Source organism: Methylobacterium haplocladii, from assembly GCF_007992175.1.
Lineage (GTDB): Bacteria > Pseudomonadota > Alphaproteobacteria > Rhizobiales > Beijerinckiaceae > Methylobacterium > Methylobacterium haplocladii.
This window is the reverse complement of record NZ_BJZT01000013.1, coordinates 115,343-173,013: the sequence shown is the minus strand read 5'-3', so window position 1 is coordinate 173,013 and position 57,671 is coordinate 115,343. Positions and strand designations below refer to the sequence as shown.

The window sequence follows — 57,671 nt, the reverse complement described above, 5'->3', positions numbered from 1 at the left end:
TTCCTCTCGGTCCACCACGATTCCGTACAGAAGACCTACCTGAAGAGCTGGGTGGTCGATGGCGCCGAGCAGAAGTTCAGTGATCGCTTCGCGGGCTGGTCGCTGTTCGTGTCGCGGGCCAATGGACGTTTTCGCGAAAGTGCGGCCTTCGCAACGGTGCTGGCGGATCGGCTGCTCGATGCCGGGCTACCCTTCACCACCCATCACGCCGAAGCCATCCGCGGCGAGAACCGCCGCTTCCTCGACGCCGCGCGCGGCATCTATCGCTTCGACGAGCTCGCAGTGCTCAAGGCGACGGAAGCGCCGGCGGTCCTGATGGAAGCCGGACTCATCATCAACCGGGACGAGGAGCAGCGGCTCGCAGGCCCGGAACGGCAGAACCGTATCGCCCGGGCGGTGACGGGGGCCGTCGACGCCTTCTGCGCGTTGCAACCGCCTTTACGTTAGGCTCCGCGAAAAAACACGATCCGAAAGCGCTTGCCAACGGCTCGTGGCGAACATAAAGATATCTTTATGTCTAATACGAACCAGGATAGCGCGGCCTCGATCCCGTTCGCGGAAGCGGTCGGCATGCTGCGCGCCGTCGCCGAGGAGACGCGGCTGCGTATCCTGGCGCTGCTCGCCGACGGCGAACTCTCCGTCACCGACCTCACCGACATCCTGGGCCAGTCGCAGCCGCGCATCTCGCGCCACCTCAAGCTCCTCGTCGAGGCCGGGCTGGTGGAGCGTCACCGCGAAGGCGCTTGGGCGTTCTTCCGGTTGCGCGAAGGGCGGGCCGGCCTGATCGATCCGATGATCGCCGGTCTCGACCGCACGAACGCGCCGCTCTCCGAGGATCGCGCCCGGCTGGAGGCCGTTCGCGACCAGCGCGCCGAGTCGGCTCAGGCCTTCTTCGCGCGGCTGGCTCCGAAATGGGATCGCCTGCGCTCGCTTCATGTGCCGGAGGCGACGGTGGAGGCGGCCGTGTGCGATGCCCTCGGCGAGCGGCCGATCCGCAGCCTCGTCGATCTCGGCACCGGCACCGGCCGCATGCTCGGATTGCTCGCACCGCTGGCGGCCCGCGCGACCGGGCTCGATTCGAGCCACGCGATGCTCTCGGTGGCGCGGGCCAACCTGGAGCAGGCCGGCCTCGCCAGGGTCGATCTGCGCCAGGGCGACATCCACGCGCCGCCCTTCGGCCGCGGTGCATTCGACCTCGTCGTGGTGCATCAGGTGCTGCACTACCTCGACGATCCGGCGCGTGCCCTGCGCGAAGCCGTGCGCCTCGTCGCCCCGGGCGGCCGGCTGCTGGTGGTCGACTTCGCGCCGCACAGCCTCGAACATCTGCGCGAGACCCAGGCCCACCGCCGCCTCGGCTTCGCAGCCGATCAGGTCGCGAACTGGCTCGTCGAGTCCGGTCTCGACCGCGTCGAGCACCGCGACATCGCGCCGACCGATGGGACCGAACATCCGTTGACGGTGACCCTCTGGCTCGCCGAGGACATCGCCGTCACCGCCCTGAATTCCGAACGCGCCGTTGCCTGACGCTGCGACCGCGCGAAACCCTATCCCGGCTCGTCTGAACCGACCGACATAGAGGACGAAACGATGCCCAACGCCAATTCCCACCGCGCCAGCCGCGACGGCTTCCGCCCGATCCGCGTCTCGATCGAGTTCTTCCCGCCGAAGACCGACGAGATGGAGAAGATTCTGTGGTCGTCGATCGAGCGCCTTGCGCCGCTGCAGCCGAAATTCGTCTCGGTGACCTACGGGGCCGGCGGCTCGACCCGCGAGCGCACGCACAACACGGTCGCCCGCATGGTCAAGGAGACCAGCCTCAAGCCGGCCGCCCATCTCACCTGCGTCAACGCGACGAAGCCGGAGATCGACGAGGTCGTGCAGTCCTACTGGGATGCCGGCGTGCGCCACATCGTGGCGCTCCGCGGCGACCCGGCCGACGGTGTCGGCTCGACCTACAAGCCGCATCCGGGCGGCTACGCCCAGTCCTGCGATCTCGTCGCCGGCATCAAGAAGATCGGCGACTTCAAGGTCGCGGTCTCGGCCTATCCGGAAGTGCACCCCGAAGCCGCGTCGCTCGAAGCCGATATCGACGCGCTGAAGGCGAAGGTGGATGCCGGTGCGGATCAGGCGATCACGCAGTTCTTCTTCGATAACGACGTCTATTTCCGCTACCTCGACAAGGTGCGCGCGGCCGGGATCACCATCCCGATCATCCCCGGCATCCTGCCGGTGCAGAACTTCAAGCAGGCGGCGAATTTCGCCCGCCGCACCGGCGCCTCGGTGCCCTACTGGCTCGCGGCCCGCTTCGAGGGACTCGACAACGACGTGGACACGCGCCGCCTCGTCGCCGCCGCGGTCGCCGCCGAGCAGGTGATCGATCTCGTCGACCAGGGAGTCAACGATTTCCACTTCTACTCGATGAACCGCTCCGACCTCGTCTATGCGATCTGCCACATTCTGGGCCTGCGCTCGCAGGCGCCGAAGGTAGCGGAGCGGAAGGCGGCGGCTTGATCGCTTCGATCGCACCAGCACCCCAACCCTGAGGCGTGCCCGCGCCAGCGGGCCCCAAAGGGTCCTCAGGGATAGCGGTGGATAATGGAAAACCCTTCGAGGCCGCCGCTTCGCGCCGGCACCTCAGGGTAAGGTGGTTTGATGGGACCTCGCGTCCCCGAGGATACGAAATGACCGAACTCCGCCCCGTGGACGGCACCGAGATCGAAGCCGCACTGCGTCAGCGCGCCTCCGAAAAGATCCTCGTGCTCGACGGCGCGATGGGGACGGTGATCCAGCGGCTCGGCTATGGCGAGGCGGATTTTCGCGGCGCGCGGTTCATGGACCATTCCCATGACCAGAAGGGCAACAACGACCTCCTGATCCTGACTCAGCCCGACGCGATCCGTCAGATCCACCTCGACTACTTCCTCGCCGGCGCCGACGTCTGCGAGACGAACACCTTTTCCGGCACCACGATCGCTCAGGCCGATTACGGCATGGAATCGATCATCCACGAGCTGAACAGCGAGGGAGCGCGCCTCGCCCGCGAGGCCGCGAAGCTCGCCGAGGAACAGGACGGCCGCCGCCGCTTCGTCGCCGGCGCCATCGGCCCGACCAACCGCACGCTCTCGATCTCGCCGGACGTGAACAACCCCGGCTACCGGGCCGTGACCTTCGATCAGGTCAAGCAGGCCTATGCCGAGCAGGTCCGCGGCCTGATGGACGGCGGCGCCGAGCTGATCCTGATCGAGACGATCTTCGACACGCTCAACGCCAAGGCCGCCATCGCCGCGACGTGGCAGGTTTTCGATGAACGCGGCGTTCGGCTGCCGATCCAGATCTCCGGCACGATCACCGACCTCTCAGGCCGTACGCTCTCGGGCCAGACGCCGGAGGCGTTCTGGAATGCGCTGCGCCACTGCGCGCCGATGACCTTCGGCCTGAACTGCGCGCTCGGCGCGAAGGAGATGCGCGGCCATATCAGCGAGCTCTCGCGCATCTGCGACACGCTGGTCTGCGCTTATCCGAACGCCGGCCTGCCGAACGAGTTCGGCCTCTACGACGAGAGCCCCGAGGCGATGGGCAAGCTCGTCGGCGAGTTCGCGGCGTCGGGCATCGTCAACATGGTCGGCGGCTGCTGCGGCACCACGCCGGACCACATCCGCGCCATCGCGGAAGCCGTGGCCGACAAGAAGCCGCGGGCAATCCCCGAGGTGCCGCGCCTGATGCGCCTGTCGGGCCTCGAGCCCTTCACGCTCGCGAAGGAAATCCCCTTCGTGAATGTCGGCGAGCGCACGAACGTCACCGGCTCGGCCAAGTTTCGCAAGCTGATCAAGAATGGCGATTTCGCCGCGGCTCTCGACGTCGCCCGCGATCAGGTGGCTGCCGGCGCCCAGATCATCGACGTGAACATGGACGAGGGCCTGCTCGACTCGCAGAAGGCCATGGTCGAGTTCCTGAACCTCGTCGCCGCCGAGCCCGACATCGCCCGCGTGCCGGTGATGGTCGATTCCTCGAAGTTCGAGGTGATCGAGGCCGGCCTGAAGTGCATCCAGGGCAAGGCGATCGTGAACTCGATCTCCATGAAGGAGGGCGAGGCGAAGTTCGTTGAAGCCGCGAAGATCTGCCGGTCCTACGGCGCCGCCGTGGTCGTCATGGCCTTCGACGAACAGGGCCAGGCCGACACGCTGGAGCGCAAGGTCGAGATCTGCACCCGCGCCTACAAGATTCTGACCGAAGAGATCGGCTTCCCGCCGGAAGACATCATCTTCGATCCGAACGTGTTTGCCGTCGCCACCGGCATCGAGGAGCACAACGGCTACGGCGTCGCCTTCATCGAGGCGACCCGCATCATCCGCGAGACCCTGCCCCACACGCACGTCTCGGGCGGCATCTCGAACCTCAGCTTCGCCTTCCGCGGCAACGAGCCGGTGCGCGAGGCGATGCACGCGGTGTTCCTGTACCACGCGATCCAGGTCGGCATGGACATGGGTATCGTCAACGCGGGCCAGCTTGCGGTCTACGACGAGCTGCCGCCGGAGCTGCGCGAGCTCTGCGAGGACGTCGTCCTCAACCGGCGCGACGATTCCACCGAGCGCCTCCTCGACGCCGCCGAGCGCTTCAAGAGCGGCGGCGAGGCCAAGGCCAAGACCACCGACCTCAGGTGGCGCGAGGCCCCGGTCGAGAAGCGCATCGAACACGCGCTCGTCAACGGCATCACCGAGTACATCCTCGCCGATACGGAAGAAGCCCGCCAGGGCGTCGAGCGGCCGCTCCATGTCATCGAGGGCCCGCTGATGGCCGGCATGAACGTGGTCGGCGACCTGTTCGGCTCGGGCAAGATGTTCCTGCCGCAGGTGGTGAAGTCGGCCCGCGTGATGAAGCAGGCGGTGGCCTATCTCGAGCCGTACATGGAGGCCGAGAAGCTCGCCAACGGCGGCGATGGCAAGCGCCGCGCGGCCGGCAAGGTGCTGATGGCGACGGTGAAGGGCGACGTCCACGACATCGGCAAGAACATCGTCGGCGTGGTTCTGGCCTGCAACAACTACGAGATCATCGATCTCGGCGTGATGGTCCCGGCCGCCAAGATCCTCGACATCGCCAGGAAGGAGGGTGTCGACATCATCGGCCTCTCCGGCCTGATCACGCCGTCCCTCGACGAGATGGTGCATGTCGCCTCCGAGATGGAGCGCGAGGGTTTCGAGGTGCCGCTGCTGATCGGCGGGGCCACCACCAGCCGCGTCCACACGGCGGTGAAGATCGACCCGGCCTACAATCGCGGCCAGACGATCTACGTCACCGATGCCAGCCGCGCGGTCGGCGTCGTGTCGAGCCTGATCTCGAAGGAGACCCGCGGCGGCGTCATCGAGAAGATCCAGGCCGAATACCGCAAGGTCGCCGAGGCCCATGCCCGCTCGGAGATGGACAAGACGCGTCTGCCTTTGGCCAAGGCCCGCGCCAATCCCTTCAAGATCGACTGGTCGGGCTACGCCCCGAAGAAGCCCTCGTTCACCGACGCCCGGGTGTTCGGCTCCTACGAGGTCGCCGACCTCGTGCCCTACATCGACTGGACGCCGTTCCTGCAGACCTACGAATTCAAGGGCCGCTACCCGGCGATCTTCGAGGATCCCGAGCAGGGTCCGGCCGCCAAGGCCCTGTTCGACGACGCGCAGGCGATGCTGAAGCAGATCGTCGCGGAGCGCTGGTTCAACCCGAAGGGCATCATCGGCTTCTGGCCGGCCAACAGCGTCGGCGACGACATCCAACTCTACACGGGCGAGAGCCGGACGGATGTGCTCGCGACCTTCCATGGCCTGCGCCAGCAGCTGTCGAAGCGCGACGGACGGGCGAATACCTGCATTTCGGACTTCGTCGCGCCGAAGGACAGCGGGATCGGCGACTATGTCGGCGGCTTCGTCGTGACGGCCGGGCTGGAGGAGGTGCGCATCGCCGAGCGCTTCGAGCGGGCGAACGACGATTACCGCTCGATCCTGGTCAAGGCGCTCGCGGACCGCATCGCCGAGGCGTTTGCCGAGCGCATGCACGAGCGGGTGCGCCGCGAGTTCTGGGGTTATGCCCCGGATGAGAGCATCGCGACCGATGAGCTCGTCCACGAGAAGTACGACGGCATCCGCCCGGCCGCCGGCTACCCGGCCCAGCCCGACCACACCGAGAAGGTCACCCTGTTCGACCTGCTTAAGGCCGAGCGCCGCATCGGCGTGAAGCTCACCGAGTCCTACGCGATGTGGCCGGGTTCCTCGGTGTCCGGGCTCTACATCGCCCATCCGCAGTCGCACTATTTCGGCGTCGCCAAGGTCGAGCGCGATCAGGTCGAGGACTATGCCGGCCGCAAGGGCATGGACATCCGCGAGACCGAGCGCTGGCTCGGGCCGATCCTGAACTACGACCCGAAAAGCTACCTCGTCGCAGCGGAATAACCGCGAGGGCTGCGGGCCCTTCCGCCGTCATCGCGAGCGCATCGAAGCGATCCAGGCCACACCCTCGACGCTCGGGGAGTTGGCCCTGGAGCGCTTCGCTACGCTCGCGGTGACGGGAGGGAGTCTTGAAACCGTTCGTTCGGCGCCCCACTGCGTTAGCCAGCCTCGAACTTATATAAAGACATCTTTATGTCTTGATTGATTCCTATCCCGGCGCCTGCTAGAGACACCGTCGAGCACCGACACAGCGAGAGGACACCCATATGGCTGCCGCAAACGACTACATCGTCAAGGACATCGCGCTCGCCGAGTACGGCCGCAAGGAGATCTCGATCGCCGAGACCGAGATGCCCGGCCTGATGGCCACCCGCGAAGAGTACGGCCCGTCGCAGCCGCTCAAGGGCGCCAAAATCGCCGGTTCGCTGCACATGACGATCCAGACCGCGGTGCTGATCGAGACGCTCAAGGCTCTCGGCGCCGACATCCGCTGGGTCTCGTGCAACATCTACTCGACGCAGGACCACGCCGCCGCCGCGATCGCCGCCGCCGGCATCCCCGTCTTCGCCATCAAGGGCGAGACGCTGGAGGATTACTGGAACTACACGGCCCGCCTGTTCGATTGGCATGACGGCTCGATGCCGAACATGATCCTCGACGACGGCGGCGATGCCACCATGTTCGTCCACCTCGGCCTGCGCGCCGAGAACGGCGACACGGCGTTCCTCGACAAGCCGGAGTCGGAAGAGGAAGAGATCTTCTTCGCCCTCCTCAAGAAGAAGCTGCAGGAGAAGCCGAAGGGCTGGTTCGCCGGTCTCGCCGACTCCATCAAGGGTGTCTCGGAAGAGACCACCACCGGCGTCCACCGCCTGTACAACCTCGCCAAGGAGGGCAAGCTGCTCTTCCCGGCGATCAACGTGAACGACGCCGTCACCAAGTCGAAGTTCGACAACCTCTACGGCTGCCGCGAGTCCCTGGTCGACGGCATCCGCCGCGGCACCGACGTTATGATGGCCGGCAAGGTCGCCATGGTCGCGGGCTTCGGCGACGTCGGCAAGGGCTCGGCCTCGTCGCTGCGCCACGCCGGCTGCCGCGTTCTGGTCTCGGAGGTCGATCCGATCTGCGCACTCCAGGCGGCCATGGAAGGCTACGAGGTCGTGACGATGGAAGACGCGGCGCCCCGCGCCGACATCTTCGTCACCGCCACCGGCAACAAGGACATCATCACGATCGAGCACATGCGGGCCATGAAGGACCGCGCGATCGTCTGCAACATCGGCCACTTCGACAACGAGATCCAGGTCGCCGGCCTGAAGAACCTCCGCTGGTCGAACATCAAGCCGCAGGTCGACGAGATCACCTTCGCCGACGGCCACCGTATCATCCTGTTGTCGGAAGGCCGCCTGGTGAACCTCGGCAATGCGACCGGCCACCCGTCCTTCGTGATGTCTGCATCCTTCACCAACCAGACGCTTGCCCAGATCGAACTCTGGACGAACCCCGGCAAGTACGAGCGCCAAGTCTACACGTTGCCGAAGGCCCTCGACGAGAAGGTCGCGATGCTTCACCTTGAGAAGATCGGTGTGAAGTTGTCGAAACTCCGGCCCGATCAGGCAGCCTATATCGGCGTCGGCGAGAACGGACCGTTCAAGCCCGATCACTATCGTTACTGATACTTCGCAACCGGCGCCACGACGCCGGAGACTTCGGAACGATTGGAAAGCCCGGCCTAGCGCCGGGCTTTTCCTGTTTCGTTCTCAGTCCAAAAACGATCCACCGGCCTGAGCTGGAGTCAAGACCGGTTTTTCGAACTGTGGCTTTTCTGCGCATCATCAGGACGGCGTGCGGCGGGGCCCAATTTCCCCCTTCCGGCGCGATTCCGCGCCGCGATATGGTGAACTGATTCCTCAGGTGAGGTTGCTCCGAATCCGGCTTCTGCCGGGGGCGGGACCGGCAGATTTTGCCGGACGGGACCGCTCGCTTCGAGCGCCCCGGCGGCACCTCGTCGGCGGTGCGTCGGCGACTCTTGAAGGCGGTAGGGACATGGGGGTCGAAAGGGCGGTGCGTGGCCTGACGCACACCGGCGCGCTCTGCGTGATCTTCGCCTTCGCACCCGCTGCGGTGAGCGCGCAGGAGATCGGATCACCGGCCGGGCGGCCGTCGATGTACGCCATGCCCGCTCATAGCGCCGCCGTGCTCGCCGTCGTCATCGGGCTCATCGTCTTCGCGACGATCTTGTCGCTGCTGTACCTGCGCGAGCGCGCCGGCTGGACCCGCCGGGAGCGGGGCCTTCAGGCGGCCCTCGCGGCCCTGCAGGGCGCCGACGATCGGGCCGAGTTGCTGCTCCACGCCGACAGTCAGGTCATCGTCTCTTGGGCCGGGCGCGGCGAACCGGCCATCGAAGGCGACGCGGGCTTCGCCCTCGACGGCACCCCTCTCGGGACCGTCGCCGGCGTTCACGGCGGAGTCCGCCGGATCCTGGCCTTCGGCGCTTGGCTCGCCCCGCAGGACGCCACGGCCCTGGAGGACGAGATCGAGGCCCTGCGCCGCCGCGGCACCGGCTTCCGCCGCACGCTGCGGACGCTCTCGGGACGCTTCGTCGAGGCACAGGGTCAGGCGGTGAGCGGGCGCGTGATGCTGCGTCTGCGCGAGACCACCGGCGAGCACCGCGCGCTGATCGAGGCCCGCGCCGGCATCGAGGCCGCGGCCGACGAGATCCTCGCCCTGCACGGCCTGCTCGACGCGATCCCACAGCCGGTCTGGCAGCGCGACCGCACCGGCGCTCTGGCCTTCGTCAATACCGCCTATGTCTCGGCCGTCGAGGGCGGCAGCCGCGAAGCGGTCCTCCAGGCCGGCACAGAGCTGCTCGACCGGAGCGCCAGGGGTCGCGTGGCGCGCGAGGAGACCGGTCTCAACGGCTCGCCGCAGGCCCTGCGCCTGTCCGGCGTCGTCGCGGGCGCGCGCCGCATCCTCGACGTCAGCGAGAGCACGGCCGAGGGCGGCCGCGTCGGCATCGCCGTCGACGTCACCGACCTCGAGAGCGTGAAGGCCGACCACCAGCGCCAGATGGCCGCCCATGTCCGCACCCTCGACCAGCTGCCGACGGCGGTGGCGATGTTCGATCAAGGCCAGCGCCTGATCTTCCACAACGCCGCCTACCAAAAGCTCTGGGACCTCGACCCGGCCTTCCTCGACAGCCGGCCGCTCGACGGCGAGATCCTCGATCGGCTGCGCGTCATGCGCAAGCTGCCCGAGCAGGCCGACTTCCGCAGCTGGAAGGCCGAGGTGCTCGCCGGCTATCGCGCCGTCGAGGCCACCGACGTGCCGTGGTACCTGCCCGACGGCCGCACGCTCAGCGTCGTCGCCGACCCCAATCCGCAAGGCGGCCTGACCTACCTGTTCCAGGACCTCTCCGAAAACCTGAAGCTCGAATCCCGCTACTCGGCGGCCATGAAGGAGCAGGCCGAGACCCTCGACACCCTGAAGGAGCCGGTCGCCCTGTTCGGTGCCGACGGGCGCCTGCGGCTCGCCAACCAGGCTTTCCGCGCCGTGTGGCGGATCGCCGAGGCGGCGGTGATGGACCATCCGCGCATCGACGCGGTCATCGCGTCCTGCCGCACCCTGTCCCCCGATCCGGAACCGTGGATGGACATCCGCGGCATGGTCACCGGCCTGAGCGAGACCCGCTCCGACCTCTCCTGCCGCCTGGAAGTGCTGGACGGCAGCGTGCTCGACTGTACGGCCCGGCCTCTGAACGCCGGCGCGACCCTGCTGACCTTCATCGATGTCACCGCGAGCGTGAACGTCGAGCGCGCACTGACCGAGAAGAACGACGCCCTGGAGCGGGCCGCGCAGCTGCGCGACACCTTCGTCCACCACGTCTCCTACGAATTGCGTTCGCCGCTCACCAACATCATCGGCTTCACCGAGCTGTTGGGCGACGAGACCGTCGGCGCTCTCAACGCACGCCAGCGCGAGTACGCCGACCACATCCGTGGCTCGTCCTCGGCGCTGCTCGCCATCATCAACGACATCCTCGACCTCGCCTCGATCGACGCGCATTCGCTGGCGCTCCAGCGCGAGACCGTGGACGTGCGCTCGACCATCGAGGCGGCGGCGCGCGGCGTCGACGATCGGCTCAAGGAATTGAGCATCGCCCTCGACCTCGACGTACCGGGCGATGTCGGCAGCTTCCCCGCCGACGCCAAGCGCGTCCGGCAGATCCTGTTCAACCTGCTCTCGAATGCCGTGGGCTTCTCGACGGCCGGCCAGCGCGTGCGGGTCGAGGCGCGGCGCACCACCGACGACCTGGTGCTGAAGGTGGTCGACCAGGGCCGCGGCATCCCCCAGGAGGTCATCGCCCGGGTGTTCGACCGGTTCGAGAGCCACACGCTCGGCACCAAGCATCGCGGCGTCGGCCTCGGCCTCTCGATCGTGCGCTCCTTCGTCGAGCTGCATGGCGGCCGGGTCGCGATCGAATCGACGCCCGGCGCCGGTACCGTCGTCACCTGCAGCTTTCCGCTGGAAACGCCGGACGGCAACCGCGAGGCGGCCGAGTGAAGCATGCAGACCGGGGACGAGCCTGTGCGAACCCCGTCAAAGGCCTACGGAATCAGGCGGCTTTAATCTAAGGTTGGGCCTCACATGTTGACCTTCGCGCATGGCCGATCCACGCGGGGGTTCGGGGCGGAGGAGTCAGTGGTGAACGAGGATCGGGAGACCATCCCCGCGGCAGAGACTATCGACGCGGCCGCGGCCGACGCCGCGAGCGCCGCCGCGGAAAAGCCCTGGGAGATCGTGCTGCCGGAGGAAGGCGCCACCGAGGATCTCGGGGCCTTCCTCGCCGGCATGCTGGTGCCCGGCGACCTCGTCGCGCTCTCGGGCGGTCTCGGCGGCGGCAAGACCGTGCTCGCCCGGGCGATGGTCCGCGAACTGACCGGCGATCCCGATCTCGAGGTGCCGAGCCCGACCTTCACGCTGATGCAGCCCTATGACGGCCAGGCGCGCGGCGGTCAGCCCGGCCCGGCCATCGTCCATGCCGACCTCTACCGGCTGCGCGGGCCGGACGAGCTGATCGAACTCGGCTTCGACGAGTTGACCGAGACCGCGATCACCCTCGTCGAGTGGCCGGAGCGCATGGAGCCGCGCGCCACGCCGATCCTGACGGTCGAGCTGTCGTTGCGCCCCGAATTCGGCGAGGGCTCGCGCTTCGTGCGCATCGACGGCCTCAACGGCATGCGCGCCCGCCTCGACCGGGCCCGTGCCGTTCGCGCCCTGCTCGGCCGCAGCGGTTGGGACGAGGCCGAGCGCCATTTCATGCAGGGCGACGCCTCGGCGCGCGCCTACGAGCGCTTGGTGAAGCCCGACGGGACGAGCGCCGTGCTGATGATCTCACCGGCCCGGGCAGACGGTCCGCCGGTGCGCGACGGCAAGCCCTACAGCGCCATCGTCAAGCTCGCCGAGACCGTCGACGCCTTCGTCGCCATGGATCGCGGGCTCCGCGCGATCGGCTTCTCAGCCCCGAAGATCTATGCCGAAGACCGGGCGCAGGGCCTGCTCATCATCGAGGATCTCGGCCGCGAGCCGGTGACCGAGAACGGCGCGCCCCGTCCCGAGCGCTACACGGAGGCCGTGCGGCTGCTCGCCCGGCTCCACGCCACGGAGCTTCCAGGGGTGCTGCCGGTGGCTGACGGCGTCGACCACACGCTGCCGCCCTACGACCTCGAAGCCCTGCTGTTCGAGGCCGAGTTGCTGCCCGAGTGGTACACCGTTCACAAGGGCACGCATCTCGACGGCGCTGCCCGCGCCGAGTTTCTCGCCCTCTGGACCGAAGCCCTCGAGGACCTCCTCGCCGAGCCCACCACCTGGACCCTGCGCGACTATCACTCGCCGAACCTGATCTGGCTGCCCGAGCGCGACGGCCTGGAGCGGGTCGGCGTGATCGACTTCCAGGACGCGGTGCTCGGCCACCCGGCCTACGACCTCGCCTCGTTGCTGCAAGACGCCCGCGTCGACGCGAGCGCCGATTTCGAGCTGCGGCTGCTCGGCCTCTACATCCGCGAACGCCGGGCTCGCGACCAGAACTTCGACATGCAGGCCTTCGCCCGCGCCTATGCGGTGCTGGCCGCCCAGAGGGCGACGAAGATCCTCGGCATCTTCGCGCGCCTGGACAAGCGCGACGGCAAGCCGGGTTACCTCGCCCACCTGCCGCGGATCGAGGGCTATCTCGCCCGAAACCTGGCCCATCCCGGGCTCGACCGGCTGCGCGCCTGGCACGAGCGGCACCTGCCGAGCCTCGTCGCCAAGCCGTCCAACGGCTGAGCGAGCCGTGCAGCCGCGCCTGACCCTCGTCACCCTCGGCACCACCGACCTGCCCCGAGCGATCCGCTTCTACGAGGCGCTGGGCTGGACCCGCTCGTTGCAGGGCAGCGACGGCGTGGCCTTCTTCCAGGTCGGCGGCATGGTCCTCTCGTTGTTTCCCCGCGAAAGTCTCGCGGCAGATGCCGGCGTGCCGGCCGAAGGCTCGGGCTTTCGCGGCTTCTCGCTGGCCTACAACACCGCCAGCCGGGAGGAGACCGACGCCGTTCTCGCCCAGGCCGTTGAAGCCGGAGCGACGCTCGTGAAGCCGGCGCACGACGTGTTCTGGGGCGGCTATTCCGGCTACTTCGCCGATCCCGACGGCACGCTCTGGGAAGTCGCCTGGAACCCGAGCTTTTCGCTGTTGCCCGACGGCAGCATGGTGCTGCCGGACTGACCCGACACGTCCGTCCCCGCTTGACGGAAGAGCCGCCGTGAACACGATGCCGCGGCACGGCGGGTGCCGGTGCCCACGAGAAAGCCGGCCGGTATGAGCGACGCCCCCGACCAGACCGCGATCACGCGCGCCTTCGTCCTCGCCGCGGGCCTCGGAAAGCGCATGCGGCCGATTACCGCGACGGTGCCGAAACCCCTCGTCGAGGTGGCCGGCAAGGCGCTGATCGACCACGCCCTCGACCGAGCCGCAGAGGGCGGCATCACCGAGGCCGTCGTCAACATCCACTGGCTCGCCGACCAGATGGAAGGCCACCTGCTCCACCGGAGCGGCCGACCCGCGATCACCATCTCGGACGAGCGGGAGGCCCTGCTGGAGACCGGCGGCGGCGTGAAGAAGGCGCTGGCGCTGTTCGGCACGGAGCCCTTCGTGGTGTTCAACTCCGACTCGTTCTGGCTCGAAGGCCCCAAGCCCAACCTGTCGCGCCTCATCGCCGGCTGGGACCCGGAGGCGATGGACATCCTGCTCCTCGTAGCCCCCACCGCGACGAGCCTCGGCTACGACGGCGCCGGTGATTTCTTCATGGATTCCGACAGCCGCCTCGCTTGGCGCGGCGAGCGCGAGGTCGCGCCCTTCATCTACGCGGGCGTCGCCATCCTGAGGCCCGAGCTCTTCGCGGATACACCGGACGGCTCCTTCTCCCTCACCATGCTGTTCGCCCGCGCGATCGAGCGCGAACGCTGCTACGGCCTGCGCCTCGACGGCCAATGGCTCCATGTCGGCACGCCGGAGGCCATCGCCGCCGCCGAGACGCGGGTGAAGGAGAGCGCGAGCGCGTCGTGAGGCACGAGCCGGCGGATCGATGGTAGAAGGCGCGGATCATGGCCGCCTCCTCCATCTTCACCATCCCCCCCGGCGCGCCGTTCCTGCCGACGCTGGCCGATGAACTGATCTCCGGCCGGCTGGTCGGCGCCATCGGCGGAGATCCGTTCGCGCTCGCATCGGTCACGATCTACCTGCCGACGCAGCGGGCGGTGCCGGCGCTGTCTGCGATCCTATCCGAGCGGCTCGGCGGGGCGACCTTGCTGCCGCGGATGATCCCGCTCGGCGAGGCCGACGAGGCGGAGCTCGACCTTGCCGCGAGCCCGTTGCTGGAGACGGCGGCGCTGGCGCTGAACCCGCCGATGCCTCCGCTGGAAAGGCGGCTGATCCTGGCGCGGCTCGTGCAGCAATGGGGCAAGGCGGTCGACCGTGCCCTGCTGCGGATCGGCGACGACGTGCCGTTCCGCGTCCCCTCCTCGCCGGCCGATGCCGTCTGCCTCGCGGCCGATCTCGAACGGCTGATGGATGCGCTCACCGTCGAGGGTCTGCCCTGGGACGAGATCGGCGCAGCGGTCGAGGTCGAATACTCGCGCTATTTCGGGCTGACCCTCGACTTCCTGAAGATCGCCGCCGACAGCTGGCCGACCATTCTCGCGGAACGGGGCCTGAGCGATCCGGTCGTCCGCTCGCGCCTGCTGGTGCTCGCCGAAGCGGACCGGCTGTCCCGCGAAAAACCGTCGGACCCGGTGATCGTCGCCGGCTCGACCGGCTCGGTGCCGGCCACAGCAAAACTCATCGCCGCCGTCGCCGGGCTGCCGCGCGGCGCCGTGGTGCTGCCGGGCCTCGACCAAGACCTCGACGCGGAGGGCTGGGACGCGATCGAGACCGAGGCCGAGATCGCTCACGGCCACCCGCAGGCGATCCTGCATCGGCTGCTCGGACCGCTCAACCTGAACTGCGACCGCGCGGAGGTGGCTGCGCTGGGCTCGCCGACGCCCGAGGCGACGGCACGGCAGCGCATGCTGTCGCAGGCGCTGCGACCGGCCGAGACTACCGATGCCTGGTCGGAGATCCCAGCTGACGCGCGCATCGCGATGGCACGCCGCGGGCTCGACGGCATAGCCGTCGCCGAATGCCGCGACGAGCGCGAGGAGGCCCTGGTGATCGCCCTGGCGCTCCGTGAGACACTGGAGACGCCGGGCGCCACCGCGGCCCTCATCACGCCGGACCGGCTTCTCGCGATGCGCGTCTCGGCGGAGCTGGCGCGCTGGGGCGTCGCGGCGGAGGACTCGGCCGGAGCGAGCCTCGCCCGCGCCCCCGCTGGCCGTTTCGCCCGCCTCGTAGCGGAACTCGCGGTGGACGTCGCGCCAGCCCGCGTGATCGCGCTGCTGTCACATCCGTTCGTGCGGCTGGGACTGACGCGCAGCGACGTCGTGCGAGGAGCCGCAGCACTGGAAATCGGCGCATTGCGCGGCCCCGCACCGCGTGCGGGATTCGCGGGCCTCTGCGAAGCCGTGCGCTTCGCCCGCGCAGGCGAGGGCCGCGTGCCACGTGCGCGGCGCCGGCTCCGCACGATCGACTGGGGCCTCGCCGAAACCGTGATCTCGCGGCTGGAGACGGCCTTCGCCAGCTTCGCCGACATCGCGAACGACCCGACCAACCTCGTCGCCATTGCAGAGCGTCACAGAAAGACCTGCGACGACCTGATGCGGTGCCGGGCCGACGACGCAGCCGGTGCGCCGGAGGACTCCTCGCTCGACACGCTCGACGGCCTGTTCGACGACCTGGGTTCTGCAGACAGCGAAGAGCTGCCCGGTCAAGTTCGGGACTACCCGGCCTTCTTCACGGCGCTCGCCCGCGAGCGCACCATCGTCGCGACGCCCCGCGCCGCACATCCGCGCCTACGCATCTTTGGCCTGCTGGAGGCGCGTCTGCTCGGCGTCGACCGCATCGTGCTCGGCGGCCTCGACGAAGGCGTCTGGCCGATGCGGACCAAGACCGACGCCTTCCTCAACCGGCCGATGCGCATCCGCGTCGGCCTCAATCCGCCGGAGCGGCGCATTGGGCAGAGTGCGCACGACTTCGTTCAGGCGCTGGGCTGCCACGACGCCGTGATCACGCGCGCCGCCAAGCGCGAGGGCACGCCGACGGTGCCCTCGCGCTTCCTGCAACGGCTCGGGGCATTTGCGGGCGAAGCGGCCTGGCAGGGTGCGGTAGAGGCCGGGCAGCGCCTGCGCAGTTACGCCACCGTACTCGACAGTGGCCGCGGCATCCGCGTGCCGCGCCTGACCCGGCCGGCACCCAAGCCGGACCCGGCGCTGTTCCCACGCCAGTTGAGCGTCACCGAGATCGAGACCCTGGTCCGCGATCCCTACTCGATCTTCGCCAAGCACGTCCTCGGCCTCGAGGCCCTGGAGCCGATCGCGGTGAAGCCCGGACCGAGCGAACGCGGCACGCTGGTGCACGCGGTGATGGCAGAGTTCGCACAGGCCTATCCGGGGGCCATCCCCGATCGCTCGGAGGCGACGGCCCGTCTCGATGCCTTCGCGCAGGACGCGTTCGTCGCGATCAGGGCCGATTATCCAGAGCTCTATGCCGAGTGGTTTCCGCGCTTCCAGCGGATGGCCGCGAGCTTCCTCGACTGGGAGATCAAGCGCCGGCCCGACGTCACCGCAATCAGGCCGGAACTCTACGGCCGATGGGCGATACCGCTCGGTGCGGAGACCTTCACCCTCACCGGGCGTGCCGACCGGATCGAAGCGCGTGCCGACGGCGGTTTCTGCATCGTCGACTATAAGACCGGCACGCCGCCGAGCAACAAGACCGTCTTCGCCGGCTTCTCGCCGCAGTTGACCCTCGAGGCAGCGATGCTCATGAACGGCGCCTTCGACGGGCTGAAGGCCAAGTCGGTGCCGGACCTGCTCTACGTCCACGCCACGGGCGGGCGCGAGCCGTTCCGGCCGATCCCGGTCAAGCCGCCGCAGGGCGAGGCGCGGACCATCGAGGCGATCGTGCCGGAACACGTGGCGCGTCTGCGCGGCCTGCTCTCCCGGTACTTCACCGGCGAGGCGGCGTATCTCTCGCGGCCCTACGCGCAATATACGCGCGTCTACAGCGAGTACGACCACCTCGCGCGCGTGCTGGAATGGTCGCTCGCCGGCGAGGCGTGATCAGGCGCGCCGCAGCCTGACGCCGAAGGCCGCGAGCACCGCGACCAGCGTTCCGCCGTAAGCGATGGCGCCCGCCGTGCCGAGGACGGCGAGCACCGCGATTTCGCGGAGATGCGGGAGCGCCGGCACCACGGTGTCGGCAAAGGGCAGACCGTAGACCGCGAGGAACGCCAGCACGATGCAGGCTAGGGTCACACCGAGCACCGCCACACCGAGGGTTCGTCCCGGCGCCGTCCAGCCCCGGCGCAGCGCCAGACCATAGAGCAGGACAAGATTGATCCACTGTCCGACCGCAGTGGCGAGGGCGAGGCCGGTGACACCGTAGGGTCCTGTCAGGACGAGCTTCAGCAGCACGTTCACGGCGATGCCGGTGAGCGAGGCGACCAGCGGCGTCACTGTGTCCTGGCGCGCGTAGAAGCTGGCCACGGCGCTCCGCACCAGCACCACCGCCGGCAGCGCGATGCCGTAGGCGGCGAGCACCGAGGCCGAACGGGCGGCGTCCTCGGCCGAGAAGGCCCCGCGCTGGAAGAGCGCCGCCATGATCAGCCCCGGCAGCGTCAAAAAAGCCACCGTGAACGGCGCCGACAGCGCCAGCGAGAACCCGGCCGCCCGGTTCTGCGCCGCATGTGCGCCGGCCGCGTCGCCCGCCGCGAGCCGGCGGCTCATCTCGGGCAGCAGCACCGTGCCGGCCGCGATGGCGATGACGCCGAAGGGCAGCTGGTAGAGCCGATCCGCATAGTAGAGCGCCGAGACGGCGCCGACCGGCAGGAAGCTCGCGATGATGGTGTCAGCGAACGATGCGATCTGGAAGCCGGCCGAACCGATCACGGCCGGCCCAAGCACCTTGAAGAAGCGCCGCATGTCCGGATCGCGCAGGGTCGGCCGGGTCGGCCCGGGCGCGAAACCGCCGCGTCGAGATGCCCACCAGACGAGGACGAATTGCAATACGCCGGAGACCGTGACGCCCCAGGCGGCGGCATAGGCGGCATTCGGAAACAGGAAAGCCAGCGCCAGAGCCGCCAGCATCGCGAGGTTCAGGAGCACCGGCGCGCCGGCGGCCGCGGCGAAGCGGCGATGCGCGTTGAGCACGCCGGAAAACAGCGTCACCAGCGTCATGAACAGCAGGTAGGGGAAGGTGATCCGGGTCAGCGAGACCGCGAGCGAGAACCGCTCGGGATCTTCGGAAAAGCCCGGCGCCAGCCCTCGCACCACCCACGGCATCGACGGCCAAGCCAGCCCCAGCAGGATCACCTGTACGATCAGCATCAGCGTGAAGACGCGGTCGGCGAACCTCTTGGCGGCGCCCGCTTCGCCGGCCTCTTCCAGTCGCGCATAGGCCGGCACGAAGGCGGTGTTGAAGGCGCCTTCTCCGAAGATCGCGCGGAAGTGGTTCGGCAGGCGGAAGGCGACGACGAAGGCGTCGGCGATCGGGCCGGCGCCCATGACCGCCGCCATCACCACGTCGCGGGCAAACCCCGTCACCCGGGAGATCAACGTCCAGCCGCCGACGGAGAGAATCGAGCGGATCATCTTTTTTGGACGATGCAGGGCGGAAGGGAGTGTTCGGTGCGCACGTGCGTCTCGCCTTCTGCATCCCGTCAACCTACCTCGTTCTGAGGTGGGTTGGTGGGAAGCCCCTGCCGATCGGAGAGGGTCTAGGCTTGGCAGGACGCTGTGTGCAAGCCGCGCGATCCACCGCCGAAAACAGAAAAAGCCGCCCCTCGGGATGAGGAGCGGCTTCGAATTCGATCCGCCGGACGGGCGATCCTAATTCGGCTTACTTCGCCTCGCCGTAGAGCTTCTCGACGTATTCCCAGTTCACGAGGTTCTCGACGAAGGCCTTAAGGTAGTCGGGGCGGCGGTTGCGGTAGTCGATGTAGTAGGAATGCTCCCAGACATCGACGCCGAGGATCGGCTTGGCGCCGTGGACCAACGGGTTCTCGCCGTTCGGAGTCTTCTGGATGACGAGCTTGCCGTCCTTGACCGCGAGCCAAGCCCAGCCGGAGCCGAACTGGCCGATGCCGGCCTGGATGAAGTCGGCCTTGAACTTCTCGTAGCCGCCGAGGTCCTCGTCGATCTTCTTCGCGAGGTCGGCCGGGGGCTGGCCGCCGCCGTTCGGCTTCAGCCAGTTCCAGAAATGGAGGTGGTTGAAGTGCTGCGCGGCGTTGTTGAACAGCGGCTGGTTCGAGCCGTGCGAGGCCTTGACGATCTCCTCGAGGCTCTTGCCTTCGAGCTCGCTGCCTTCGAGCAGTTTGTTGGCGGTGTCGACATAGGTCTTGTGGTGCTTGTCGTGATGAAACTCGAGGGTTTCCTTCGACATGTAGGGGCCCAGCGCATCGTAGGCGTAGGGAAGCTCGGGAAGGGTCAGGGTCATTCAGATCACTCCGTGTCGGTTGGGCCCCGGGGCATAGAGCGGTCGGCGCGCATCGGATTTGCGCGCGGCCTCTCGGGGCGACGGATGGGTAGGTAAGTCACGCATCCGTCCCGGCAACGCCGCCCTGCGGCATAAGCGTCGCGTTTCGCTCTCTCGGCCGAATGGATGGCTGTGCGCAAGCGCACCGTCCGATTTTGAAAAAGCAGGTCAGGGCTTTATCGTCGTCCCAGTCATGCTGCGGTCGTCGCCGCGGCCGTACCCGAGTATCCCATGGTCATCGCGCTGTTCGCGCTCAGTCTCGTCATGATCGTCGGCGGCGCCGCGGCGGTGGTGCAAGGCTTCCCCTATGTCCGTCTCGAGAGCGGCCTCGCCATGGTCATCGGCGGTACGACCGCGGCCTCGGCGGGCGCGCTGCTGCTCGGGATCGCCGCGGCGATGCTGCAGGTGAAGAAGCTGGCCGAGGCCCTCGGGCAGCGCAGCACGAGCCGGGTTCACGAGCCGGCAACCGTATCGCCGCGCACGGAATCCGTTTCGGTGGCGTCCGATCAGGCGGCCCGGGCGCCGGCCTTCGTGGAGCCTGCGCCCATCGGCCCGGAGCGGGTGGCGGTAACGGCCGGTGCGGCAGGTCTCGCCGGCATCAGCCTCGGCGGCATGCGCGACCTTCTCGGCACCGGCGACTCCCGGCCGGCGGTCGATCATGCCGCGGAGCGCACCGTGGAGGTCGAGCCGCAGCTGCCGAATCTGCTCCCGCCAGCGCCCGACGAGCCGATCATCGCGGACGAAGACCTTTTCGCGACGCCCGACGACCGTCCCGGCCATGGGCCGAGAGCCGCCGCCGACGAGCCGCCCGAAGACGTGACCGAGCCGGACCCGGCTCAGGAGGAACTCGCGCTTCGTCCGTCCCTCGAGGAGACGCCGACGCCCTCCGTGCCCGAGTCCGTGCTTCCCGCCGCAGAAGACGGCGCAAACCCGGCCGAGCCGCCGGCCGCGAGGGACGACGATCGGAAGCCGGGAGGATTGCAGGTCGTCGGCACCTATGCCTCCGGCGCAAACACCTACGTGATGTTTGCCGACGGTACGATCCAGGCGGACACGCCGCGCGGGCAGTTCACCTTCCAGTCCCTCGACGAATTGAAGGAGTTCGTCGATTCCGGCGGCGAGGCGAACGCGCGCGGCGCGGCCTGAGCCGCAGCACGGCGCCCAGCGTCGAAACTCGCATTATACCAGGGGGTTGAGGGCCGCGTTCCGGTCCGGCAGCGGGGCCTGCATGACGAGGCGAAAGCCCTCGGGCGCATACTCGCTGTGAACGGTGGCCTGGACCTGGGTGGTCAGCACGCGCTGCAGCAGCCGCGAGCCGAACCCCTGGCGGGAGGGCACCGAGACCCGTGGGCCTTCGCTCTCGCGCCAAGCGAAATGCAGGATGCCGGCTTCGCCCCCCGGGACGATCGACCAGCTCACCGAGATGCGCCCCTGGCGCGTGGACAGCGCGCCGTATTTCGCGGCGTTGGTGGTGAGTTCGTGAATCGCCATGCCGATCGGCACGGCGACGTCCGAGGGCAGATCGACCTCGGGGCCGTCGAGGGTCACGCGGTCCTCAAGGCTGCCGTCCTCCTCGGTCTCGATGTAGGGCGTGAGCTCGTTCACCAGCAAACCATGCAGCTTCGCCGTCTGCCAAGTGTCCTCGGTGAGGACCGAGTGGGTGTGCGACAGGGATTTGATGCGGCCGACGAAGGCCTCGTAGAAACTGTCGATGCTGGTCGCGGTGCGTGCCGTGGAGCCGACGATCGCCTGCACCGTGGCGAGGGTGTTCTTCACGCGGTGGTGGAGCTCGCGGATCAGCAGGGTCTGGCGTTCCTGAGCCTGAAGGCGATCAGTGACGTCCGCGACCACGCCGATCAGGCGCGACGGTAGCCGTCCCGGCGCGTCGCGCTCAAAACGGCCGGCCATCTCGATGCTGCGCCAAGCGTCCGTTTCGAAATGCCGGATGCGGCCCGACACCTTGAGGATGCCGTCCTCGCGCAGGGCCTTAGTGATGGCCCGGCGGACATGGGGGCGATCCTCGGGGTGCAGGAAGCGGTTCAGGAACTCCCCCTTGCCGAGACCGCCCTCCGCCTGCGGACGGCCGAAGATCTCGAACATCCGTTCGTTCTCCCAGATCGCCGCGTCGTCGAGCAGATGCCACTCGAAGATGCCGAGCGACGCGAGCGAGGTGGCGACCCGCAGGCGCTGCTCGCGCTCGCGCAGAACCTTCTGCGCCTCGACGCGCCGGGTGACGTTGCGGACGATGCCGACCATGCCGGTGAGCGTGCCGTCGCTGCCGAAGACGGGCTCCCCCCTCACCCCGATGGCGACTTCCATGCCGTCGCTGCCGCGGGTGAAGCGGCTTTCGAACTCCCAGGGCTCGCGCTGGACCAGAGCCGTCGCGACGCTCTGGTGGATGCGGGCATAATCCTCGGCGAGGAAGCCCGTCTGCATCGCGGACCAACGCGCCGAGCGGCCGGCGGGGTAGCCGAGGATCTGACCGGCGCGGCGCGAGAGCGAAACCTGTCCGCTCTCCGCCTCCCAGCGCCATTCGCCGAGGCCGGCGGCAACGAGGGCATCGCGGTTCTGCTCGGCGCGGACGAGTTCGTCGGCATCCACGGGCTCGACGACGGCGACGAAGCCCGCCTCCGCTCCGCCCGCCTGCGGCGTCTGGGTGATCGTCAGGCGCAGGTCGATGCCGTTGCCGTCGGCGCGACGCCAGCGGCGAATGCCCGGTGTCAGAACTTGTGTGCGATCGGTGAGGAGCCTGGAGACCGGCGCACCGGCGAGGCTGCCGGGCGCATAGCCGAGCAGCCGGCAAAGACAAGGGTTGGCGTCGCACAGGATCTTGCCGTCCGCATCGATCAGCGCGAGGCCGATGGACGCCGCCGCGAAGATCGTCTCGTGCAGGCCGGTGGCGTGGGGCGCTGCCCGGCGGTCTTCCTCGCCCGTGTCTTCCAAGACGCAACCTCGTTCGGCGGGCTACCGGCCGGGCCGTGGCGCGGGTTCGGCATGCTCGCAAGCCCGGTCCAACGGGCCGCGCGCACCATGGACGCCGCAACCGGCGACGGCAAGGCTCCGCGGTCGCGGCTTCAGTGCCGAGACGCGACACCCAGCAGGCGCGGCGTCGCAGCCGCCAGCATGCGGGCGGCCCGCAGCACGGCGCCCGCTTCGGCCAGTGAGCGCTTGGCCAGCAGCGCATGCAGGATCCGGATCGGCATCTGCGCGAGGAAGGCACCGGCCAGCACGGCGTATGCGGCGGCACGCCCGTGGTGCTTTTCCGTGAACAGCGCTTGCGAGCGTAGGAAGTAGAACAACCTGCGGTCTCGCACCTGCGCGCTACTGCCCTGGCCACGATGCAGCACGACGGCGTCGGCCACATGGTTCACGCTGCGGCCGGCAGCGAGCACGCGGGCGCAGAGATCGGTATCCTCGAAATAGACGAAGAAGCGCTCGTCGAAGCCGTCGAGACTTTCGAAGAGCGGGCGTGGAATCATCAGGAAAGCGCCCATCACGGCATCGACCGGACGGCTGTCGGCATGGTCCCATTCCGTCATGAAATGCTGATGCGTGAGCCGCGGCAGCAGGCGGTCGAGGAGCATGACGTTCTCGACGAGGCCTCGCGCGGTCGGCGTGCGGGCGCAGGTGCGATGCGTCGTGCCATCCGCGTCGACGAGCCGGGCACCGACGATCCCCGCATCGCCACGCGCATCGAGAGCAGCGAGCGCGGCTGGGATGCCGTCTCGGGTCACCTCGGTATCGGGATTCAGGAACAGGATCGTCCCGGCTCGGCCCATCGCCACACCCTGATTGCAGGCTTTGCCGAAGCCGAGATTGTCAGGGTTCCGCCGAACAGTGAGAGCGAGCCCATCGCCATCGAGGCGGTCGGCCGAGCCGTCGGTGGAAGCGTTGTCGACGACGACGACATGTAGGTAGGCGGCGTCGGCGCTGGCAGCGAGGCTCTTCACGCAGGCGCGCAGCTGATCTCCGGAGTTCCAGTTCACGATGACGACGTCGATGCGCGCGGCATCGATTCCAGGCTCGGATCCGATCATGCCGCGCCGGCCGGCCGGCCGAGACGCCCGCGAAGGCCGTTCACGGCCGCGTGCAGCAGGCGCCCGAGAACGGCGGCCCTGTATCCGGATTCCGCCCAGTACAAGGCGATTTGCAGGGGAAGGTAGGCCATCTGGATCAGCTTCCAGCGTCGCGGGACATGCGCGAGGCGCCAGCCGTAGACCGTGTTTCGGATGTAGGTTTCCATCCGAAACAGCGGCTGTCGCGCGATCGTGACCGGCAGCCATCGGGCGCGGATCACGCCGCTGCCGACGCATTGCGCCATCGGCGTCTCGCGGTCGACCCAGCAGGACAATCCGACCGACCAGGCCCGGAAACACCATTCGAGATCGATCGCATCGATGAAGTAGTCGGCGCGGAATGGGCCGACGCTGTGGAAGGCGGCGAGGTCGAGGAGCGAACCCGAGGTGGCCATGAACTCCACCGGATCGAGGCCCTTGAGGGCCGCCACGTTCCGGCGGGGCGGATAAAGCGGTGTCTTGCGGCCTGCCACCGGTCTCTGGATCGGGCCGACCATTGCAGGTGGCACCAGCATCAGGGACAGCCGTGCCATCGCAGCCTTGAGGCCGAGAGCAAGCTCGAGCGAGGGCTCGCCATCCTGGTCGAGCAGCATCAGGTAGCGGGCACCCGAGGCCGAAGCCGCCTCGGCCAGACCGTTGAGCGCGGCCCCAACGCCGACATTGTCACCCTGCCCGATCACCCTGACGCCGGCGCTCCGGTCGAGCACAGACCTGATCTCGGCCGAAACGCCGCCATTGTCGTAGGCGAAGACGTGGCGGACGCTGCCGGCGAAGGCCGCGACCAGCACCGCGACGTGGTCGGGCTTGGGATGGAACAGCGTGACGCCAATCGCTACATCGGCGAGCACAGCGCTGGCGATGCGAGCTGCGGCGCGTGCGTCCGATCCATTGGATGAAGGCATCGCCATCTCGCCGTCGTCCGGTGCGGTCGGTGTTTCGCTCGGCTCGGTCATACGTGAGGTCTATAGCCGCGCTTTATCCGTTCACCCATCCCGCCATCTGCCCTCTGCAAAGCAGTGGTCTCAAGTGGGAAGATTACCCACAATAATGACAATATGAGTTGGGACCGGCAAGGCGCTCGAAGCGGTGAGCAGTCTTGATGCTGCGAGCCGGTTGCCGGCCTATTCACCGATGAGCTTGTACCCTTGCCCCGATTTGACGGCGCCGCCGCGATCCAAGCCGTTGAGTACGAGGAAGCGATCCAAGGCCCGGTCAGGCGCAACCATCCTGGTAGCGAGCTGCTCGGCGGTCTCGCCGGAAGAGGCCGTGACGACACGCAGGTGCAGGGGCTTCAATGCGCGCGCCTCGTCGGGGTCGAGGCTCGACAGGCTGTCGACCCAGCGCCGGAAGGCGGCATCCGGATCGGCCGAGCCCTTGGCGGCCATGATCATGCGGTAGGTATTCTCGCCGACCCGGATCGCAACGAGACGGAAGGTCCAATCCTTGCCCTTCGAGACGGCGAAGACGGCGGGGCGTCCGCCGACGATGCGGTTCTCGATGGTTCCGGCATCGATGCCGTCGTTCCAAGTCGCCTTGAGAACATCCTCCAGGCTGCGACCGGCACTGCTCTCCACCTGATCGAACAGCAGGCGCTTGGAGCCGTCGCGCGTCGTCCCGAGAACGGCGTTACGGGTGTTCTCGATGGCGATGCCATCCGGGACCTCGAAGGCGATGCCGAGGCTCGGATGTAGGAAGCGGCTGCCGCGTACCATGCCGTCGCCGGGGTTATCGCCATAGGCGATGCCGTCGATCGCCGCGAGGAAGCGCGCGCGCTCGTCGACGCCGAGGCCGGGCGCGCCGATGCGGCGGGCGGCGCGCGTCACCAGGGTGATACGCTCGACGGTGCCCGGATGGGTGGCAAGCATGTCGGGCTCGGCTCCCGATCCAGTGCCGGTCTTCAGCGCAAGGGTGCGGTTCAGCGCGGTGAGGAAGCGGGCGGCGCCGAACGGGTCGAAACCGGCTCCGGCCAGCGTCTTCACGCCGGCGGCGTCCGCCTCCAATTCCTGGTCGCGTGAGAACCGGGCAAGCGTGACCTTGGACTGGCTCTCCATCTGAGCGCCGGTGGCCGGATCGTTCAGCACGTCGGCGACGACGCGGCTGACGAGTTGCGAGCGAAGCGCCATCTCGGTGCGGGCGGTAGCGTGGCGCAGCGTCACGTGCGCGATCTCGTGGGCAAGCACCGCCGCGACTTCGGACGAATCCGAGGCCAGCGCGACAAGGCCGCGGGTCACGTAGAGGCGGCCGCTCGGCAGAGCGAAGGCGTTGACGACGGCAGAGTCGAGCAGGGTGACCGCGTAAGGCTCTTCCGGTCGCTCGCTGGCGCGCACCAGTCGGTCGGTGATCTCGGTGAGCAGGCGGAGCGTGGCGGGGGCGCGATACTCGCCGCCGAAGGAAGCGACGAGCTTGGCGTGATCGGCCTCGTCCGCGACGCGCCGGCCGGTGGTGAGGGGCGCCTGTGTAGGTACGGAGATCGCGGCGGGCGCGAGGATGGTGCCGGTCTGATCGCCGGCGCATCCTCCGAGCACGGCAGCAAGACCCGCCAGCGCCATCAGGCGCCGTGCGAATCGTATCCGTGCGTTATGACGCAGAGCCCCGGCCATCACCTGTCAGCGCGTCAGCGCCCGCTCCCCTTCTGGCACCTCGATCATGTCCGCACTGGCGATGTCGAGGGTCGGCCCGCGCCGGACCTCAACCCTACCGCGAACCCGCGCGAGGCGCCCCCTCAGCGTCAGGGCAGTCAAACCACGCGCCTGCATGATCCGCCAAGTGCGTTTCGTCACGGTTACGGTCAAGCCGTCGGCGGAGTTTCGGACGAAGTCGAGATAGGTGCGGTCCGAGCGTTCGCCGACGCCGACGATGCGCCCTTCCACGACGACGAAGCGGCCGGCCAGCGCAACGAGCGCCGGCCCGTCACGGGCATCGAGGACCGCCTCACGCCAGATTCCGCGCCTGGCCACGCGGGGCTCGGCCTCCAGAGCGATGAGATCGGTGCGGCAGACGAGGTCGCTCTCGCCGGCATCCGCCTGCGCCAGACCTGCGGCGACGAGGCCGGCGGCGAGATCCACGGGGTCGTCCGCATCGGCAATCGGCTCAGCCACCGCTTCGATCCGGGCGCGGCCCCAGCGGTCGTCCTCGCCACGTGCGCTCACGGTCAGCGTACGACCGCGAAAGCCAAGGAGGAAGGTCGCGGCCTCCATCGCTTGCGATTCGGCTTCGGGCCAGTGGATGTCGGCGAGGACCGCACGCGTGCCGGAGGCGAGGACGAGCTCACCGCGCGGCGCAAGCGAGTCGAGCCGGTCTTCGTGCAAGGCGGAGCCCCGGCAGGATTCGGCCCCGGTGCGTGGCGCAGCCCCCACCGGCACCGCGAGGACGAGGAGGGCACAGAGCAGGCAGCGGGTCGGCGCGGCGGACATTCGAGGCACGGGCGATCGGACCGATATCGGCGTGGCGCGGGGCTCCACATTCGCTCCGATGCAGGCAGGGCATCTGCGGCGGATCTTCGGCCGGAGCGGATGGCGATTCTCGCGAAAGGCTGCTTTTGCGGAGGATGAGGCCGTGGGGCCACAGCATTCACGAAGCCGGCCCTGTTGGCGGCTATCCGCCGCGATGCTATGGCAGCACCGGTTGTCTCCGTAGCTCAGCTGGACAGAGCACAGGTTTCCTAGGAAAATTGGGCGTCGCGACGGGAAACCACGCGGCGGATCCGCTCAAAGTCGGGGAAAGCTCCAGCGCTTGTCGAGCGCCTGCCGATCCCGAGCCAAGCCCGCCTCACGGCGGGAAGGTGTAGAGACTAGACGGGCGGCACCTAAAGGCTTTGCCTCGAAGCTCATGGTGAAGGGATAGTCCAGGCCACGAACACCCCAAGGACAACCTTTGGGATGGCGGCGAAAGCTGAAGTGGTATGAAACCTGGGGTCGCAGGTTCGAGCCCTGCCGGGGACGCCATCACTTTTTTGAATTCATAATTAGCTTTGGAATTATCATTTGTTGTGATTTTAGACCTTGCGCGGTATCGAGTTTCACCGGAATGATCCGGCGAAACGGCAACGCTGCGCGGGACGCGACATGGCGGGTCAGAAGACCGACGAGCGGGATATCCATCTGGGCCAGCGCATGGCCGAGGAGCGCAAGCGTTCGCAGTTGACGCAGCGCAGGGTGGCTCAGAGCTTCGGCATGTCGGCCGCACAGCTTCAGAAATACGAGAAGGGTGTGAACCGGATCAGCGCGGTCCACCTCGAAATCCTGAGCCGGATGACAGGCATTCCGATCGGTGATTTCTTTCAGGGCATCCCCCATCTCGACGACGTGCCGGACCGCGGGTTCTCAGACGACGAGCAGCAGGCCCTCGTGCCGGATGGGCCATGGGCGGGACTCGCCGTGGCCGTAGCCAAACATGTTGCAAAGACCTTCGACGAGCCGGCGCGTCGCGACTTCGCCACGGCCGTCGATACGCTCCAGCGTGAGTTGAACCGATAGAGCGAAATGACTGATGAGAGATCTGGCTTCTCAAGAACGGCGTGTGATTACAAGGAGCTAACAGAGGCTTCTGCTCCCGAACGAGATGCGGCACCCTCAAGCGATATACTGGCTAAGCCTGATCAGGATCGTTCGATATAACGGACGATTTCGTTCAATCGGGTTGACCGGTTGGGAGGTGGGTGCAAGAACCGCGTCTTTACGGGTCAAGCGCCGCGATACGTCTGGCGCGCCCGCAGCCGGGGGTGCCGCGAATGCCTCGTTCAGATTTCCTGTTCACGAGTGAGTCCGTCTCCGAGGGTCACCCCGACAAGGTGAGCGACCGGATCTCGGACACCGTGGTCGACGCCTACCTCGCCGCGATGCCGGAAGCCCGCCTCGGCGTCGAGACGCTGACCACGACGAACCGCGTCGTGATCGCCGGCGAGGTCCGCGGCCCCGATTCCGTGACCTTCAAGGACCTGGAGGAGCTCTCCCGCGAGGCCGTGAAGGACATCGGCTACGAGCAGGACGGCTTCCACTGGAAGAACAACGACGTCCAGATCTACCTGCACGCCCAGTCGGCCGACATCGCCCAGGGCGTGGATGCGGCGGGCAACAAGGACGAGGGCGCGGGCGACCAGGGCATCATGTTCGGCTACGCCGCCGACGAGACCCCGGACCTGATGCCGGCGCCGATCTACTACGCCCACAAGATCCTCAAGGACCTCGCCGACGCCCGCAAGGCGAAGCAGGGTGACGCCGCCAAGCTCGGCCCCGACGCCAAGAGCCAGGTCACCGTGCGCTACGTCAACGGCCGCCCGGTCGAGGCGACGCAGATCGTGCTCTCGACCCAGCATCTCGACGAATCCCTCGACTCCGCCGACGTGCGCGCCATCGTCGAGCCCTATATCCGCGCGGCCCTGCCGCAGGATTGGATCACCGAGGGCACCGTCTGGCACATCAACCCGACGGGCAAGTTCGTGATCGGCGGCCCCGACGGCGATGCCGGCCTCACCGGCCGCAAGATCATCGTCGACACCTACGGCGGCGCGGCGCCCCATGGCGGCGGCGCCTTCTCCGGCAAGGACCCGACCAAGGTCGACCGCTCGGCCGCCTACGCCGCGCGCTACCTCGCCAAGAACGTGGTCGCCGCCGGCCTCGCCTCCCGCGCCACGATCCAGCTCGCCTACGCCATCGGCGTGTCGAAGCCGCTCTCGATCTATGTCGACCTGCACGGCACCGGCAACGTCGACGAGGCCCGGCTCGAAGGCGTCCTGATGGATGCCCTCGACCTCTCGCCCCGCGGCATCCGCACGGCGCTGCAGCTCAACAAGCCGATCTACGCGCGCACCTCGGCCTACGGGCATTTCGGCCGCAAGCCCGATGCCGACGGCGGCTTCTCCTGGGAGAAGACCGACCTCGCCGACAAGCTGAAGTCGGCGCTGAGCTGACGTAACGACCCCTCCCTCCTCTGCGGGGGAGGGTGGCCCGCGAAGCGGGTCGGGAGAGGGGAGCACCCTCTCCGGAACCGGAGCTCCCTCTCCCGACCCTCGCCGACGCGAGGGCCACCCTCTCCCGCAGAGGGGAGAGGGTCTAGCGCGTTCAGCACGAGGCCACGTCCATTCAGCCCGAATCCCCAGAGCGCGCCTTCTTCGGCCGCCGCAAGGGCAAGCGCCTGCGCCCCGGCCAGGAAGATCGCCTCGCCGCGCTGCTCCCGTCGCTCCGCATCGTGCTGCCCGAGAACGGCGGCCGCCTCGACCCGTCCGCGCTGTTTCAAAGCCCCGTCGAGGAGGTCTGGCTCGAGATCGGCTTCGGCGGCGGCGAGCACCTCGCCGACAACGCCGAAAAACATCCCGGCACCGGCATCATCGGCTGCGAGCCGTTCGTGAACGGCGTCGTCAAGCTGCTCGGCGAGATCGACGAACGCGCCCTGAGCAACGTCCGCATCCGCGACGAGGACGCGACGCAACTCCTCGCCGCCCTGCCCGATGCCAGCCTCGCCCGGGTCTACCTGCTCTACCCGGACCCCTGGCCGAAGCGCCGCCAGCGCAAGCGCCGCTTCGTCTCCGACGCGTCGCTGGCCGAGATCGCCCGGGTGCTCAGGCCCGGCGGCCTGTTCCGCTTCGCCACCGACATCGACGACTATGCCGGCTGGACCCTGGTCCGCACCGCCCGCTGCCCCGGCTTACGCTGGACGGCCAACGGTGCGGACGACTGGACGACGCCGTTCCCGGGCTGGCCCGGCACCCGCTACGAAGCCAAGGCCAAGGCGGCCGGCCGGCGGCCAAGCTATCTGACGTTCGCGCGCGCGCCTTAGCCGGGCCGGTCCCCGATCGAGCGCCGCACGTCGCAGGGGCCAGATCGAGTCCGGCCACGTCGAAATCGGCCAAGTCGAAATCGGCCAAGCCGGGTCCGGCCAAGTCGCGTCCGATCACGTCGAATTTGCCCGTGCCGACTTCGATCGGATCGATCAAATCCCGGTCGAGGTGATCGGCCGGAAGCGATCTCAGGTCCGGCCAGCACCCAGGATCGTTCGACAGAGCGGAATTCGGGACGGTTGTCCCAACTGTCCCGGGCCGTCCCGCAGGGCCGATCCCATTGTCGCACCGTTCGCTCCGACGGATCCCGACGCGGGTCCCGTGCGCGATCGGGCCAGGGAGGGAACGCGAAAATCTTGACATCCGGCGCGGTCTGTGACATTATTCCTATATGTGGGGAAGCGTACTCAGATTGTCGGCGGCGCTCCCGGAGGAGCCGAGGCCCGAGCCCGTGGCGGGACGCCCGCACGCTCCGGCGGCGCTGGCCAAGGTGCGGCGGCTGATCGAGACGAGCGCCCTGTCCTACCGGGCCATCGCGAAAATCACCGGCGTGCCGCGCGCGACCATCTCGCGCCACGTGCTGGAGGGCGGCTGGATCCGGCCGACGGGCGCCGACGCCTCGCCCCTCAGTGCGGAGGGCGAGCGCCGGGCGCGGCGCGGTTTCCTGGCGGAGCGGGTGCTGCGCGCGGCCGAGCATCTGGTCGAACGGGTCGAACTGGACCCGTCCGCAACCCCCGCCGCCTTCGCCCGCGCCGTCCGGGTTCTTGCGCTCGCGCAGCGGCTGGATCGCCCTGGGCGGTCGCGCTCGCGGGTGTCGCGGGCGCAGAGGGTGAAGGCGGGATGAGCCCCCACCGCTATACCCTCTTACCTCCGAACCATACATCCGGATTGCGCAAACGAGTGAAGAGCGATCTGGCTGCTTTCGAAAACTCATGTAACGAAATCAGCCGTCTGCTCGCTCCGCAGTAGTCAACGGCTTTGCGCTGAGCTCGGTCATTCAGGCTATGTAGGGACGTACCTCGAAGCGAGCGCCCGCGGCAGATGCTCCTCAAATGGCAACGCACGGCAGCTCGCGGCATATGGTCGTAGCTGGCGATCACGCCCGACTCATTTGCATGTTACGACGCTACGGTAAGCCTCGACGCGTCCCTTCAACCTCACTCTTTCGGACGTTTCGGCGATTGATGTTGTGTAAATGAAGTCCCTTTTGAAGGTCACTGAAATAAAAAATGGAAAATGGCCAGTTAGCGATCTTATACAGCAGCTTGGTGAACACAACGCTGGTAAAAAAACGATCGGCAACACCCGATCCCCCTAGATGAGATTGTAAAAGCGGTCTATGTTGAGGCAGAAGACCTAACGATTTTCTAAGATTGACGGTGCAATAATGGCCAATAAAGAACTCAGTGATATTTTAGCATCAATTGATGAGCTTGCAAAAAGAGGTCAAATTACAAGGAGCAAGGCTTTCGCTTCGTGGTTCGCCATTAATTTTTTTAGTGTGGATGAAGATGAGGCCTTAGAAGCAGCGGCCGCAGATGGCGGAAACGATCAGGGAATAGATCTCATATTTTACGACGACACGTCAGAAGAGATCGTGGTTCTCCAAGCTCATTGCCCAGACAACACCAGCAAAAAAACTCCTAAAAATAAATGGGACGCCGTGGTCGCATCCATCCCATTTGTGAAAGATCCACAGGCTTTAATCTCCGCGGGAAGACCGGATTTAGCAGAATCTCTTCGAAACATGAAAGAGGCGTATCCAGAACACACAGTTATAGTCGGGCTTATATCTCTTGGCTTAAAATCTCAAGAGATCATTGACTCCGTAACGGCTCATCAAGCGGACTCAAAAGCAACTGAAGTAGATTATTTTTATCTCGGGCAGGAAGATATTGAGGCAAAGTATAGAGCTCTAGTTAATTCGGAAAGGGGCATCGCTGAGGATACTCTTAGCTTCTCTGGCGATTATATTGAAGATCATGGGGAGTATGGGCGTGCTTGGATTGGATCTGTGAGCGCCCAAGAACTACAGCGACTTCATAAAGAACATAATGACGAGCTTTTTGCTGGTAATATTCGGCTGTTTCTTGGGGCTCGCAAGGGTGGGATCAACGAGCAAATTATAAAAACAGCCAAAGAAGAGCCCGGGTCTTTCTGGGCACTCAATAACGGTATTACAATCGTTGCGGATACGGTAGATTTATTAGACAAACAACACGATGGATCTACGTTGAGATTAAAAAGATTCAGTATTGTAAACGGCTGCCAAACGACGTCAAGTCTGGTCCAAGCCAAGGCAACGCCAAAGGCAAAGGTTTTAGCACGTATAATCGCGGCAAAATCTTCGATAAAAACCGACATTGTCCGCTACAATAATTCTCAGAATGCAGTGAAAATTTGGAGCGTTAGGTCTGCGGACAACATACAGCAGACTTTACGTGAGCAATTTAAGTCGGTCGGAATAAATTATGCTCCAAAACTTGCGGGAGCCAGAAAGAAGAAAGACCAAAATATCATCGAACTTGATAGGTTGGCTCAATATCTTGCGGCTTCTCACCAAGAGTTTCTCGTACAAGCGGTCGGCAACAAGGGTGAGTTATTCGACCAGCCATATCAGAAAATATTCCATAAAGGCATTCAGGCACCCGAGGCATATCTCGGTTGGCTAATCGATACTATGTCAGATTTTGAGCGGCAACAGCTTCTCGAAGGCATTGGCAACGATCAAAACTCAGGTTTGTTGAGCGTTGCAAGCACCTATTGGATTTGTTATTGCACGCACAAGTTAATTAAAAAATTCTCAAAAATTGATTCGCCGCACATGAATCTAAGATCCATGTCTTCAACTGAGTTTCATAATGGCATAAAAAAATATACTTCTAAAGCAACGGCTATGTTTTATGATGCTGCCGTTGATGCATATGATCGCGATACATATGGATCATTTAAAAGCACACTTAGATCTTCGAAGTTTCTTCAAAAAATAGATAGCAAGATAAATCTTCGAGTTTCTCAGCTTGCCGCAAAAACGCTTCCCGACCTTGCCGTTGTTAGCAGGGGAGTAAAAACTTAACATGTGATCGGCGGGTTCGCTGTATGATGTTTAGTACGTGTGGTAGCTGCGGCATCGACAAGAAAGAATCTTTTTGTCGGCGAGCCTATGTGGCTATTTACTTATCGATTGAGCACGCGATACCGGATGACAGCAGCACACTTGCTACGGCATCCGGTGATGAAGTTTTGCTGAATGGAAGCCAGAAAATCGCTATCGGCCGATTGCAATCGTACAGAGCTGCCCAGTCGAACGCTTGCTTCCTCGCATCGCATTATGGTCCCAGAGCGATTGAGTAAGTTCGACAGCTGTTGAGTAAGTTTGCGTCCACCATCATTCGAGCACGACAAACCTTGCCGTTGTTTATCGTCGAAGGCCGGTGCGCGAAGACGATTACCGTGCGGCCCCTCCTCAGGCGCGCGAGCGCTGCGCGGATCGCCACCTCCGATACGGTTTCTGTTTCATCGCCTCGGATCGCTCATCGTCATTGCGAGCGCAGCGAAGCAATCCAGGGCCAACACGCCGACCTCAGAGCGTTGGCCCTGGATTGCTTCGGCTTCGCCTCGCAATGACGGCCCAGCGTCTGGCAAGGTATGGCCTGAACGCTTCGATAGCGATTGATATCGCTCAGCGTAACCGACATCTGGATAAACGGAGAAACGACCCCTCCCCTGCCTCACGGATGCCGCACAGTCGGTCCCATACGGGAAAAGCCGAGCGTGCAAACTGTGCTGCAGATCGGCCATCTCAACGTGGCAGGACACGCCAAGGGCCGTCCGCACGCGCGTCGAGCGCCGTAAAGGGGATCCCAGGGTCATGATGCGGGATGATGACATCGCGAGCAGCGGGGCCGCGGCGGCCGCTCTGGCCGAACGCCGGCGCTGGCTGCTAAACCGCCGGGCCTTCCTCGGCGGCACGGCCGCCGGTCTCGGGGCGCTCGGGCTCGCCGGGTGCTCGGGCACCGATACCCTGCTGCTCGCCGAGGCGCGGCAGGTCTACGGGCCGATGCCGGACGAGAAATTTCCGATTCCGGCCGCCGACATCAGCAGAATGGATCCGAAGTTCTATCGGCGGGTCGTGCAGTACGAGACCAAGGAAGCGCCCGGCACGATCGTGGTCGATCCGGGCAAGTTCCATGTCTACCGCATCGAGGGCGACGGCGCGGCCACGCGCTACGGCGCCAATGTCGGCCGGGACGGGTTCTTGTGGCACGGCGACGCCTATGTCGGCCGCAAGTCCGAATGGGCGACATGGACGCCGCCGAAGGAGATGATCAAGCGCCAGCCCGAGGCCGCCAAATACGCCCGAGGCATGCCGGGCGGGCTCGACAACCCGCTGGGCGCCCGCACACTGCACCTCTACCAGAACGGCGCCTACACGCTCTACACGATCTACGCCTCGAGCGACCCCGAGACGATCGGCAGCGGCATCACCAGCGGCTGCGTCGGCCTGCTGAGCCAGGACATGATCCACCTCTATGCCCGCACGCCGGTGAAGACGAAGGTGGTCGTGCTGCCGGCTTGAGGGTGGGCTGTCGCGAGCGACAACGCCGCGGCCCGGCATCGGTCTAGAATGCGTAGGCCGTGACCAGCACCATCAGTCGATCGTCCTCGATCAAACGCCAGACTGATCGGATCCTCGGCGCGCTGCCGTCGGGCATCGGCATCGGCCCTTCGTGGATGAGCTTGGTGACGTAGCTGTTGCGCTCGTACCGTACGAAGGTGTGCGGCTGCCCATAGTCCAGCAGCGCTTGGATGAATGGGCGCGGATCGTCCCGACTGAACCCACGCGACAGGAAGAACGCGGCTTTCGGGCCGCCTTCGGCGTGGGTCACGTCCAGAAGATAGCCACCGATCTTCGCGTCGGGAATGCAGGGTGCCGGCACCGGCCTGCCGGACGCGGACACGCTTCAGGCGGCAGCGAGCGCTTCGACGGGGAGGGTCATGTTGCCGATAATGGGGCGAGCGAACTCCACCTCATACGCCGCCCCCGCCGCGTAGACCGCCACCACGGTTCCGCGCGAGCCGGCCGGGACGGTCACGCCGTCGTCGGTCACGGCGTCACGCAGGGTCGCGACCACGCTCAACTCCGGAAAGAGCGGCGATGCGTCGGGCGCCTTGCGCAGGGTGTGCATGGTCTCGAACGACATGCCGGTAAAGGTACTGCTCGTTGCGGATTCCGCAAGCGCTGGGTGCCAACGTCTCGGCACGATCCCGCGGCCGGGCAGGATGCCGATCACGCCGCCGCGAGCGACATCGACATTGATTCCTTCTTCATCAGCTCGCGATAAAAGCCCTCCTTGTGGGTGAGCATCTCGGGCGAGCCGTCCTGGGCGATGCGGCCGTCGTCGAGGACGACGATGCGGTCGAAGTCCTTCAGGGTCGAGAGCCGGTGGGCGATGGCGATCACCGTACGGCCCTTCATCAGGTTGGCGAGCGCGTGGCGGATCGCCTCCTCGGATTCGGCGTCCAGCGCCGAGGTCGCCTCGTCGAGGAGCAGGATCGGCGAATCCTTGAGGATGGCGCGGGCGATGGCGATGCGCTGGCGCTGGCCGCCCGACAGCTTCACGCCACGGTCGCCGACGATGGTGTCGAAGCCCTCGGGCAGGGCCTGGATGAAGTCGGTGCAATGGGCGGCGTCGGCGGCCTTCCAGACGTCCTCGTCGCTGGCGTCGGGCCGTCCATACCGGATGTTCTCGCGAAGCGTGCGGTGGAACATCGAGACGTCCTGGGGGACGACGGTGATCGCCTCGCGCAAGGATTCCTGCGTCACCAGGGTGATGTCGTGGCCGTTGATCAGGATCTTGCCGGTGCCGACCTCGTAGAAGCGCTGGATCAGCGAGAACAGGGTGGACTTGCCGCCGCCTGAGCGGCCGACGAGGCCGACGCTCTGGCCCGGCTGGATCGTCAGGTTGAAATCCGAGAAGACCGAGCGGCCGTCGGGATACTTGAAGGCGACGTGGTCGAAGGTCATCTCGGCGCCGGTCTCGCCCTTCAGCGCCACGGCCTCGGGGTGGTCGACGAGGTCGTGCGGCTGCAGCAGGGTGTGCAGCGCCTCCGACAGGCGGGCCGTGTGCTGGGTCGCGTCCACCAGCGCCACGGCGAGGTCGCGGGTGGCGGCGAGGATGCGGATACCGAGCGTCGTGACCAGCACGACCTGACCGTTGGTGGCGGCCCCCGCCTCCCACATCTTGATCACCCAGTAGAGCAGGCCGAGGATCGAGACGACGGTGAGGAAGGCGTGGGTGATGCGCAGCTTCTCGAGATAGAGCAGCGAGGAGCGGCGCGAGCGCATCTCGGTGCCGATGGTGCCCTCGAAGCGGTGCTGCTCGCGGCGGAACGCCGAGAAGGCGCGGACCAGGCTCATGTTGCCGACGAGGTCGACCATCTCGCCGTCGACCGAGGCGGCCTTCGAGGCGAAGTCGTGGTGCAGCGGCTTGCCGGCCGAGGCCATCTTGAACATCAGCAGGACGACGGCGCCGAAGATGCCGGCCAGCACCAGCGCCATCGTGAGGTTCACGGTGCCGATGTAGAGGATCGACAGCGTGGCCGCGACGCAGGGCGGCATCACGTTGAAGGTCGCCATGTTCTCGACGGTGAAGATCGCGTTCGAGGTGGCGGTGATGCGCGAGGCCAGCGTGCCGGGCTGGCGGTCGGCGAAGAACGAGGGCGAGTGCCCGGTGAGGTGGCGGAACAGGTCGCGGCGGATGTCGCCGGTGACGCCGACGAAGGTGAAGGCCCCGACGAGGGCCGCGACGCGCCAGAGCAGGTTGTCGGCGGCGATGAAGGCGATCAGCACGATCAGCGCGGTCCAGACATGGCCGGAGGCCGGGCCCTTGCTCAGCGAATCGACCACGCCCTTCAGCGCCCAGTCGGTCGAGACCGAGAAGCTGACGGCGCCGAGCACCGAGAACAGGATCACGAGGTGCGGCAGGAGGCGCCGCCGCAGATAGCGTCCGACGAAGGCGAACGGCCTGTTCGCGTAGTGGTGGAGTTCTTCCATCGCGATCGTCAGTCCCGATTCGATCGATTGCGTCAGCGCTGGAGGAGAACGGCCCTGGACGCAAGGGGGCCCCCGAAACGCAACGCAAAGCGTCGCCTTATGTTTCGGCCCGTCGCGGCTTTTGCGCTCATAGCCTCCGGAACCTGAACGCGCGTTGAGCGGTCAGGCCTCCGGCCGGCGCGTCTCCGGCATCACCAGCGCGACGAGGACGGTGCCGAGCGCGCCGACGATGGCGAGGCCGAGGAAGGCGGTGTGGCTCCCGAGGCTGTCGGCCATGTAGCCGCCGAGCGAAGTCGAGAGCGCGGCTCCGAGCCCCATCGCCGTGCCGACGGCGCCGAGCGCGAGGTTGAAGCGGCCGGTCTTGCGGGTGACGTCGGAGACGATGAGCGGCACCATCACCCCGAGCACCGAGGCCGAGACGCCGTCGAAGACCTGGATCGCCACGAGCCAGTACGGGCTGTCGACATAGGCGAAGAGCAGGCCGCGGATCGGCAGCGCCGCGAAGCCGATCAGCAGCAGCGGCTTGCGGCCCCAGCTCTGCGCGAGGCGGCCGGCCAGCGGCGCGGTCAGCGCCAGCACGGCCTGCGGGACCATGATGCAGGCGGCGACGAGCGCGGTGGCGGTCTCGCTGGCCCGCAGCGTCAGCACGCTGCCGACCAGCGGCATCATCGCGGCGTTGGCCAGGAAGAACAGCACCATGCAGGCGGCGAAGCACAGCAGCGCCCGGTTGGTGAGCAGCGCCTTCACCGAGCCGGAGCCCTCGGCATCGGTCGCGCCGGCCTCGGGCTGCGAGACCTCGGCGACCGTGCGCGCCGGGATGAAGGACAGCGCGAACAGGGCCGGCACCACCAGCGCGCCGGCGAAGTAAAAGACCGCGTCGTTGGTGAGGTAATAGCCGATCGCCCCCATCGAGGCGGCGCCGAGCGCATTGCCGATGGCCGAGAAGCTCGCGTTGCGTCCGAGCCGCGTACCGGCCTTCGCGTGGCCGACCATGCCGATGCCGATGGCGGCGATGGCGGGCGTCAGCACGCAGCTCGCGGCCGAGTGGATCGCCATGGCGAGGAGCACCACGAGGTAGCTCGGGAAGGCAGCCAGCATCACCGCGCTGGCGCCGACGAAGATCGCGGAGAAGGCGGCGGCGAAGCGCTTGGAGCGCGAGGCGTCGACGAAGGCGCCGCCCGGCACTTGGCCCAACAGGCTGACGAGGCCGCCGACGGTCAGCGCGAGGCCGATATCGGACTGCGTCCATTTCTGCTGGGTGAAGTAGACCGCGAGGAACGGGCCGAAGCCGGTCTGCAGGTTGGCGATGAAGAAGGTGAAAGCGTCGAGCCCCCGGCCGCTGGCCTTCGAAGGTGCCGGCGCCTCCGGGCTCGGGCCGCCCACCGAAGCGTCGCGGCGCAGCACCGGGCGCCCGGCGCGTCCGCGCTGATCCGGCCGGGGCATGTCGCGCGTTCCGATGGCGCGTCTCTCCAGCGGGCGGTGAGCCATCACTTGTCCGGCGCCTTCTCCGGCTTCTCGGCGGCCTTGTCGGTTGTGGGCGGCTTCTCCTGAGCGGCGACGGCGGGCGGATCGCCTTCGGTCGCCGGCGCGCTCAAGCCCGAGGCGCCCAGTACGACGATCGGCTCGCCGGTCTTGTATTCGGGCGAGACCCGGACCTGGTTGCGGTTCAAGGCCAGCGTGATGCGCCCGACCTTGCCCTCGGTGGCGAACTTCAGGACGCGCCAGTCTACCGCGATCTTGCGCGAGCCGACGCCGAGGAAGCCGCCGAAATCGATGATGGCGGCGCGCGGACGGCCGTCCCGGTCGACGATCACGTCGATGATCCGGCCGAGGTCGTCGCCGTTCTGGGCGCGTACGCTCTTCCCGAGAAGGCCCTCGTAGTCGTCGGTGTCGAGAACCAGCGCGGGCGTACCCTTGCTCGGGGCGGTCGCCGTGCCGGCCGGGGGCGCCACCGGCGTCGCAGCCGGCGCGGAGCCCGTGGGCTGCGCGACGGGGGGCTGTGCAGGCGGCGGGGTCGCGGGTGCGCTGGGCGGCGTCTCGGGCTGGCCCGGGGAGCCGTTGTCCCCGGCGCGCGCCACCGTCGCCAGGGAGCCAAAAACGATCGTCAGCGACGCGATCGTCCGGATCAGTCTCAGCACCCGTCTACCTCGATCTAAGCCCCACCCGTACGAACGACGATACGCCATTCAGGTTCGGCCGGCTTCGTTAACGACCGGTTAATCATCCGGCAAAGTGCCGGCTGTCCGGGACGGCCGGTATCGCCGCCGACCTGGGCGAAGATGTGGACCCGGCACAGCCACAAGATGGCGAGCCGCCGCCCCGGCGCAGACGACTGTGACGCAACGGTGCAACGCCCGCCCAAAACCGTACGACGGCGGACGGATCGCTGCGGACAGCGCCGGAGATGCAGCTCGCATGCCGGGGCAATGTCTGTTTTTCGCCCAATCCTGGTCTTAGAGGTGCCCGGAACACGGTCTAGCCCGCCGGATCGCAAGTGGCTTGTTCGAGGATCCGCAGCCCATGTCCCTTCCGTCGAGACTCTGCGCCGTGGCGCTCCTCGCCGCCGCGCTCGGCGGCTGCAACGCCATCGGCGGCGCGCTCGGCGGCGGCGGCGGCGTGATGCCGGAAAGCGAAGTCGGTCCGCCGCCCTCCATGCGCGGTTCGATCAAGACGGCTCCGCAGCGCACCGCTGCGGTCGACGAAGACGGCAACGCCATACCGGCCGCACCGACCCGCCAGCTCGCCCTCCCCAAGACGGTGAAGGGCGATACCCGCAGCGCCGATGCCGGCCCGCGCCGCATCAACCGCGAAGACCTCGAAGGCGCCGACACCGGCGGTCGCCGCGGCAGCGGTGGCAGCATGGGTCCGGCCATGACGCCGGGAGGCGGTGTCGGCCTCGGCGGCAAGTTCTGATTTGTTGCGGATGCAGGCGGTGGCCGACCGGAAACCGTTCGCATCGAAACAAGGCGCCCCGTCGGGCTCGTGACGCGTCGCCTTAAGGCGAACGCACGACCCGATGCGGAACGCGATCCGGATCCCGGCGCAACACGCCGTGCGGCGTCTGAATACGATCGTCCGCGAAGCGCCGTGAGCCGCTTCGCGGCGCATCTTCGTACGACGCGGATTTCGGCAGAGGCGACGCGCGGCGGTTCAGTCGAAACCGACAGGACCCTGCGACGCTCGGCGGACGACGCAACGGCCTGCCGACGAGGGTCTGCCACGTGGTCGGACTCTTACGTTCGGTGCCCGCCGCGAACGTCAGAGTTGAGTGGCGACCGGACCTGAGCCCTTCAGCTCGGAGCGGACCTTCCGCACACGACCCGACCACGCCGTTCAAGCTTCCGTCCTCATAACCAGACGTTGAACAGACACCGCTGCCGGACGGACGCTCGCCGGCGAGGGAATACGCGCTTCCCAGCCTGTGCCCGCGTTCCGCGGCCGGCGCAGAGTGACAGCAATCGTCAGCCGCATCGACGAGGCCGCGGCTCCCGGCCTTCCGGCTCTTCGTTGAGCTCACCGCCTTGGCGGTCTATGCACCGGCCCCATGGACCTCCAAGTTTCCGCGAGTCGCTCCCCGGCTCCCCTCGCCTGCACGCTGTCGCGTCCCAGGGAAGCGGCGCCGTTCCTGCCCATGAGCCGCGCCGAGATGAATGCGCTCGGGTGGGATTCCTGCGACATCGTCCTGGTGACGGGTGACGCCTATGTCGATCACCCGAGCTTCGGCATGGCGATCATCGGCCGGCTGCTCGAAGCGCAGGGGTTCCGGGTCGGCATCATCGCGCAGCCCGACTGGCAATCGGCGGAGCCGTTCAAGGCCCTGGGCCGGCCGGCGCTGTTCTTCGGCGTCACCGGCGGCAACCTCGATTCGATGGTGAACCGCTACACGGCGGACCGTCGCCTGCGCAGCGACGACGCCTATACGGCGGGCGGGGAAGGCGGCGCGCGCCCGGACCGCTGCACCATCGTCTACACGCAGCGCTGCCGCGAGGCCTACAAGGACGTGCCGATCATCCTCGGCGGCATCGAGGCGTCGCTGCGCCGCATCGCGCACTACGATTACTGGTCCGACAAGGTGCGCCGCTCGATCCTGGCGGACGCGAAGGCCGACCTGCTCCTCTACGGTAATGCCGAGCGCGCCGTGGTCGAGGTGGCGAACCGCTTGGCGGCCGGCGCGTCGCCGCGCGACCTCGATTCCGTCCGGGGCGTCGCCCTGTTCCGCCGCGTGCCCGAGCACTACACCGAGCTGCCCGCCGACGATCTCGATTCGGCCGACGAGGCCGCCATGCGCCGCCCGGGCGAGACCGTGATCCGGCTCCCCGCCTACGACGAGGTCAAGGACGACAAGGAGGCCTATGCCCGCGCCTCGCGGGTGCTGCACCGGGAGGCCAACCCCGGCAACGCACGCCCCCTCGTCCAGCGCCACGGCGACCGCGACCTGTGGCTGAACCCACCGCCGATCCCGCTCACCAGCGAGGAGATGGATGCGGTCTACGACCTGCCCTATGCCCGCGCGCCCCATCCCTCCTACGGCGACGCGAAGATCCCCGCCTGGGACATGATCAAGTTCTCGGTGACGATCATGCGCGGCTGCTTCGGCGGCTGCACCTTCTGCTCCATCACCGAGCACGAGGGCCGCGTCATCCAGAACCGCTCGGAAGGCTCGATCCTGCGCGAGATCGAGCACATCCGCGACAAGACGCCGGGTTTCACGGGCGTGATCTCCGACGTCGGCGGACCGACGGCCAACATGTACCGGATGGCCTGCAAGGACCCGAAGATCGAAGCGGCGTGCCGCTTGCCGTCCTGCGTCTTTCCGGACATCTGCCCGAACCTGAACACCTCGCACGACGACCTGATCCGGCTCTATCGCAAGGTCCGCGAAGTGGAGGGCGTCAAGAAGGTGATGGTCGCCTCGGGCGTCCGCTACGACCTCGCGGTCCGAAGCCCCGAATATGTCGAGGAGCTCGTCACCCACCATGTCGGCGGCCGCCTGAAGATCGCGCCCGAGCACACCGAGCGCGGCCCCCTCGACCTGATGATGAAGCCGGGCATCGGCACCTACGACCGCTTCAAGGAGATGTTCGAGGCGGCGGCGAAGAAGGCCGGCAAGAAATACTACCTGATCCCGTATTTCATCGCGGCGCATCCGGGCACGACCGACGAGGACATGATGAACCTCGCCGTCTGGCTCAAGAAGAACGACTATCGCGCCGATCAGGTCCAGACGTTCCTGCCCTCGCCCATGGCGACCGCCACGACGATGTATCACACCGAGATCAACCCGTTGCAGGGCGTGCGGCGCGGCGGCAGCGAGCCCGTCGACGCGATCAAGGGGATGCGGCAGCGCCGGCTGCACAAAGCGTTCCTGCGCTACCACGACCCCGAAAACTGGCCGCTGCTGCGCGAGGCGCTACGGGCGATGGGCCGCGCGGATCTCATCGGGCCGAGGCCGGACCAGCTCATTCCGCTCTCGCAGCCGCCGGGAACGGGCACGGGTGCGGGCAAACCTGGAGGCCGGCCGCGGCCCATGCGCCACCCCGGCGCGCCGCGTTTCACCACGAAGGGCGTGCCGCTGGGGAAGTGACGGCCTCGCGCGCCCGGCAACTTGGTGCAGCTCTCTGGTGAGCCTCCGGCAATCAGCGAAACGTACTTTGCCTACCAAGTAGTAGGCAGCTTATCGGCGTATGGATTGCAACTCGCGGTTCTCCACGAGCGGACGTTCTGAGAGGCTGCAAACGGTCGAAGGCGGACCCAGCGCCTGGGTGCCACCTCTCAGATCGCGACCACGAGGCCAGGATCGCCATCCGCCGGCCGAGATGTGTCCGGCAGGACGCGAGTTCGCGTTCGGACCCGAGTGATGCGCCGCGATCTCACACCGCCGGCGCCTTCCGTCCCCCATAATGGCCCCTGAGACGCTCGCCGTAGGCCGGATCCGAGAACGGGTCCTCGCCCGGCCCGTGCGTCGGCGCTCCGTTCAGGGTCTCGCGGTCGATGTCGACGACGTAGCCGCCGAGTTCGACCGAATAGGTCAACGCATTCCACGGCAGCGGGTGATAGGCCTCGCCGATCCCGAGGAAGCCGCCGAAGGACAGGACGGCATAGGCGACCTGACCCGAAACCTTGTCGACCATGAAGTTGTAGACCGAGCCGAGCCGCGCGCCGGCCCCGTCGAAGACCGGCGTGCCCTCCACCTTGCTCGAGGCGATCAGGCGCCCGGTCTCGTCGACCGCGACGCCCTCACCGGACGACGGGTCGAGTTCCAGCGAGCCGGGCCGCTTCAGAATGCGCTCGTTCGGCAGATCGGTCGGCATCGGATGTTCCCGGGTGACGTATCGCGACGACAGGGCTGGCAAAGCGCAGGGACCGCGAAGGGTTCCGAAACAGGGAACATTCGGAGAGCTGGCTGCACCGGCCGGACCGAGAACTGTCGACTTGCAGACTGAAGTGCTAGGGCAAATGGATGGGGGACTCGCAGAGACTATGTTCGTCCTCGCGCCGCACCGACGGCATCGCTAGAGCACTCGATCGAGACGATCCATGACCGAGAACGCCGACGCTGCCGGTCCGGACGCCGCGGAACTGTGCGCGCAAGCACGGGAAGTGCTCGGAACGGAAGGATCGTTCCGCGTTCGCGTTCTTCTCGACATGGTCCTGATCGAGCTGGCGCGCGAAACCGTGGCCTCGGTCAGCCCTCCTCGATCTGACTCACCAGACGGATCTTGAGCGGCGTCGCGCCGGATTGGTCCCGGACCGTGAGGATGAGGGTCATTTCCTTCGCCTCGGCGGCTTCCGCGGCCAGCAGCTTGATGGCGACGCCGAGCGCTTCCTCGCGAACAGCGGCACGATCCGGCAGTTCGCGACCGACCTCGTCACAGATGTCGACGCCGTCATGCACGTCAAAGTAGAAACGCGGCACGTTGAACTCCCAGTGGCGACTGCGGGAGCAACAAGAACTCACCTTCGCAGAATCTGCAGCACGCCCGCCGCGATTGCGCACAATCTAATGGACATCAATCGAACCGCAAGGCTTCTTCATCCTTCGGACCGTCGCGCTTCCGCGGTTTCACCGCCTGTCCACGGCCGGGCAACGCGTTGTGCCGGGAGGCTTTCTCACCGCGCCGCGTCTCCCCGCGGGGATAGTCACGAGACGCGCGTCTACGGAATATCGGTAGTCCGCTCCGCCTGAGACTGCCGCAGGTCCAGACGCCGCCGCAGGCTCCGGCTCGCCAGCAGCATCTCGACGCCGAAGAGCGAGAGCGCGCACAGCGTGCAGAGGATGCCGAGACCGAACAAGGCGAACAGCACGTCGGCGACCGTCGCATCGCGCAACGCCCCCACGAACAGCGTCAGGACCGCGCCGCAGACCGCGACGCCCCCGAGCGTCGCCAGGATGACCGCCGCATCGAGGATGAGGGAGCGCAGGCGCAGCGAGGCGATCCGAACCAGCATGCGCTCGCGCTCGGCCTGGCTGGCGGACCCGATCCGGTCCGACAGGGCATGCGCCTGGTCGGCGACGCGGGCGAGCCGGCTACCGAACACGTTGAGCAGGGTCGCGATGCCGCCGAGCAGGAAGACCGGTGTCAGCGCGACCTGAATGACGTGGGCGACGGTATCGAGGGAGGTGGGGACGTCTGTCACGGACATGGCGAGGGAATAGACCCGGGGCCCTCCGTGCGGAAGACTTCGCGCGGACGACATGGGGCCTGTCGCAACTTCGTGGTGCGGCCGCGGACCACGATCGCCGGTCGGCAGCGGGATCGCGACCTGAGGCGGCGGTACGCAGCGTGAGGTTGCCAAAACCGCGGGAAATCCAACCGATCCAAGGGGAGACCGCCCATTTCGGCTTGACCTCGTCGCAAAGGACGGAGAACAGCTTTCGACCGGTGACTGCGTAGTCTCCCCGAGAGGGCTAAGACGATCTTCCGAATGGGTCGCACCTGTGGATGGCACGGGTACGGATGCATTCCGCTCTTGGAACGACGGCGTCACCGTCTAGTTGTTGCTGCTATGCGCCCGCGGGGCGGGCCCGTCAGGATGTCCGCGCTTCAGCGCCGAACGGAGGGAACCCATGGCTAAGACACCGACCAAGGCTGCTGCGCCGAAAGCTGAGACCGCGAAGAAGGTCGCCGCGCCGAAGGCCGCCGCAAAGCCGAACGCACTTCAGCAGCCGCTCAAGCCCTCGCCCGAGCTCGCCGCCATCGTCGGCGACAAGCCGCTTGCGCGCGGCGAAGTCGTCAGCAAGGTCTGGGAGCACATCAAGAAGCACAATCTCCAGAACCCGGAAAACAAGCGCGAGATCGTCGCCGACGAGAAGCTGAAGAAGGTCTTCGGCAAGGACAAGTGCTCGATGTTCGAGATGAACAAGCACCTCGCGGCGCATCTGAAGGCCTGATCCGGGCCGGTGAGACCCTCCTGCGGAGCGACGCCGGCCGGGATGCGGCCGGCGTCGCTCTTCATCGGTCGCGCTCAGGCGATCCCGCGCAGCACGCCGCCATCGACCCGCAGGGCGGCGCCTGTCGTGGCACTGGCAGCGGGGGTGCAGAGATAGGCGACCATGCTCGCCACCTCTTCGGGCCGGGCGAGCCGCTTGATGAGGGAGGTCGGCCGGTTCTCGGCGATGAAGTCGCGGCCGGTCTGTTCGAGATCCGCGCCGCTGCCGCCCATGGATTTCAGGAAATCCGCGACACCCTCGGTAAGGGTCGGGCCGGGCAACACGCTGTTCACGGTGACGCCGCTGCCGCCGACGGTCTCGGCGAGGCCGCGGGCGACCGCGAGCTGAGCCGTCTTGGTCATCCCGTAATGGACCATCTCGGCGGGGATGTTGATCCCCGACTCGCTGGCGATGAAGACCACGCGCCCCCAGCCGCGCTCGACCATGCCCGGCGCATAGGCCCGCGACAGCCGCACGCCGCTCATGACGTTGACGTCGAAGAAGCGCTGCCAGTCGCGATCCTCGATCTCGAAGAATGGTTTGGGCTCGAAGATGCCGGCATTGTTGATCAGGATGTCGACCCTGGGCAGCCCGGCCACGAGTTCGGCGACGCCCTCGGCCGAGCTGACGCTGCCCACCGCATCCAGGAACTGGCCGCCCTCGACCTCGCCCTTGAGCTGCTTGATCGCCGCATCGACGCGTTCTGCCGTGCGCCCGTTGACGGCGACGTAGGCGCCGAGCCGCGCCAGCTCCTTCGCCACCGCGTAGCCGATGCCGCCCGTCGAACCGGTGACGAGGGCGCTCTTGCCGGTCAGATCGATATCCATGGTCTCACTCGACGCCTGTTGGGATGATGCCCGCTCGTCGTTCCAACGCGTGAACCCGCGCTCGGGTGCATCGCAGCATCATCGACCTGCCGGTTCGCGCCATCGGCCGGGTCAGTGGCCACTCCGTTCGGAGCGGGTCTTTCGCAGCACGCTGGTGAGCGTTCCGGTCAACGACAGGGCGATCGCCAGGACGAGCGAGGCCAGCGTCGCGAGAGCCGGGTCGCCGCCCTCCTCCCCGCCCGCATGGGTGAGGCTGAAGATGACCGCCACGAGGGCCGCGCCGAGCGATTGCCCGGTCAGCCGGGAGGTGGATTGCATCCCGCTCGCCCCGCCGCTGCGCTCGCGCGGCGCGCTGGTGATGATCAGGCGGTTGTTCGGCGACTGGAACAGCCCGAAGCCGAGCCCGGTGAGGCTGAGCCTCCAGGCGATGTCGAGGGTCGACGGATCGGCCGGGAGCAGCGCCACCCCCGTGAGGCCCGCCGCCATCGTCGCCAGCCCGATCCCGCCGAGGAGGCCGGGCGGATAGCGGTCGGCGAGCCGGCCGGCGAACGGCGCGATCACGGCCACCGCGATCGGCCACGGCGTCATCAGCAGGCCGGTCTGCGTGGCCGAGCGGTGCAGCACGTCCTGGAGGTAGAAGGGTAATGCCACGAAGGCGATCATCTGTGCGGCGAAGGCGCAGATCGAGCTCGCCATCGAGAGGGCGAAGGCCGGGATCCGCAGCAGGTCGACCGGCAGAAGCGGCGCCGGCAGCGTGAGTTGGCGCCGCACGAAGACGATGCCGACGGCGACGGCCGCGCCGATCTCGGCGAGCGCCCACGGGCGGCTCTCGGCCGAGCCCAGGCCGTCGACGCCGATGATCAGCAGGCCGAAGGTCAGCGCGTTGAGAACGCTGCTGACGACGTCGAAGCGGCGCCCGCTCGCGGGGGTCCGCGGGAGCGTCTTCGCCCCGACGAGAAGCGCCGCCAGCCCCACCGGCAGATTGACCAGGAACAGCCAGTGCCACGTCGCCACCGATAGGATGGCGGCCGCCACCGTCGGCCCGGCGGCGGAGGCCACGGCGACGATCAGAGCGACGTTGCCGACGCCGGTGCCGATCAGCCGGGCCGGATAGATGAAGCGCACGAGCGCGATGTTCACGCTCATGATGCCCGCCGCGCCGAGGCCCTGCGCGATCCGCGCGACGATCAGGAGGTCGAGCGTCGGCGCATAGGCGCAGGCGAGCGACGCCAGCGTGAACACGCTCAAGCCCCCGAGATAGACGCGCCGGTAGCCGATGCCGTCGCCGAGGGCCGCCAGCGGCAGCAGCGCGGCGGTGACCGCGATCTGGTAGCCGTTGACCACGAAGATCGCCTCGGACGGCGGCACCGCAAGGTCCCGCGCCATCGCCGGCAGCGCCACGTTCACGATCGCCCCGTCGAGGACGGCCAGCGTCATCGCGAGGGCGATCGCCAGCAGGGCGAGCATCCGCTCGCGGACGGGCAGGCCGTCGCCATGCGTGTCCGTCATGTTTTCCCGGAAGGCCTCCGGCCGCGACCCGTACCCTGCAGCGCCCTATCTCCCTCGTCGCGGCCAGTGTCTCTCACAAAACGCCCGCTGCGCCGTCGTGGCCAGCTGGGGAACTCCCGGTCGTCGGGCGTTTTGTGAGGTGCACCGAGCCGCAGCGCCTCACGGAGTCCCGATGCGTCTCACCTCGACCCTTGCGCTCGCCGCCCTGCTCGTCCCCTCGCCGCTCATCGCGCAGGAGGGGCCTGCGGCCGCGACCGACGCGCCGCTCGGCATCGCGCTCGAAGGCTTCGCCTATCCGTATCCGGTCCGCTACCTCGCGGTGACCCGCGACGACGAGGCCCAGCGCCTCGCCTACATGGACGTGCCGCCCGCGGGCAATGCCAATGGCCGCGCCGTGCTGCTGCTCCACGGTCGCAACTTTCCGGCGAGCTACTGGCTCCCCGTGATCCAGGCCCTGACGAAGGGCGGCTACCGGGTGATCGTGCCCGACCAGCTCGGCTTCGGGAAATCCTCGAAACCCGTCGGCGCCTTCACCTTCGATGCCATGGCCGCCGACACGGTGGTCCTGCTCGACCGCCTCGGCCTGCCGCGGGTCGACGTGATCGGCCACTCCATGGGCGGCATGCTGGCGGTACGGATCGCCCGCAGCTACCCGGCCCGGGTCAACAGCCTCGTGCTGGAGGCGCCGATCGGGCTCGAGGATTATCGTATTCCCGTGCCGCCGGTCTCCGACGAGACCCTGCTCAAGCGTGAGGGCGACCTCACCGCCGACGCCTACCGGCAACAGCTCAAGACCAGCTACGCACTTTCCCTGCCGGATTCGGCGATCGAGCCGTTCGTCTCCACCCGCGAGCGGGTGAAGGGCTCGGGGGAGTATCCGCGCTGGCTTCAGTCCTTCGTGAATTCCTACCAGATGATCTGGGGCCAGCCGGTGGTGCACGAGATCCCCTACATCGCCGCGCCGACCCTCTTCATCATGGGCGCCAACGACCACAACGCCCCGGGCAAGCCCTTCGCCCCACCCGAACTCCGGGCTGCCATGGGCGAGAACGCGAAGCACGCGACGGAACTCGCGAAAAAAATGGGCAACGGCCGCGCCGAGGTGATCGAGGGCGTCGGCCACCTCGTCCACATGGAAGCGACCGAGCGCTTCAACGCGCTGGCACTGGACTTCCTCAACACCCACTGAGCCGGGAGGCGAACCGCATGGACGTCGGATTTCTCGGGCTCGGCCGCATGGGCCGCGCCATGGCCGCGAACCTCGTCAAGGCGGGCCATACGGTCCGCGTCTGGAACCGTTCGCCCGAGGCCGCCCGGGGCATCGACGGCGCGACGCCCGTCGCGACGCCGGCCGAAGCGTTCCGGGGCGACGCCGCCATCACCATGCTCGCCGACGACGCGGCCCTGCGGTCGGTGATCGTCGCGGGCGGCCTGCTCGATGCACCCGAGCGGCCGGCGGTGCATGTCAGCATGTCGACGATCGCCGTCGCCCTCGCGCAGGAACTGGCGCCGATCCATGCGCGCGCCGGGGTCGCCTACGTCGCGGCCCCCGTCTTCGGCCGCCCCGATGCCGCGGCCAACGCGGCCCTCAACATCGTCGCGGCCGGCGACGACGCGGCCATCGCCACGGTGCAGCCGCTCCTCGACGCCATGGGCACGAAGACCTGGTGCTTCGGCCCCGAGCCCTACCGCGCCAACGCCGTGAAGCTCGCGGGCAACTTCATGCTGATCTCGGCGATCGAGGCCATGGGCGAAGCCTCGGCCTTCGCGGAGGGGCACGGCGTCCCGGCCGCCTCGCTCCTCGACCTCCTGACGAACACCCTCTTCGCCTCGCCGGTCTACAAGGGCTACGGCGCGCTGATCGCCGAACGCCGCTACGAGCCGCCGGGCTTCTCCATGCGGCTCGGCGCCAAGGACATCCGCCTCGTCCTCGCGGCGGCGGAGACCGCCGGCGTGCCGATGCCTTTCGCCGGCATCCTGCGCGACAACTTCATCGACGCGATCAGCCACGGCGACGGCGACAAGGATTTTGCGGCGCTGGCCACCGTGGCCGCGCGGCGGAGCGGGCAATTATAGAAGATTGGGTCGGAAGGTCACGGACGACTTTCGACAATTTCGTGGCAAAACCGATACGCCAGAGCACCGTGGTGGCTGAAATATTATTGATGATTATTCAGTATATAAATCTCATACTTGGCGTCCATCCTAAACGTCACTGTTGGGCGGGAAGCCGACCCGTAGTTTGAGGGTGGTTACTGTGGGAACGCTGCCTTTCCCCTGATCAGCGAGATGCGGCAGGGAGGCGGTCTCATCTCAGTCATTTCAATGACTGAGCGTGATGACCAGAACTCGCCGGTTAGCTCAGCCAGAGATGACGAGCGGCATTGGGCGTTTGACACCGGCTGGCACAAGAGAGCGCCCAGGGTTGCAGTCTGCTGCTATACATTTCTGTTTATGCCGTATTCCTAAAAACAATATCGCTGGCCATTCCCGCGCCAAGGAAAGCAATCAACATGTTCGAATTGGTGAGATCCTCGTTCGTTAGCGCACCGATCGCCTGACCAACCACGACCTCCCAAGGTTTCTTGCACATGAGAATAGCACAGATCAGCTGCCGAATTTTTTTGATCTTCTTATGCTGCAGCCGATTGTCGGATCCGGCAAGTTCTTCGATCAGCTTTACGTCCCGGTGCTCCGGATTTTTACAGACCCATTCCATTGCCGCCGCGACAAAGTCCTCCCAAGTCCTACCCATCACGGCTAGGCAAGGATCAGTCAAAAGGGCATTTTCGATTGCATAGCATTGCAGTCGGTATCGCTTGATAGGTAGGCGATGTTCAAGTGGCTGATCAACCACGCCGTCGCCATCGCGGAGGGAAAAGGCGACTGGGTTGTCGTAGAGCGTGCCGAGCAGATCTACGCAGAAGACCTCTAACTCGCTCTGCTGGTCTACGCTGCCGGCCAGCACGGGAAAGAGCTTGATCCGACCCTGCGACGTCCGGGCAGCCTGCTGCCAAACGCGCTCATCGTCTTCGCCTTCGAGGATCATCGCCGCGTCTTCGCTCAACGAAAGTGACAGGGGGTGGCCGAAGAACGGGGCAACCTTGCGGAGCTCGGCGCTGGTCGGTTTCAGTTCAACCGTGTCAACCGCGAAGCTCTTAGTACCGATCGAAACGTATTGCGAAGCCGCAAGAGAACATACCAGCGGGCTGCTATGTGTGGAGAGGCATACAGCAATGCTGTCTGCTTGGCTCTTGAACTCATCGAGCATGGCGATGATCAGCTTAGCGAGCCGTGCTTGAAGATCGGGGTGAAGGTGCACGTCCGGCTCATCAAGAAGCAGTACGTTGAACTTCGTTGGGTCAATCGTGTCGAAGAAGTAGAGAATTTCGGTAGCCAAAGCCACGGCTTCCGATTCACCGCTGCTGATTTCGTCCGGGCTTATTGGCTGGCCGTCAGCGAGCGACCGGAACTCAAAATCGGCAGCGCCCATCTCCAGCGAAATATTGGTCAGCAGCTGATTGACCTTGCTCAGCCGGTCCGTCTCGAAGTTGCGATTCGAATCCATCCGGATTTCAGGCGTCCTGGCAAGCCGACGCAGGTAAAGTGTTTCGGCCTCGCGGAATAGCATCGCCGATGCTGCTTTGAAGTTGACGGCCTGATTTACTGCCCGCGTTTGTCGCAGCCAGTCGGTATTATTGCTCATATTTGTAAGAATGTTGCCATCGCGCTTAAACGACCCGGCCCGCTCCGGGCTGATGTACCGAACATAAAAAGTCTGCTTGCTCCGGCTAGTCAATTCTTCGATGTCACGAAGAAAGCGACTTTTCCCTGCGCCGTTACGGCCCATGATCACGTTAATATTGTTCAGGTTGGCGAGGTGGGCGGTTTGACCCCTAAGTTCGCTTATTTTCAATGTCTCCCCCATGTTTCACCACCTACATGATATCCGACGCGGGCACGAAACGGGGCGGCCCAGTCGGAGCGGGCGCGCCTGCCTCTTATGAGGTCGTTCCCGAATTAAGCATCTTTTCGAACGAAGGTACGCCAGCCTAGCTTGGTCATGTCAGGTTGCTAACGGCTCGAGTTTGGCCCGTAGAAAACCGAGCGAATGGCAAGTTTCGGGCTGCAATGGAAACACCCTGAATGGCGACGTTGGGTTGAAATCGGCCCATGCGAAGAGGACCCGAGCGTCAGATTTGCTCCACCAGCACCCAATTACGCGACCACCCGCGCTTGTCCCCGATCCGACACTAGCGACCCCGCCCACACCGCGAGCCCCCCGAGCGCCAGCGCCACGCCGACCCAGCCCGTCGCCGGCAAGCCATACCCGGCGGCGATGGCGAGGCCGGCGAGCCAGGGACCCAGCGCGTTGGCGACGTTGAAGGCCGAATGGTTGAGCGCGGCGGCCAGCGTCTGCGCGTCCTCCGCCACGTCCATCAGGCGGGTCTGCAGGATGGTGGCCAGGCCGCCGCCGCTGCCGATCAGGAAGACGACGGGCAGGAGCGTCCAGAGGCTCGCGGTCGCCGCGGGGTAGAGCGCCAGCATCACCGCGCTCCACACCAGCGTCGCGCCGGCCGAGGCCATCAGTGCGCCGGAGCGGTCGGCGATCCAGGCCCAGGCGAGGTTGCCGACGGTGAGGCCCAAGCCGAACACGGCGAGCGCCACGGGGATCAGGGCCGGCGAGGTCCTGGTCACCTCCAGCATGGTCGAGGCGAGGTAGGTATAGACGGAAAACATCCCGCCGAAGCCGATGGCGCCGATGGCGAGGGTGAGCCAGACCTGCCGGCTCTTGAGCGCATCGAGTTCACGCAAGGGGCTCGCCCCCGGGATCGGCGCGCCGAGCGGCGCATAGAGCCGCACGAGGGCCGCCGTCAGCAGCGCCAGCCCGGCGACGATGGCAAAGCTCCAGCGCCAGCCGAAGACCTGGCCGACGACGTTCGCGAACGGCACGCCGACCACCGTCGCGACGGTCAGCCCGGTCAGCACTTTCGCCGACGCCCCCGCGCGTTTGTCGCGAGGGACCAACGAGGAGGCGAGCAGCATCGCAACGCCGAAGTAGGCGCCGTGCGGCAGGCCGGCGAAGAAGCGGAAGGCGAGCATCGCGTGGTAGCTCGGGGCGAGCGCGGAGAGCAGGTTACCGCCTGCAAACATCACCATGAGCCCGACGAGCAGCGTGCGCCGCGCGATCCGCGCCGCCAGCACCGCGATGATCGGCGCGCCGACGACGACGCCCAGCGCATAGGCGCTGATGACGTGGCCGCCGGTAGGCACGTCGATGCCGAGCGCCGGTGCGAATTCCGGCAGCAGGCTCATCGAGGCGAACTCGGTCGTGCCGATGGCGAAGCCGCCGATGGCCAGCGCCAGGATGACGAGCGAGGGACTCACCGCGCGGCCGGCGGGCAGCGCCTGAGCCTCGTCGCAGCTGACGGTAGGCGTGTTCGTCATGGCCGATTCTTTTTGCGTCGCAACATGAAGACAACCTAGCGACGCAGGCGCGGTCGCGCAGGGCCACGACGCTCATGTCGGACCCGTGCCCGGTGCAGCCGGGGCGCGAACGCCCCGTGCGTCAGCGCACGGCGGGCTCGCCCTTCGGATCGAAAACCTCGACCGTCCCCGACTTGAAGCCGCCGGGCTTCGGGCTGCCGACGATCGTGTAGATCCGGCCGTCATAGGTCACCGCGCCGAAGCCGTGCCGGGCGCTCGGCAGCCGGGCGAGGCTGCGCCAGAAGTTCTTCGGCAGGTCGAAGGCCTCGACCTCGTCGTAGGTCTTCTCCTTCGATTCGCCGCCGATCACGTAGACGTCCTGGCCGAGCACGGCCGAGGCGGTGCCGCTGCGTGCGGTCGGCAGCGGCGCGGCCTCCGTCCAGGCATCCTTTCCGGGGTCGTAGACCTGGTTCGTGGTGAGGTTGGCTCCGGAATTCCCGTCGACCCGTCCGCCCACCGCGACGATCCGGCCGTCGATGGCCTGGACCGAGAGGTGGTCGCGGGGGGTGGTGAGCGATGCAGCCGTGCTCCAACTGTCCCGGGCCGGATCGTAGACCTCGTGGACGGGGGTGTTCTTGCGGCCGGAGACGCTGCCGCTGACGACATGGATCCTTTCGCCCAGGAGCGTCGCGCCGCCTGCGGCGCGGGCGGTGGGCAACGGCGCGCGCGGCTCCCAGGCGTTCGTCTTCGGATCGTAGGCCCAGACCTTGTCGGTGGCCTCCCAGCCGTTCACGTAGCCGCCGAACACGTAGATCCTGCCGCCCTGCCCCACCGCCATGGTGTGATGGACGGGATAGGGAAACGCCGCGCCACGGCTCCAGCTGTCCCTGGCGAGGTCGTAGATCAACAGTTCGGTGGCGCCGTTGTAGTCGCCGACGACGTAGGCCTTGCCGTCGATGGCGGCGACGGCGACCTCCGAGCGCTCGGCGGGCGCGCTGCTCGCGCCGGCCCAGGCGCCGACTTCGTGGGCGCTGGCCGGGCCCGCGAGCAGCAGGCTCCCGAGCAGCAGGGCGGCGGCGGATCTCGGCATGGTCGGCTCCGTTCTCGGATCGCGTTCGCCGGGTGAACGTGCGGGCCGGGAAAACGAGCCCGACAGCGGACATCACGTCGAAGCTCGTAGCGGCCACCCCGTCATTCCGGGGCCGCGGAGCGGAACCCGGAACCCATCCGTGATGCGCCGCTTCGGCATGGCGTCGAGGCCGGTCGTGGGTTCCGGGCGCTCGCCTTCGGCGAGCCCCGGAATGACGGAGCGGGATCGACTGATCTGGCGCCCGTTGCCGTGAACCCGAGTTCGGAGCCCTGGACATCCCCGCGCTGGTCTTGCGCGAATGCCGCGCTGCGGCGAGAACCCGACGCGACGCCGTCACGAGTCCGGATACGCCATGCTGATCTCCGCCGCCGCCGCGGCCCTGCGGCAGGTCTTTTCCCCGCCGATGCGGGCGATCCTGCTGAAGTCGCTGGGCCTGACGCTGGGCCTGCTGATCGTCGTCTGGTTCGGGCTGACGCGGCTGATCCAGTGGTTCCAGTCGAGCCACCACATCGCGGCGGATTACCCGATCCTCGACACGATCGCGTTCTTCCTCGCCGGCGCCGGGCTGTTCGTGGCGCTGGCCTACATCATGCCGGCGGTGTCGATCCTGGTGGCCGGCTTCTTCCTCGACGATGCGGCCGCGATCGTCGAGCAGACGGACTTTCCGAACGATCCGCCCGGTCGCCCGCTGCCCTGGGGACAGGCGCTGCTCTACGCCCTGCGCTTCGCCGGGCTGGCGCTCGCGGTCAACCTCGTGGCGCTGATCCTGATCTTCGTGCCCGGCGTGAACCTCGTCGCCTTCTTCGGCGCCAACACCTACCTGCTCGCCCGCGAGTATTTCGAAGCGGCCGCCAGCCGCTTCCGGCCGCTCGCCGAAGCGCAGGCGATGCGCCGGCACTTCAGCGTCAGGACGCTCGCCGGGGGCGCCATGCTCGCCGGCCTGATGGTGGTGCCGATCGTCAACCTGATCGTGCCGCTCTTCGGCATCGCGCTGATGGTCCACCTGCACAAGGGATTGAGTCGCAAGGCGCTGCTCGAAGCGCCGGCAGCGGAGCGGCTGCGGTAGGTGTGATCACCAACCGCTTCCGGCGGAACCGTTCGGCCTGCGCGCGAGGCGGCAGCCGAAGGTGAGGTGTCAATGCCGGGCGAGGCTCTTCCGGAGTCGCCCCCTCACCGTCGCTACGGCTTCGCCTCCGCTTCCTTCATGGACGACGAAGTCCATGAAGGCCTCTTCCCGCACGCGGGGAGAGGAATATGCGCACCATCGATCAGCCCAACCCGAAGCGTGTCAGGCGTCGTCCTCGCGCGAAAACACCTCGCCCTGCTCCGCGAGGCGGACATCGTCCGTGTCCGACCGCAGCCGCTCCCCGTCGCGGTATCGGACGAGCATCTTCTTCCAGCCGTCCGGCAGGATCGTGCCGTCCCGCTGAGCCTGCGCGGCCACCCGGTCGAGCACGCGCTGCCAGTCCTCGGGGCTGATGTCCTGCAAACGCTCCACCGAGCCCTTCGCGCGGGCCGCGGTCTCGGCCAGTTCGACGAGCCGGGCGAGGGCCGGATCGGAATCGGGATCGCTCGCCATCGCCGTCTCTTTCGCGCTCAGAGCATACTGGGAAGGATGCGGTCGGGCGGCCGGTGGCCGTCCATGAAGGTCTTGATGTTGATGATGACCTTCTCGCCCATGTCGGTGCGGCTCTCGTGCGTCGCCGAGCCCATATGCGGCAGCAGAACCACCTTGCCGGCACGGGCGAGCTTGACGAGACGCGGGCTGACGGCGGGTTCCTGCTCGAACACGTCGAGACCGGCGCCCGAGATCTCGCCCGCCTCGATCAGCCGCGCGAGAGCGTTCTCGTCGATGACCTCGCCGCGGGCGGTGTTCACGACGATGGCTTCGGGCTTCAGGAGCTTCAGCCGGCGCGCGGAGAGCAGGTGGTAGGTCGCCGGCGTGTGCGGGCAGTTCACCGAGACGACGTCCACGCGGGCGAGCATCTGGTCGAGGGATTCCCAGTAGGTCGCATCGAGGCCGGACTCGATGGCCGAGGGCACCCGGCGGCGGTTGTGGTAGTGGATCGACAGGCCGAAGGCCTTGGCGCGGCGGGCGAGCGCCTGCCCGATCCGGCCCATGCCGACGATGCCGAGGCGCTTGCCCGTGATGCGGCGGCCGAGCATCCAGGTCGGCGACCAGCCGGTGCTCCAGGCGTCGTCGGGAATGATGCGCGCGCCTTCGGCGACGCGGCGGGCCACGGCCAGGATCAGCGCCATGGTCATGTCGGCAGTGTCCTCGGTGAGGACGCCCGGCGTGTTGGTGACCGTGATGCCGCGCTCCAGCGCGGTGCCGACGTCGATGTGGTCGACGCCGTTGCCGAAATTCGCGATCAGCCTGAGGTTCGGCCCGGCCTGCGCGAGCAGCCCGGCATCGATCTCGTCGGTGACGGTGGGGACCAGGACGTCGGCCTCGCGCAAGGCGGCCACGAGGGCCTCCTGCTCCAGCGGCTTGTCGTCCGGGTTCAGGCGGCAATCGAAGAGTTCGCGCATCCGCGACTCCACCGCCTCCGGCAGGCGCCGCGTCACCACAACGAGCGGCTTGCGCTTCAACGACGACATGGATCCTCCCGCGAGGGACTGGCTTCGCGTTCGGCCGGCCCACCGGCGCTCCGGCTTACGCTCCGTTAACCGTGACACGGCCAGATGGAGCGATCGGCCGACGCGCCTCGGGGTTTGCCCCGCCGCACATCTTCCCCGTTTCTCTATCAGAGAGAGGTCGGAAGACAATGCGGGCGAGGCCCCCGCGGCTCCGGGCGACGAGCGGAGGACGATTGACGATGCGCGCTGCGATTCTCGGGATTTCCTTAGGCGCCCTGCTGGCGGCGGCCGGTCCGGCGCGCGCCGTCTCCAACG

At 67.1% G+C, this 57,671-nt stretch carries 46 protein-coding genes (2 of these 46 running past the window's edge); 24 read left to right on the top strand and 22 right to left on the bottom strand.

The window, feature by feature from the left end:
• From MHA02_RS07280 to addB, 10 genes are all read left to right on the top strand, one after another.
• Positions 1–447, top strand: the 3' portion of a protein-coding gene (locus tag MHA02_RS07280) for an N-acetylmuramoyl-L-alanine amidase family protein (protein WP_170249086.1). 414 nt of this gene lie to the left of the window's left edge; 447 of the gene's 861 nt are visible here — the last part of the coding sequence; the start codon falls outside the window, past its left edge; its stop codon occupies positions 445–447.
• A gap of 66 nt (positions 448–513) precedes the next feature.
• Complete coding sequence (locus MHA02_RS07275) at positions 514–1,524, top strand: ArsR/SmtB family transcription factor (protein WP_147077979.1); 1,011 nt, start codon at positions 514–516, stop codon at positions 1,522–1,524.
• 63 nt (positions 1,525–1,587) lie between these two features.
• Positions 1,588–2,511: a methylenetetrahydrofolate reductase [NAD(P)H] gene (metF, locus tag MHA02_RS07270; RefSeq protein WP_147077978.1), complete on the top strand. Its 924-nt coding sequence runs from the start codon at positions 1,588–1,590 to the stop codon at positions 2,509–2,511.
• 170 nt (positions 2,512–2,681) lie between these two features.
• Entirely contained in the window at positions 2,682–6,431 is a 3,750-nt protein-coding gene (gene metH / locus MHA02_RS07265; protein WP_147077977.1) for a methionine synthase, read from the top strand.
• A gap of 263 nt (positions 6,432–6,694) precedes the next feature.
• Positions 6,695–8,101 (top strand): adenosylhomocysteinase, encoded by a 1,407-nt coding sequence (ahcY, locus tag MHA02_RS07260; RefSeq protein ID WP_147077976.1) that lies wholly within the window; start codon positions 6,695–6,697, stop codon positions 8,099–8,101.
• Positions 8,102–8,471: 370 nt separating this feature from the next.
• Positions 8,472–10,988 (top strand): sensor histidine kinase, encoded by a 2,517-nt coding sequence (locus MHA02_RS07255; protein WP_147077975.1) that lies wholly within the window; start codon positions 8,472–8,474, stop codon positions 10,986–10,988.
• Positions 10,989–11,168: 180 nt separating this feature from the next.
• Positions 11,169–12,749, top strand: coding sequence for a tRNA (adenosine(37)-N6)-threonylcarbamoyltransferase complex ATPase subunit type 1 TsaE (gene tsaE, locus MHA02_RS07250; RefSeq protein WP_238180319.1), 1,581 nt, complete (start codon positions 11,169–11,171; stop codon positions 12,747–12,749).
• 7 nt (positions 12,750–12,756) lie between these two features.
• Complete coding sequence (locus tag MHA02_RS07245; protein ID WP_147077973.1) at positions 12,757–13,182, top strand: VOC family protein; 426 nt, start codon at positions 12,757–12,759, stop codon at positions 13,180–13,182.
• 93 nt (positions 13,183–13,275) lie between these two features.
• Complete coding sequence (locus MHA02_RS07240) at positions 13,276–14,022, top strand: nucleotidyltransferase family protein (RefSeq protein ID WP_147077972.1); 747 nt, start codon at positions 13,276–13,278, stop codon at positions 14,020–14,022.
• A 38-nt stretch (positions 14,023–14,060) separates the two neighbouring features.
• Positions 14,061–17,171 (top strand): double-strand break repair protein AddB, encoded by a 3,111-nt coding sequence (addB, locus tag MHA02_RS07235; RefSeq protein ID WP_147077971.1) that lies wholly within the window; start codon positions 14,061–14,063, stop codon positions 17,169–17,171.
• Here addB and murJ read toward each other — a convergent pair whose 3' ends face one another.
• Both murJ and MHA02_RS07225 read right to left on the bottom strand, forming a co-directional pair.
• Positions 17,172–18,701 (bottom strand): murein biosynthesis integral membrane protein MurJ, encoded by a 1,530-nt coding sequence (murJ, locus tag MHA02_RS07230; RefSeq protein ID WP_147077970.1) that lies wholly within the window; start codon positions 18,699–18,701, stop codon positions 17,172–17,174.
• A gap of 247 nt (positions 18,702–18,948) precedes the next feature.
• Positions 18,949–19,545, bottom strand: a complete 597-nt coding sequence (locus tag MHA02_RS07225) for a superoxide dismutase (RefSeq protein ID WP_147077969.1) — start codon at positions 19,543–19,545, stop codon at positions 18,949–18,951.
• Positions 19,546–19,815: 270 nt separating this feature from the next.
• On the opposite strand from MHA02_RS07225, the gene MHA02_RS07220 reads away from it, so the two are divergent.
• Positions 19,816–20,730 carry a hypothetical protein gene (locus MHA02_RS07220; RefSeq protein ID WP_147077968.1) on the top strand — a complete coding sequence of 305 codons (915 nt, stop codon included), beginning with the start codon at positions 19,816–19,818 and terminating at the stop codon, positions 20,728–20,730.
• 33 nt (positions 20,731–20,763) lie between these two features.
• Here the strand turns inward: MHA02_RS07220 and MHA02_RS07215 are convergent, their stop codons facing one another.
• From MHA02_RS07215 to MHA02_RS07195, 5 genes are all read right to left on the bottom strand, one after another.
• Positions 20,764–22,527, bottom strand: a complete 1,764-nt coding sequence (locus MHA02_RS07215) for a sensor histidine kinase (RefSeq protein ID WP_147077967.1) — start codon at positions 22,525–22,527, stop codon at positions 20,764–20,766.
• Between the two features lie 131 nt (positions 22,528–22,658).
• The gene (locus MHA02_RS07210; RefSeq protein ID WP_147077966.1) at positions 22,659–23,621 is read right to left on the bottom strand and encodes a glycosyltransferase family 2 protein; all 963 of its coding nucleotides are present in this window, start codon (positions 23,619–23,621) and stop codon (positions 22,659–22,661) included.
• Complete coding sequence (locus tag MHA02_RS07205) at positions 23,618–24,562, bottom strand: glycosyltransferase family protein (RefSeq protein WP_147077965.1); 945 nt, start codon at positions 24,560–24,562, stop codon at positions 23,618–23,620. Before MHA02_RS07205 ends, MHA02_RS07210 begins: the two co-directional genes overlap by 4 nt.
• A 219-nt stretch (positions 24,563–24,781) precedes the next feature.
• A complete protein-coding gene (locus MHA02_RS07200; RefSeq protein WP_147077964.1) occupies positions 24,782–26,260 on the bottom strand; it encodes a M48 family metalloprotease in 1,479 nt (492 codons plus the stop codon).
• Between the two features lie 6 nt (positions 26,261–26,266).
• Positions 26,267–27,073, bottom strand: a complete 807-nt coding sequence (locus MHA02_RS07195) for a DNA-binding protein (protein ID WP_147077963.1) — start codon at positions 27,071–27,073, stop codon at positions 26,267–26,269.
• Positions 27,074–27,724: 651 nt separating this feature from the next.
• Between MHA02_RS07195 and MHA02_RS07190 the strand changes: the two genes are divergently transcribed.
• The 6 genes from MHA02_RS07190 to MHA02_RS07165 all read left to right on the top strand — a co-directional run bounded on the left by MHA02_RS07190 (position 27,725) and on the right by MHA02_RS07165 (position 35,014).
• Positions 27,725–28,135, top strand: coding sequence for a helix-turn-helix domain-containing protein (locus tag MHA02_RS07190; protein WP_147078000.1), 411 nt, complete (start codon positions 27,725–27,727; stop codon positions 28,133–28,135).
• 254 nt (positions 28,136–28,389) lie between these two features.
• Complete coding sequence (gene metK / locus MHA02_RS07185) at positions 28,390–29,568, top strand: methionine adenosyltransferase (RefSeq protein WP_147077962.1); 1,179 nt, start codon at positions 28,390–28,392, stop codon at positions 29,566–29,568.
• 170 nt (positions 29,569–29,738) lie between these two features.
• Positions 29,739–30,434 (top strand): tRNA (guanine(46)-N(7))-methyltransferase TrmB, encoded by a 696-nt coding sequence (gene trmB / locus MHA02_RS07180; protein ID WP_147077961.1) that lies wholly within the window; start codon positions 29,739–29,741, stop codon positions 30,432–30,434.
• 452 nt (positions 30,435–30,886) lie between these two features.
• Positions 30,887–31,279 carry a hypothetical protein gene (locus MHA02_RS07175; RefSeq protein WP_147077960.1) on the top strand — a complete coding sequence of 131 codons (393 nt, stop codon included), beginning with the start codon at positions 30,887–30,889 and terminating at the stop codon, positions 31,277–31,279.
• A 543-nt stretch (positions 31,280–31,822) separates the two neighbouring features.
• Positions 31,823–33,511 (top strand): AIPR family protein, encoded by a 1,689-nt coding sequence (locus MHA02_RS07170; RefSeq protein ID WP_147077959.1) that lies wholly within the window; start codon positions 31,823–31,825, stop codon positions 33,509–33,511.
• A gap of 795 nt (positions 33,512–34,306) precedes the next feature.
• Positions 34,307–35,014: a L,D-transpeptidase gene (locus MHA02_RS07165; RefSeq protein ID WP_174804653.1), complete on the top strand. Its 708-nt coding sequence runs from the start codon at positions 34,307–34,309 to the stop codon at positions 35,012–35,014.
• Positions 35,015–35,057: 43 nt separating this feature from the next.
• Here the strand turns inward: MHA02_RS07165 and MHA02_RS07160 are convergent, their stop codons facing one another.
• The 5 genes from MHA02_RS07160 to MHA02_RS07140 form a co-directional block, all read right to left on the bottom strand.
• Positions 35,058–35,396: a DUF6883 domain-containing protein gene (locus MHA02_RS07160; RefSeq protein WP_170249084.1), complete on the bottom strand. Its 339-nt coding sequence runs from the start codon at positions 35,394–35,396 to the stop codon at positions 35,058–35,060.
• Between the two features lie 3 nt (positions 35,397–35,399).
• Positions 35,400–35,639, bottom strand: coding sequence for a DUF4926 domain-containing protein (locus tag MHA02_RS07155; RefSeq protein ID WP_244612407.1), 240 nt, complete (start codon positions 35,637–35,639; stop codon positions 35,400–35,402).
• A gap of 86 nt (positions 35,640–35,725) precedes the next feature.
• Positions 35,726–37,492 (bottom strand): ABC transporter ATP-binding protein, encoded by a 1,767-nt coding sequence (locus MHA02_RS07150; RefSeq protein ID WP_147077956.1) that lies wholly within the window; start codon positions 37,490–37,492, stop codon positions 35,726–35,728.
• Positions 37,493–37,654: 162 nt separating this feature from the next.
• Positions 37,655–38,980, bottom strand: coding sequence for an MFS transporter (locus MHA02_RS07145; protein ID WP_147077955.1), 1,326 nt, complete (start codon positions 38,978–38,980; stop codon positions 37,655–37,657).
• Complete coding sequence (locus MHA02_RS07140) at positions 38,980–39,630, bottom strand: PRC-barrel domain-containing protein (protein WP_238180314.1); 651 nt, start codon at positions 39,628–39,630, stop codon at positions 38,980–38,982. The genes MHA02_RS07145 and MHA02_RS07140 overlap by 1 nt, the downstream gene beginning before the upstream one ends.
• A gap of 382 nt (positions 39,631–40,012) precedes the next feature.
• Here MHA02_RS07140 and MHA02_RS07135 point away from each other — a divergent pair, with 382 nt between their 5' ends.
• Together MHA02_RS07135 and MHA02_RS07130 are read left to right on the top strand one after the other, a co-directional pair.
• Positions 40,013–40,405 (top strand): hypothetical protein, encoded by a 393-nt coding sequence (locus MHA02_RS07135; RefSeq protein ID WP_147077953.1) that lies wholly within the window; start codon positions 40,013–40,015, stop codon positions 40,403–40,405.
• Between the two features lie 631 nt (positions 40,406–41,036).
• Complete coding sequence (locus MHA02_RS07130; protein WP_147077952.1) at positions 41,037–43,076, top strand: YgiQ family radical SAM protein; 2,040 nt, start codon at positions 41,037–41,039, stop codon at positions 43,074–43,076.
• Positions 43,077–43,362: 286 nt separating this feature from the next.
• On the opposite strand, the gene MHA02_RS07125 is transcribed toward MHA02_RS07130, so the two are convergent.
• From MHA02_RS07125 to MHA02_RS07115, 3 genes are all read right to left on the bottom strand, one after another.
• Complete coding sequence (locus MHA02_RS07125; protein WP_147077951.1) at positions 43,363–43,803, bottom strand: PRC-barrel domain-containing protein; 441 nt, start codon at positions 43,801–43,803, stop codon at positions 43,363–43,365.
• Positions 43,804–44,177: 374 nt separating this feature from the next.
• On the bottom strand, positions 44,178–44,408 hold the full coding sequence (locus MHA02_RS07120; RefSeq protein ID WP_147077950.1) for a DUF6894 family protein: 231 nt from the start codon (positions 44,406–44,408) through the stop codon (positions 44,178–44,180).
• 239 nt (positions 44,409–44,647) lie between these two features.
• Entirely contained in the window at positions 44,648–45,136 is a 489-nt protein-coding gene (locus MHA02_RS07115; RefSeq protein WP_147077949.1) for a DUF2721 domain-containing protein, read from the bottom strand.
• Between the two features lie 424 nt (positions 45,137–45,560).
• Between MHA02_RS07115 and MHA02_RS07110 the strand changes: the two genes are divergently transcribed.
• Entirely contained in the window at positions 45,561–45,884 is a 324-nt protein-coding gene (locus MHA02_RS07110; RefSeq protein WP_147077948.1) for an SWIB/MDM2 domain-containing protein, read from the top strand.
• Between the two features lie 74 nt (positions 45,885–45,958).
• Here the strand turns inward: MHA02_RS07110 and MHA02_RS07105 are convergent, their stop codons facing one another.
• On the bottom strand, positions 45,959–46,750 hold the full coding sequence (locus tag MHA02_RS07105) for an SDR family NAD(P)-dependent oxidoreductase (RefSeq protein ID WP_147077947.1): 792 nt from the start codon (positions 46,748–46,750) through the stop codon (positions 45,959–45,961).
• A gap of 111 nt (positions 46,751–46,861) precedes the next feature.
• Positions 46,862–48,259: an MFS transporter gene (locus MHA02_RS07100; RefSeq protein WP_238180315.1), complete on the bottom strand. Its 1,398-nt coding sequence runs from the start codon at positions 48,257–48,259 to the stop codon at positions 46,862–46,864.
• A 172-nt stretch (positions 48,260–48,431) separates the two neighbouring features.
• Here MHA02_RS07100 and MHA02_RS07095 point away from each other — a divergent pair, with 172 nt between their 5' ends.
• Together MHA02_RS07095 and MHA02_RS07090 are read left to right on the top strand one after the other, a co-directional pair.
• The gene (locus MHA02_RS07095; RefSeq protein ID WP_147077946.1) at positions 48,432–49,448 is read left to right on the top strand and encodes an alpha/beta fold hydrolase; all 1,017 of its coding nucleotides are present in this window, start codon (positions 48,432–48,434) and stop codon (positions 49,446–49,448) included.
• Between the two features lie 17 nt (positions 49,449–49,465).
• Positions 49,466–50,335, top strand: a complete 870-nt coding sequence (locus MHA02_RS07090; protein ID WP_147077945.1) for an NAD(P)-dependent oxidoreductase — start codon at positions 49,466–49,468, stop codon at positions 50,333–50,335.
• A gap of 376 nt (positions 50,336–50,711) precedes the next feature.
• Here the strand turns inward: MHA02_RS07090 and MHA02_RS07085 are convergent, their stop codons facing one another.
• The 3 genes from MHA02_RS07085 to MHA02_RS07075 form a co-directional block, all read right to left on the bottom strand.
• Complete coding sequence (locus tag MHA02_RS07085) at positions 50,712–52,187, bottom strand: AAA family ATPase (protein ID WP_147077944.1); 1,476 nt, start codon at positions 52,185–52,187, stop codon at positions 50,712–50,714.
• Between the two features lie 290 nt (positions 52,188–52,477).
• Positions 52,478–53,707 (bottom strand): MFS transporter, encoded by a 1,230-nt coding sequence (locus MHA02_RS07080; RefSeq protein ID WP_147077943.1) that lies wholly within the window; start codon positions 53,705–53,707, stop codon positions 52,478–52,480.
• 121 nt (positions 53,708–53,828) lie between these two features.
• Positions 53,829–54,776 carry a Kelch repeat-containing protein gene (locus MHA02_RS07075; protein ID WP_147077942.1) on the bottom strand — a complete coding sequence of 316 codons (948 nt, stop codon included), beginning with the start codon at positions 54,774–54,776 and terminating at the stop codon, positions 53,829–53,831.
• Positions 54,777–55,128: 352 nt separating this feature from the next.
• Here MHA02_RS07075 and MHA02_RS07070 point away from each other — a divergent pair, with 352 nt between their 5' ends.
• Positions 55,129–55,842 (top strand): sulfate transporter family protein, encoded by a 714-nt coding sequence (locus tag MHA02_RS07070; protein ID WP_147077941.1) that lies wholly within the window; start codon positions 55,129–55,131, stop codon positions 55,840–55,842.
• Between the two features lie 222 nt (positions 55,843–56,064).
• Here the strand turns inward: MHA02_RS07070 and MHA02_RS07065 are convergent, their stop codons facing one another.
• Both MHA02_RS07065 and MHA02_RS07060 read right to left on the bottom strand, forming a co-directional pair.
• Positions 56,065–56,355, bottom strand: coding sequence for a hypothetical protein (locus MHA02_RS07065; protein WP_147077940.1), 291 nt, complete (start codon positions 56,353–56,355; stop codon positions 56,065–56,067).
• Positions 56,356–56,372: 17 nt separating this feature from the next.
• Positions 56,373–57,377 (bottom strand): 2-hydroxyacid dehydrogenase, encoded by a 1,005-nt coding sequence (locus MHA02_RS07060; protein WP_147077939.1) that lies wholly within the window; start codon positions 57,375–57,377, stop codon positions 56,373–56,375.
• 218 nt (positions 57,378–57,595) lie between these two features.
• Here MHA02_RS07060 and MHA02_RS07055 point away from each other — a divergent pair, with 218 nt between their 5' ends.
• Positions 57,596–57,671, top strand: the beginning of a protein-coding gene (locus MHA02_RS07055) for an SH3 domain-containing protein (protein ID WP_147077938.1). Its footprint extends 467 nt past the window's final position; the window shows 76 of its 543 coding nt (coding positions 1–76); its start codon is at positions 57,596–57,598; the stop codon falls past the right edge of the window.

What these genes read in the sequence shown, in the direction of transcription:
- MHA02_RS07275 (WP_147077979.1), top strand. Translation starts at nt 514, where the DNA reads ATGTCTAATACGAACCAGGATAGCGCGGCCTCGATCCCGTTCGCGGAA.
- metF (WP_147077978.1), top strand. Translation starts at nt 1,588, where the DNA reads ATGCCCAACGCCAATTCCCACCGCGCCAGCCGCGACGGCTTCCGCCCG.
- metH (WP_147077977.1), top strand. Translation starts at nt 2,682, where the DNA reads ATGACCGAACTCCGCCCCGTGGACGGCACCGAGATCGAAGCCGCACTG.
- ahcY (WP_147077976.1), top strand. Translation starts at nt 6,695, where the DNA reads ATGGCTGCCGCAAACGACTACATCGTCAAGGACATCGCGCTCGCCGAG.
- MHA02_RS07255 (WP_147077975.1), top strand. Translation starts at nt 8,472, where the DNA reads ATGGGGGTCGAAAGGGCGGTGCGTGGCCTGACGCACACCGGCGCGCTC.
- MHA02_RS07240 (WP_147077972.1), top strand. Translation starts at nt 13,276, where the DNA reads ATGAGCGACGCCCCCGACCAGACCGCGATCACGCGCGCCTTCGTCCTC.
- addB (WP_147077971.1), top strand. Translation starts at nt 14,061, where the DNA reads ATGGCCGCCTCCTCCATCTTCACCATCCCCCCCGGCGCGCCGTTCCTG.
- murJ (WP_147077970.1), bottom strand. Translation starts at nt 18,701, where the DNA reads ATGATCCGCTCGATTCTCTCCGTCGGCGGCTGGACGTTGATCTCCCGG.
- MHA02_RS07225 (WP_147077969.1), bottom strand. Translation starts at nt 19,545, where the DNA reads ATGACCCTGACCCTTCCCGAGCTTCCCTACGCCTACGATGCGCTGGGC.
- MHA02_RS07220 (WP_147077968.1), top strand. Translation starts at nt 19,816, where the DNA reads ATGGTCATCGCGCTGTTCGCGCTCAGTCTCGTCATGATCGTCGGCGGC.
- MHA02_RS07210 (WP_147077966.1), bottom strand. Translation starts at nt 23,621, where the DNA reads ATGATCGGATCCGAGCCTGGAATCGATGCCGCGCGCATCGACGTCGTC.
- MHA02_RS07205 (WP_147077965.1), bottom strand. Translation starts at nt 24,562, where the DNA reads ATGCCTTCATCCAATGGATCGGACGCACGCGCCGCAGCTCGCATCGCC.
- MHA02_RS07200 (WP_147077964.1), bottom strand. Translation starts at nt 26,260, where the DNA reads ATGGCCGGGGCTCTGCGTCATAACGCACGGATACGATTCGCACGGCGC.
- MHA02_RS07195 (WP_147077963.1), bottom strand. Translation starts at nt 27,073, where the DNA reads ATGTCCGCCGCGCCGACCCGCTGCCTGCTCTGTGCCCTCCTCGTCCTC.
- MHA02_RS07190 (WP_147078000.1), top strand. Translation starts at nt 27,725, where the DNA reads ATGGCGGGTCAGAAGACCGACGAGCGGGATATCCATCTGGGCCAGCGC.
- metK (WP_147077962.1), top strand. Translation starts at nt 28,390, where the DNA reads ATGCCTCGTTCAGATTTCCTGTTCACGAGTGAGTCCGTCTCCGAGGGT.
- MHA02_RS07170 (WP_147077959.1), top strand. Translation starts at nt 31,823, where the DNA reads ATGGCCAATAAAGAACTCAGTGATATTTTAGCATCAATTGATGAGCTT.
- MHA02_RS07165 (WP_174804653.1), top strand. Translation starts at nt 34,307, where the DNA reads ATGATGCGGGATGATGACATCGCGAGCAGCGGGGCCGCGGCGGCCGCT.
- MHA02_RS07155 (WP_244612407.1), bottom strand. Translation starts at nt 35,639, where the DNA reads ATGTCGTTCGAGACCATGCACACCCTGCGCAAGGCGCCCGACGCATCG.
- MHA02_RS07150 (WP_147077956.1), bottom strand. Translation starts at nt 37,492, where the DNA reads ATGGAAGAACTCCACCACTACGCGAACAGGCCGTTCGCCTTCGTCGGA.
- MHA02_RS07145 (WP_147077955.1), bottom strand. Translation starts at nt 38,980, where the DNA reads ATGGCTCACCGCCCGCTGGAGAGACGCGCCATCGGAACGCGCGACATG.
- MHA02_RS07135 (WP_147077953.1), top strand. Translation starts at nt 40,013, where the DNA reads ATGTCCCTTCCGTCGAGACTCTGCGCCGTGGCGCTCCTCGCCGCCGCG.
- MHA02_RS07130 (WP_147077952.1), top strand. Translation starts at nt 41,037, where the DNA reads ATGGACCTCCAAGTTTCCGCGAGTCGCTCCCCGGCTCCCCTCGCCTGC.
- MHA02_RS07125 (WP_147077951.1), bottom strand. Translation starts at nt 43,803, where the DNA reads ATGCCGACCGATCTGCCGAACGAGCGCATTCTGAAGCGGCCCGGCTCG.
- MHA02_RS07115 (WP_147077949.1), bottom strand. Translation starts at nt 45,136, where the DNA reads ATGTCCGTGACAGACGTCCCCACCTCCCTCGATACCGTCGCCCACGTC.
- MHA02_RS07110 (WP_147077948.1), top strand. Translation starts at nt 45,561, where the DNA reads ATGGCTAAGACACCGACCAAGGCTGCTGCGCCGAAAGCTGAGACCGCG.
- MHA02_RS07105 (WP_147077947.1), bottom strand. Translation starts at nt 46,750, where the DNA reads ATGGATATCGATCTGACCGGCAAGAGCGCCCTCGTCACCGGTTCGACG.
- MHA02_RS07100 (WP_238180315.1), bottom strand. Translation starts at nt 48,259, where the DNA reads ATGACGGACACGCATGGCGACGGCCTGCCCGTCCGCGAGCGGATGCTC.
- MHA02_RS07095 (WP_147077946.1), top strand. Translation starts at nt 48,432, where the DNA reads ATGCGTCTCACCTCGACCCTTGCGCTCGCCGCCCTGCTCGTCCCCTCG.
- MHA02_RS07090 (WP_147077945.1), top strand. Translation starts at nt 49,466, where the DNA reads ATGGACGTCGGATTTCTCGGGCTCGGCCGCATGGGCCGCGCCATGGCC.
- MHA02_RS07085 (WP_147077944.1), bottom strand. Translation starts at nt 52,187, where the DNA reads ATGGGGGAGACATTGAAAATAAGCGAACTTAGGGGTCAAACCGCCCAC.
- MHA02_RS07080 (WP_147077943.1), bottom strand. Translation starts at nt 53,707, where the DNA reads ATGACGAACACGCCTACCGTCAGCTGCGACGAGGCTCAGGCGCTGCCC.
- MHA02_RS07075 (WP_147077942.1), bottom strand. Translation starts at nt 54,776, where the DNA reads ATGCCGAGATCCGCCGCCGCCCTGCTGCTCGGGAGCCTGCTGCTCGCG.
- MHA02_RS07070 (WP_147077941.1), top strand. Translation starts at nt 55,129, where the DNA reads ATGCTGATCTCCGCCGCCGCCGCGGCCCTGCGGCAGGTCTTTTCCCCG.
- MHA02_RS07065 (WP_147077940.1), bottom strand. Translation starts at nt 56,355, where the DNA reads ATGGCGAGCGATCCCGATTCCGATCCGGCCCTCGCCCGGCTCGTCGAA.
- MHA02_RS07060 (WP_147077939.1), bottom strand. Translation starts at nt 57,377, where the DNA reads ATGTCGTCGTTGAAGCGCAAGCCGCTCGTTGTGGTGACGCGGCGCCTG.